This window comes from Brevibacillus sp. MS2.2, assembly GCF_013284345.1.
GTDB classification, from domain to species: domain Bacteria; phylum Bacillota; class Bacilli; order Brevibacillales; family Brevibacillaceae; genus Brevibacillus; species Brevibacillus brevis_C.
Genome location: NZ_JABSUZ010000015.1, coordinates 1 through 57,671, shown reverse-complemented (window position 1 = coordinate 57,671; position 57,671 = coordinate 1). Strand labels below are relative to the sequence as shown.

Genomic DNA, 57,671 nt, shown 5'->3' with positions numbered 1-57,671 from the left:
GAATTCGATTAACTGGCACCATACATTCGGATTCTCCAGATGCGCCGTCTTCAACATACCGGCTAAACCGGCGTACATCTGCTGCTCGCCGGAAGCAGGAATCAGCAACTGGATCAACGACTGACCACCAAGCTTGTCTTTTAAGATCTTCTGAATGTCAACCATGAGCTGCTCCGCATAGCCGACATACCGTTCCTCGATTACCTGCCCTTCTGCTTTCAGCACTTTGCACACCGCCTCAGGGAATGCTCGGGCCAACTGCGCGTTCATGCTTTGGTTTTCTTCCAGCAGATACATATACCGACGGGTGATTATGCGCGCTTCACTTCGGTCTTTATCATTGCGTTCGGCCCATGCCGGATTCCATAGCAGCGGAGCGTCTTCTTCCATAGTCATAGCCACTTCCACTTCCGCTTCTAATTGACGCGAAGAGAGGCCTTGCAGTATCGCGCAGTGTTTTCCATGCTCATCATAGATGTCGATATCAAGCTTTTGAATCGCCCCTGTTGCGGTGCTTCCGGAGCTTCTTCGAATCCATGCCCACATGACCGCTGTACTTGGACCCAAAATCACCAAACGGTCCAGTGCATAAGGAAGTCCCGGCCTTAATGCTGCTTCCGAGCCAGTTCTTCCTTCCGAATCTAAAGGTAATGCGGCCATTCCGATTGATGCTTGCAGCGCCGAATCAATCATGCCCGGATGAAGCACATAATGCTCCAGTGTGGACAAGGCGGAAGCCGCAATTTCCAAACGACCCAGCAGCTCGCCTTTACCGACTTGGATTCGGTCAATAGCACGATGGCCGGGTCCGTAATCCATGTCCAGCCGGCCAAGCATGTCATAACATTGGGCGCCGGTGATGAGTCCGACGTCACATCTAGCCTGAAGTTCTTCGAGCAATTCGATATGTGGCACTTGAACGGATTCGTCTAATGCCGCTGTTCCTTGACAATGAACCGTTCTTCCCTCCGGATGCCCCGATGCTTCCGTATAAATTTCGAAGAAGAAGTCCGCTTCGGAATTACGCTGCAGATGAATGTTCACCGTGACGGAACGATCTTCCACGACGATTGGCTGCACCCATCCGATATGCCGCAGCAAGACGGGTGATGTTGGCGTACCTGATCCTTTTTCGCATGCTGCCGTCACAGCCGCCCGCGCCATCTCCAGATAGGCGACGGCGGGTAGCACCTTTCGCCCTCGGACTGAATGATCTGTCAAGAAAAACTCCGTCCCCGTCAGAACCGTTTGAAACAATAGACCTGAGCTGTCCTTCAACGAAGTGCGCTGAAGGTTCAGAGGCAAAGATTCGCTAGACGCTTTCATCGGTTCGCGTCTTTGTGGGTCCTGCGGCGGATAGTCATTATCCGAAACCCAGTAACGCTCTTTGGCAAACGGATACGTCGGAAGCGGAACACGCGAATAGGAGTCGCCAGCAAACAGTTGGCTGTAATTCAGCGCATAGCCTTGAACATACAATTCGGCTGCCGTGGACAGATGCTCCAGATACAAGCCTGGATTCATGCACGTTTGGCAGCTCTCGATCGCGGCATTGCCAAATCGCTTTAACGATTGCTGCTCGCGAACGTCGTTTTCCGCTAACTCGGATACGTACACCTGCGCCATTTTACCGCGGGATAGCCAGTTGGAGAGCAGTTGTTTTAGCTCTTCTGCGTCTTTGACGATACAAGCCAACCGGTGATTCATGTGACGACGTCCAACCAGCAGTGTATAGCTGATGTTTCCCGCATCAATGTCAGGTACCCGCTGGCAATGCTCCAACAGCCTCTCAGCTTGCTGCTTTAGCTGTTCCCGGCTGCGGGCTGACAGCGTAATGAGATAAAACGGCCTCGATGCATGCATACGCAAAGTATCCGGAGCCTCCTCAATGACCATATGCGCATTAGTGCCGCTGAAGCCGAAGGAGCTGGTGGCTGCAATCCGCCTTGAACCCGGTGGAACCGCCCAATCTTTAATCTCCGTATTGACATAGAACGGGCTGCTGGAAAACTTGATGTGCGCATTGCCCGTCTCATAATGCAGGGAAGGCGGGATTTGCTGGTTTCGCAGCGATAGTAAAATTTTGAAAACGCTCGCGACACCTGCAGCTGCGGTTGTATGACCAATATTTGTTTTTATGGTTCCAATCGCGCAGAACTGCTTTTTATCCGTGTAATGGCTGAAGGCACTGTTCAATGCTTCGAACTCAATCGGATCGCCGAGACGGGTTCCGGTGCCATGCGCCTCCACCATTTGAATCTGCTCCGGATGAATGGCGAAACGATCATAGACGGACTTTTCCAGCCGTTCCTGCGAATTGGCGCTTGGAGCGGTAATGCCGTTTGTCGTCCCGTCCTGGTTAATGCCCGAACCCTTAATAACCCCGTGGATATGGTCGCCGTCGGCAATGGCATCCTTCAGCCGCTTCAGAACGACGACACCGACCCCTTCGCCAGGTACAAAGCCGTCTGCCCGATTATCGAACGTGTGACATTTGCCCGAAGGAGACAGCATGCCGGCCCGGTTGGAATTGATATAAAACGTTGGCGTCGTTTGGACAAACACGCCCCCTGCCAGTGCCATTTCGGTCTCTCCGGTCCATAAGCCTTGGCAGGCAAGATGGATGGATACAAGCGAGCTGGAGCAGGCGGTATCAACCGTAACGGCAGGCCCCTGAAGATTTAAATAATAGGCGATTCTTGCGGGAATAATGGATGGAGCATTCCCCCACATCGCTTGCGGAGGCGAGTTGTCTCCGATATGGTGCACATAGTCGCCAATATTGTAGCCGACATACACGCCGCAGGCACGACCCTCTACGCTCTGGCCCGCATAACCCGAATCCTCCAGCGCCTTCCATGATTCCTCCAGGAACATGCGCTGCTGCGGATCCATATAGGTAGCCTCGAGTCCGGAAATATTAAAGAAGGACGGATCGAACTTATCGATCTCATCCAAGAAGCTGCCGTGATTGCAGTAAGGCTTGCCTTTGGGTGCATACTTCGACAGATCCCACCGGGTAACTTCTTCAACAAGATCATGACCTTGCGCCAAATGCTCCCACAATTCATCCAGCGTGTTCGATTTGGCAAAGCGGCCACTCATTCCGATTATGGCGATGGGCTCTTTAACTGCTGCTTCCGTAGCCCGAACGGATGCAGCGGCCTCGGCCGGCTGCGCGGACGCCTTCGTTTGCAAGGATTCGAAATGGACAGCCTGCTCCTCCCTTTCAAGAGGAATTGAACCTTGCTCGTAAACGACAGCGAGTCGGTCGCTAAATGCGGACACAACAGCCTCTTTATGCGCAGACAGCAAATACCCGGCCAGTTGATTGATCGAGCTGTAGTCAAAAAGAATGGTTGTCTTCATCTCAATCTGCAAACGTTCGTTAAGCGTATTGACGATATGCACGCCGGAAATGGAATCAAGCCCGTAGTCTGCGAAAGAGTCATCCATATCGAGCGATGACGCATCCAGCTTCAGCGTTTCCGCCAACTGGGAGGCAATCAACGATTTGATTTCATCCTGGAGCATCTGCTCATTCAAGGCAAATAAGCTGTCTTCGATTTCCCTTCTGGAATCCGTATGTGCTGCATCATTCCGCTCTTTCGTCAATGTGGAAACGGATTGACTTGCAGACTGCTGAGCGCTTATTCCTTTCCGTTGTTCCCATCTAGGCTGTCTGATGATTCCATCGCTTTGTGCCGCAACGATTTGCTGTCCCAGGTCGTGATGATCCTGGGCCAGGAAGCCGATCGCACTGAAGCCTTCTCTCTCAAGCAGTTGCTGCCAGCTTTCAGGTGAGAGCGCTGGACTGCCCGGAATCCGAATGCCGGGATCGTCATACAGCCACCAGCCTTCCAGCAGCCCGAACGTAAGATGGGTAAATAGGGCACCGCTGCTAATTTCATTTAATAGCAGCCATCCTCCGGGCTTCAATGCTGCTTTCGCGTTGCGAACCGTCGTCCGCATGTTACGCGTAGCATGAAGGACGTTCGCGGCTATGACAAGATCATACTGACCAGCATCAACGCCTTGCTGCGCAAGAGCTTGCTCTACGTTGAACGTGCGGTACGTCAGGAACGGATAGCTAGGGCCGTATTCCTTCTGCGCATGGAGCAGAAACATTTTGGATAGATCGGTATAGCAGTATTCCGCAATATGGGTCTTATAGAGAGCTAGCTTGGCAAGCACGCCCGCAGACGTACCGCCTGTACCCGCGCCGATTTCCAGAATACGAATTTGCGCCTTCGGATTTTCCTGTACACGCTGTCTGACAACATGCAGGGCTGCCTCGGCCACTACATCGTTGAAATAATCAGCTACCGGATTGCTCTTGTAAATCCCCTCGACAAGTTCCATTGACGAGTTCGGAAAGAGCACGTCTGTCGCTGCAGATTTCCCTGTAAGGACAGCAGGCAAGGACTTCAGCGTTGTTTCCACCAATACGATTTGCGCTCTTGTTTTCTCGTCCTCCCGCCATTTAGCGGTATGCTGCCCCCACTGCTCCCATACCGCCCCGTGATCGGTGTTTGCCGTGACCGTAACCGACAGAAGCTGGCCTCTACGGGACAGTAGCCCTTGCTCTACGAGAATAGCAACGCTCTGACTTAGCCATTCGGCATACATTTCTTCGGCGATTCCTGCAGCAGCCATTGCCTGTTTCAGATCGAACGTTCCGGAAGCGAATACCCCCGTTTGCCGAAGCTGCACGAACAACAGCCTGCCAAGAAGTCCGTTCATCTCATCCGTCTTCTCCGCGTTCTCACGCTTCATCTGTCCGATATCGGGTCGCTCAGAGGCGGCAGGCAGACTTCGGCCTGCTTCAGCTGACCGCTGTCCTGCAGCTAGAGCCTTCATTTCTTCTTTGGGATTCATGCTTTCGACGGGGATCTGCTTCGTCGTTTTCATAACAGCCAGCTGCAATTGCGGCTGGGCAAGCACTCTCTCAATCGCCTGCATCGCTTCCTTCGGCTCGATTAGCCCAATTCCAAGCTCCTGCAGCAGCCGGTATTTTTCCGTATCCTCGACCTTGTCGCTTGACCAGAATCCCCAGTTCAGCACTTTCACGCTGCAAGACCACTGCTGTGCCAACAAGTGCGCGAGAGCATCCTTAAAGACACAACCGGCGGCATAGTGAGCCTGCTGCGGATTCTTAATAAGGCTGATGAGCGATGAGAAGAACAGTACGAAATCTAGCCGTTCCTCGCGAAATACCTGCGCCATCCTGACGCTCACGTCAACTTTAGCGGAGAGCGCAGCTTGAAAAGCAACCTCATCCATTTCAGCCAAGCTGTACTCGTTTAATACCATTGCCGAATGGACGACGCCGTTTACAGAGCCAAAGCGCTGCTTAATCTCGGCATAAGCCTGCGAGAGCGAATGGATGTCCGATGCGTCTGCACTCCAATAACGAATCTCGGGACCACGATCTGAAAGACTGTGAATTTTGGTTCGAATAGCGTCATTCATCGGGCTGCGACCAATCCACACGATTTGCGCTTGATAGGTACGAATCATATACTCCGACCATACCATGCCGATCCCGCCAGCTCCGCCGATGACGACATATACGCCTCCATTCCGGTACACTGGCGCTTTCGGAGCGGGAAGAATAGTTGGAATCAACTGCATACGGTGCCACTCACGCCCTCTGTATACGGCAGCCCCGCCCCTCCGGTCTGCAGGGATCCGGAACATCTCGGACACCGGCCATTTCGAATCCGACTCCAAGTCGATGAGACGAATCATCCAGTTTGGATATTCTTTAGCAAGCGAACCGATCAGTCCGTGAACGCCTGCCTGTGCCGGTTTTATGCTGTCTTTCTTGGATACCGCTTGGGCCTGGGTCGTGATGACCGTGAGGCCGACCGACCTTGAACCGTAGCCAGATTGCAGCAACGATTGAATAAACCGGAAGCAGCTAAGCGTAGTCTGATTGTGAGCAGTAATCAGCGCATCGTCTACACCGCCGTCTATAGCAGCAGGATCACGAACTACCCATATAAAATGTCCGATATCCTCAAAGCCGGAAATCTTCCGCTTGATATCAGCCACGGACACGTCTTCGTCATTACCAAAATGTACGGAACCCGGATATAGGGCTTGAATTTGCGCGAAACGTTCGTTGCAGAGACCAAATACAGCGATCCGTTCCGTTACGGCAGGGAAATAGTCGCCTTCCGGCTCAACGGCGAACGTATCCCACACCGGAGTAAACTGCCTCAGCATATCCTGCGAACCGGTACCTGTGTCAGCTTCCACGATACGTTGGTTAGCGTCATTCTCCGCGTTCCGGTTCGAAGCCTGAATTACGGCTGAGCTTTCTCCCTGAGGCGAGGTCGGGCTTGCCGCTTTGGCTGTGCTTCCTACTTGCTGTACCGCTGATGGCAGGCTGTCCTGCGGTTTCGGCGCAACCGGCAGCCAGTATCTGTTTTTCGCAAAGGGATAGGCCGGAAGATGCATTTTTCTCGGTTTATCGGTACGGTAAAGCCGTCCCCATTCGATATCGCTGCCCTGAGCCCAAGACTGTGCGATTTCAGCCATCTTTCCTTCTGTAAACCAACGGTCGTCAGCCTTCGCCACATCCGCCGACACGCTGGACTTTTTCTTCAGCTGACCTTTCCAGCAGTTCGGAACGGAAGGTTTACCATCCGCATATGCTTTCAATTTCTCGACCAGTTCCCGGATGCTGCTGACTAGAAAGACAACCCGCTCTTCCATTGCTTCGCGTCCGGTCTGAAGCGTATACGCAATGGACGACAAGCTCATCTCCTGAGACGCCCCGCCTTCCGCATGACGATTCCGATTCAGAATCAGATGCAGCGATTCGGCGGCATCAGAGATCGATCGAATCTCATACCAATCGATGCTGTCGGTCTCGATTTCATATTCCCGCAGCAGCTCATCCCGGACAGCAGACAGGTGTGCCGTTTCCATGCCGTATTCCGACCAGTCTTGATCGAAATCGATGTCTTGTTCATCCACCTTCAGAACAGTTGAAACCATTCGCAGAATATTGGCTTCCAGCCCGCTCTGTGATTCCATTTCCTTAACGCTAGCCACGCATCCAGCCTCATCCGCAAGGAACCGCGCTAACCGATCCGCATACGCTTTCAAGCGATCTTCATTTTTGGCCGATAACGGCACAATGACGGCAGACGGCTCGCCGCTCGCGGAAGAAGGCTGCGGCACCCATTCCTCCAAAATGATATGCGCATTTGAGCCATAGGCGCCAAAGGAGCTGATCCCTGCCCTCCTCGGGTATACCGTTTCCTTTCCTGCTTCGGTCACCCGAGGCTGCTCCCATTGCTCTAACTGCCTCTGGATGTAGAATGGCGATTGCTCAAAATCGATATAAGGATTCGTTTCGGCGGAATGCAACGACGGCACTAACGTTTTATGATGCATCTGCAGCGCAACCTTAATCAACCCGCAAACCCCGGCAGCGGACTCGCCGTGACCGACGTTGGATTTGACTGAACCGATAGCGCAATATTGACGGTCATCCGTGTAGCGGGAATATGCTTTCACCAGTCCTTGGATTTCGATGGGATCGCCGAGCGACGTGCCTGTGCCGTGTGCTTCCAAATAACTGATCGTTCTCGGATGAATATTAACCTTATTCAGGCAGTCTTCAATCAATTCAGCTTGTGCAACCGGACTGGGCACCGTAATGCCGCTAACCGCACCCACATGGTTGATTGAACTGCCTTTGATAACGGCATATATCTGATCGCCATCCTTGACGGCGGCACTTAGCGGTTTTAGTACGACCGCGCCAATCCCTTCTCCGGATGTAAACCCGTCGCCGTCTTTACCGAACGTACGGCAATAACCGTCGCTCGAATGCATGTTGGCCATGCCGAACGTTTTATATTTGCCAGGATGAAGCGTCAAGTTGACACCGCCCGCAATTGCAGCTTCACATTCTCCACGCCGGATGCTCTCTACCGCCATGTGGACAGCTGTCAGAGATGCGGAGCACAGCGTATCGACTGCCAGACTGGGGCCATGGAAATTAAGCGAGTAGGAAACCCGGTTCGCCACGTACGAGTGACTCAAAGAAAGCGGGAATAGCAAGCCTTGCGCCATAAGCTCCGCCCCGAGTAGTGCATAATCCTTATGCATAACACCAGCGAACACGCCGACAAGGTTCCGTTTGTTCGGTCCTCTTGGCGTTACGAGGCTGGACGGACGGTATCCAGCATCTTCAATGGCCTCCCAGCATGTTTCAAGAAAAATCCGCTCCTGCGGGTCTATGATTTCCGCTTCGCGAGGCGATATGCGAAAGAACGGCGCATCAAAGCAATCGGGGTCGTCAATGAAGCCGCCCCATCTGGAAACCCCTTTGCCCGAAGGAGACTTTAAGTTTTCAAACTGTTTCCAATCCCATCGTGAAGGGGGAATTTCGCTGATGCAGTCTTTACCGTCCTTCAAATTTTGCCAAAACTCGCGTAGATCGCTTGCCCCTGGAAAACGGCCTGACATTCCGATGATGGCAATATCCTCTTCTTGCGATGTTGATGCTTCTGAGCGGTTGCTGGAATCCGCAGGTTTCTTCCTGTTGTCCGGATGTTCATCAAGGTGCGATCGGGGGGCATTGATTCCATCGCCCGGTACTGGTGCGAAGCTTTCATCCGCAAATGCCGAAGCGTACTGTTCGGCCAAGTAAACGGATAAAACTGCAATCGTCGTATATTCAAAAAGCAGCGTAGGCGGAAGCGCTGCGCCTACCTTCGCTTCAATTCTCTTAACCATCTCCAGCAAGCCTGAGGAATCCATTCCCATCTCATAATAGCCCGCGTTCGGATCGAGATCCGCTTCAGCCATATCCAAGCGCTCAGCCAAGATGCCAGCCAGAAAAGCGGCCGCCTGAACGGTTGGAGTGCGCTCCCCGCTGAGAGCATGCCCCTGTTTGACTGGAGCCGGCGCCGGTTCTGTGACGGACGGGTCATCCCCATCTCCCGAGACGGCAGATGAACTGATCCCGGATGCCGCCCTCACCAGCTTCATCGTGTAGTTTTTCATTTCTGCTACTTTGCAGCCCTTACTGTCGAATAGCTCTAGCGTCATGCTGAGCAATTCGTTCTTTCGTTGAACACTGGGAGTGAGAACCTGTGTATAGCAGCGCTCTTGAATGAGCTGCTCCGCACGAAAGGACTCAAAATATAAGGGCAGAAACAATTGTTGCTCTTCCCCGACAAGCGCTCGAAGCAATAGCGAGGCACCTACACAACTAGCATCTAACAAGGTGGGATGAAACAGCACGTCTTCGGCGCTGTCGCGCGAATTGCGATCCAATGCAAGCTCAATGAGCACGCCTGTTGAGGTTTGGAAGGTATACCCTTCCGCTTTCATCATGCCGGTATGGATGAGGCCCAGCGCACGAAACTGCGCATAGGCCTCCTCCAGATCGACGGAAGCTTCCGCCTGATTTATGGCTTGCCCGAGATTGATCGTCTTATCAAATGGAACGGGTTGAATCTTCCGCATTTGGGCATCGGCATATCGTTTCGCCTCCGGGCTGACGGCTCCATCCCGCGATTCGCGGCCTTCTACAACAATGCTCCAGCATCCCGCTTCCTTCTCTTCCACAACAATATCGATCAGCACCTCGTAATCGTGACCCACCGCCAAGGGATGATAGATCGATACATGGCAAAGCTCCAGCTCTCTCCAATCGTACCCGTTATCCCGAAATGCTTGGTAGATCAAGTCGACATAAGCCGGACCAGGCAGCAGTTCCTGACCAAAGACTTTATGGTTGCTCAGGATCGGATGATCGCCGCTTAATAAAAATTGTTCTTTCATGAAATAGTCCCCCTTGAATGCACTACCCCTAAGCCCCATGGGGTTATTTGGGTTTAGTTCCGCCCCAGAATGATTTCGGGCTGCTGACCTTCCGCTCTTCCGCTTTCATTTTCCATATATTCGTTCGGCTCTTGACCGTCTGTGAATCAGACGATGATTCGCTAACCGATTTTCCGCTTTCCTGCCATTCTTCCGGCCAAGGCAGCGGCTTCCGTATGGCGTCTCCTGAGCGCACTTCCTGCCAAGATTCTACAACCGCATGAACATTGGTGCCTCCGTCGCCAAAACAGTTTATCGCCGCTGTTCGAACCGATTCACTCCAGCTCTTCGTTTCACGGTGAAAGAAAAACGGGGACGCTTCCAAATCAAAATGCCGCATCGGCAGCTCTCCCGATAAAAACGGTACAAACTGGCCATGATCGAGCATCAGCACAACCTTAATGAAGCTCGCAATCCCTTCGGCGCTTAGCGGGTGACCGATATTGGGCTTGATGGAGCCCAAAGCGATAGCGGCATTTCCACCGTTGCCATAAACCTGCTGGATCGTCTTGAGCTCCAACAGATCGGTTACTTCCGAGCCTGAGCCGTTCGTTTCGATATAAGAGACGTCAGACGGCTTTCTGCCGCTCTTCTTTAAGGCTGCGAGCATAACGTCCTTCTGCGCCTGCATATTTGGAGCCGCCGGCCCCGCGGTTTTCCCATCGTTATTTACCGCGATTCCCTTGATAACCGCATAGATGCGGTCTCCGTCCGCCAGCGCCTGTTTCACTGTTTTTAACAGGACAACGCCGGCGCCTTCACTGAGTACAACGCCATCAGCCCGGCCGTCAAAGACGTGAAATGTCGAGCTTTTGCTCAGAATGCCGCGCTGACCGAATAGCTTGTGCGAGAAGTCGCTGTTCAGCAGACTGACCCCTCCCACCAACGCGGACACCGTATCCCCGCTCCGCAGGCTTTGAATGGCCATGCTCATCCCGGTCAAGGCAGAGGAACAGGCCGTATCGATCACCATGCTGGGACCCCTTAGGTCAAGAAAACGGGATATATTCGCAGCCAAGTAATTTTGGCCGACCGCGACAATCGGATTTCTCGTTTGAAGGAGCAGTTCCTCGCCCGGCCAATACTGGGTTCTGGCACCGATATAAACGCCAACGGCCTTTCCTTTTACGTCCGCACGGTTATATCCTGCGTGATGAAGCGCTTTTACACTTTCCTCCAAGATGAGCAGTGCCTGCGGGTCCATCGCTCTGGCATCCTCGTCCGGAATATGAAAAAACGACGGATCGGCATGGCGAAGCTCATCCAGCAGCCCTGCATAATAAGGATGGGCGCTCCCCCATCGTTCCTTCGGGACCGGCCGTATCGCACTTCGGCCTTCCGTGAGCAGTGACCAATAATGGGTCAAATCCTTCGCTCCCGGAAATCGGCAGGACATCCCGACGACCGCAATATCCTCCTCGCCGATTCGTTCCTGATGAATGGGCTGACGGGAGAGCTCCGCTACAGGCATGGAAGGAGCATCTCTAAAATCATGAATGGGCATTGACTGTTCATGCTCCTGGCACTCCTGGCTCCCCGACAGCAACGCCCGGGTCAGCGGCTCGCCGTAGGAGGCCGTCAGCCAATCTGCGAGCGACTGAATGGTCGTATGCTCGTAAAGCACCGATGGATCGATATCCTTGCCTACGGTGCGGCTTATTGTCCGAATTAATTGCGCCAATATGATCGAGTCTGCACCATAATCCTGAATCGGTATGGTAAGCTCCAGCTTGGATCGTTCAAGTTTCAATTCTGCTGCAAATAAATCCAACAGCCATGAACGTACGGCTCCCGGCAGCGATGCTTGTGACTCCAAGCGCACTTCCGATGGGCCGGAAGCGAGAGCTCGCGTGGTGAAGCTGCTTTCAAGTCGCCGCATAAGCAGACGCTCCGGCTGCCACTTGTCAGGTTGAACGACAGCAGGCAGAACGACCGCTCCCGGCGGATTTGCAATCATATGATCGAGTAATCTCAGCCCTTCCCGGTCGGTCAGGCTGTGCATACCGGTGGCAAGGAAGGCGCCACTTTGTACCTCGCCCATGCCCGATTCTTTCCAGCTCGGCCACTGAATGCTGATAATGGGCTTTTGATTCGCATGAGCCTGCGCGAAATAATCCATAAATGAATTGGCCATCGCATAATCGCTTTGTCCCGCAGCTAGCGATGGAACAGCCGCCGATACGGACGAGAATAGAGCAAAAAAGGCAAGCGGCTCATCCTTGAAACATTCCCATACGGACATTAAGCCTTCCACTTTCGGCTCCAATACCTGCCGTATAACAGAGGTTGGCTTGTGAACAAAAGCTGGATACTCCCGATCACCGACGCCGGCGCAGTGGATCACGCCTCCTGCCGGTCCCCATTCCTCTCGAATATCAAGAAGCGCCTGCTTTAGTGCACCGGTATCCGTTAGCGGGATGTTGAGCGTCCGCACGTCAGCCCCTATCTTCTCCAATTCCTTGACCAAACGGATCTTATTCGCCATTGGTGAAGTCCGGACCGCCTCGTTTTCCCATGTTTCCCGGGGAGGCAGCGCTTCTCTCCCGAGCAAGACAAGCCTTTTCACGCCCATGGTTTCAACGTAATGGCGTGCACACAATGCGCCTAGTCCTCGCGTTCCGCCGGTAATCCACAGCACATGCCCCTCCGGCCACGAAAGCGGCTTGGCATTCTGTGTCGTCTCTTGCTCCCGCAGGCATGCGCGGTAACGCACGGATTTGCGGTAACAAATTTCCGGCCACTCGCTGTTACAATGCAGTTCTGCAATCAATTGTTCCGCCCAGGCTTTACAATGATCCGAAGCATCTATATCGACATGCCTGGAATGAATATTGGCGTATTCGCTTTGCAGCATACGGTATAGTCCGGCTCTGCAAGCTCCGGATAATCGCACGGCATCGCTGCGGAATCGCTCAAGACCTTTCGTTACGCCGATCAATTTGATTCCTTTGTTTCGTCTTACGTCTATTAGCCGCTGGAGCCAAGGCAATCCTTCCAGGCTCCGATCCGCTTCGCTGCTGCAGCCTAAAAGGTCAATGCAAGCATCGAAATCCATCTCCTCGACCTCTCCCGCTGTCATCTCATCGAGTTGGCGAGGATGAAGGACGACAGCGCCGGGCAGCCGGGATTTAAGTTCCATCGCAAGCTCGCGGGTTCCATCCACAGTAACGATAGCGACTTTACCTGGCGGTTCTCCGTCGGCCGATGCCTGCTCTTCTATCCATTCTTTGCAGAGCAAACGTGTCGTATCGGGCTGAAGGGAGTCTGCGACAGCACCGCTTGAGGCCTCTGCGGGAACCCAATAGGTGTCCCGAGAGAACGGATATACCGGCAAATGGATACGACTTTGCATCTCGTCCCCGAATAATAAATCCCCGTCCAGGCTATAGCCTTGGCAGTATAACTCGGCCAGCGCGATCAATGCTCCCCGGTATTCACTCGAAGCCTTGTCCATAGACTGGATTTTATGAAGCCATTCGGCCCTTTCCTGCTCCTTCACCATGTCGGCTTTAAACATCCGTTCTACTTGTCCGAACAAAATATGCGGGCCAGACCGCTTCTCAGCCGCAGCCAACCAGGCTTCTACCGCTTCCTCCTTGCTGGAGGCAACGATTACGCAGCGATAAGCAAACGGCTGTCTGCCTTCGAGAAGCGTAAGGCCAATTTGTGATAATTCCACCGATTCAGGCTGACTCGCCATGTAATGGCGCATATCGTCTATTCTCTGCAAAAGCGCATCCTCGCTCTTTGCTGAGAGGGGAAGCATATAATACGCTGTTTGACCGGAATCGCTGCTGTGCTGCTTCTCGTTGTAGCTCTGAAGGACGAAATGGGCATTCGTACCGCTCATGCCGAACGCACTTACGGCACCGGTTAACGGCGCCCCTGAGCTGGAACGCCATGGCCTCGGCTCGCGGTTCACATAGAACGGACTCCCTTCAAATCGAATAAAGTCGTTTTCCTTATCCATATGAAGACTTGCAGGTATCGTCTCATGACGGAACGCCTGGACGAGATTAACGAGGCTGACCAGGCCTGAAGCTGCGAAGCTATGACCAAAATTAGTTTTGGGAGAGGTTAACGCGCATGTACTTTCGTGTAACTCCGCCCCTTTAAACGCTTCCTGAAGCGCGTGGATTTCGACAGGATCCCCCAGCTTTGTACCCGTTCCATGCGTAACGATATACTCAACCTGCTTCGGATTCACGCCGGCCTGCTCGTACACCGAACGGATGAGGCGGGACTGTGCTGCCGCATTCGGCGCCGTAATTCCGTTTGTTTTGCCATCATAATTGATGCCGCTGCCACGGATGACAGCATAAATCGGATCGCCATCTTTCTTTGCCAAAGACAATCTTTTCATCACGACGGCAACGACCGCCTCGCCCGGTACCATACCGTTTGCCCGGTTGTCAAAGGCATAGCATTTGCCGTCCGGCGAGAGCATGCCTGCTTCCCTCATCCCGTTCAAATACAACGGCGTCAGCATAAGGTTAACACCGGCGGCGATAGCCGTATCGCATTCACGGTTGCGAAGGCTGACACATGCTTGATGGGCGGCGACCAGCCCGGAGGAACAAGCGGTATTGATTGACATAACAGGTCCACTCAGGTTAAGGAAGTACGAAAGGCGGGATGCCAGTATCGCATTGTTCGTGGATGTCACGCTGCCTGCCCCTTTAGCGATAAACTGGTAGTCGCCATCCTCGGCTCCGACAAATACGCCGATATTTCCTTCCCGCAACTGCTTGCTCCCGTATCCTGCATCCTCCAGCGCTCGCATCGACTCCTGTAATAACAGCCGCTGCCTTGGGTCCATCAGCTCCGCCTCACGCGGAGAGATTTCGAAGAAGGCAGGATCGAATTCGCTGACGCCCGGCACCCATCCGCACGTCCAGTTCTCACCGTTCATGAGAATGCTTCGTTCTTCTGGCATCGGCTGAACCACATCGCGGCCTTCCCGCAGAATACGCCACATGTCTTCAACCGAACGGGCGTCAGGAAACCGTCCGCTCATGCCGATAATCGCGATGGGCTCCGGAAATGGATGGCTTTGTGTTTCAACCGCAGCGGCGGGTTCTTCAATCGGTTTAGATGGCTCCGTATGAACGGATTCCGGAGCAGCCGCTTCCTGATGAAATTCCAGCACATCATCAGGACGAAGCTCATATCTGTCCTTGTAAAACCCGGTCAGGTCGTCACGATGCTCCCGCAAGTAAAAATGGATAAGCTTCTCTACCGTCGGATAGGAGAAGAAGACGGCTGGCGTAAGATCAATGCAGTAATGCTTGGTCAGCGATGAAGCCAGCTCGGCAAAGCTGATGGAATTGAAGCCGAAATCGGAAAAATACTGTTCCTTGTCGATCCGGTCAATCGGGATCGCTACGATTCGACTGATGTGCTCCTTCAGGTCCTCCTCCAGTAGCTGCTCTACATTCAGCTCGGCACGTTCTGCCCGCTTCGCGATTGATGTCAACGGCGCCGCCTTCACCGGCTTTACCGCTTCCTGTTCAACTGTCGGCTCCAGACCTAGAGAGCGGCGGACGCTCTCGCGATTCCCAACCATCACAAGATGATTGGGCTCATCCTGTGCTAACAGAAGCTCAAGCAGCGCGATCCCCTGCTCGGCTTCCAAGGCACGCTGACCGCTTGCTTGAAGATACATTTTCGTCATAGCCGGATCCCCGACACTCATGCCGCCATCCTTCCACAGCGGCCACTGAATGGAAACAATCGACCCGCCATGTCGTCGATCTCCCATGCGAACGCGGGAAGCCCGATTTGCGTAGGTGGTCATGAACCGGTTACCGACAGCGTAATCGCACGATCCGAAATCGCCCAGTACAGCGGATATCGAAGAGAAGTAAGCAACAAAATCAAGCTCGCGTTCTTCTTGAAGCAGCTCATCGAGCAGGAGCGTGCCGGTAATCTTCGGTTGTATGACTTCGTAGAATTGCTCCGTTTTCTTATCCAGAATGCTACGGCCGCTTTCCGTACCGGCTGCATGGATAACGCCGTTTATGCTTCCCGATAAAGCAGCCCGAGCTTCAGCAAGTCCTTGCTTCATGGCGGCATAGTCACACACGTCCGCTTGGATCGCGAATACGGTGGCACCTGCGGCTTCAAGCTTTTTCATCATCGATCTTTTGCGAGCATCAATGGATGACCGACCCGTCAGGATAAGCTTGGCCTGATACGCTTTGGCCAAATGCTCCGCAACGACCATGCCGATTCCGCCGAAGCCGCCTGTAATGAGATAAATGCCGCCCCGGCGGAATTTGGTCGCTTTCGGCTGAAGCCGGGTTTCGCGCACGGAACAAACATGCCGCTCTCCCCCTGCATATAAAGAGCTTCGCACCTTGTCCTGTCCAAGCTCCATCCACAACGACTCCCAAAGATTGCGACCCGAACTGCGTTCCGCCTGAAAACCGTCCGTAAAGAGATGAACAGACAGCCGCACATCCTTCATAAGCGGGCCGATCGAACGCTCAAAGCCGATCCAAGACTCCGCATGGCAGTGTTCGATTTCCGTGGAGCACGTCGCCGCGACCAGCAGCCTGATCGACGTAAGGCCTGAGGTATGCATCCCTTGGATGAGCGCGGTTAGTTCGTCCGTCATTTGCGCTGAAGGCGCTGTCTCCAAAGGCCATAAAAACAGAATGGCTTCTACCGCCTCTGTCCGGTTGACGTCCGCCAGCACCCGTTCGAAGCCGGATGAATCCCACTTATCTATGGAATGCGGCCATGTATTCAACGCTTCGCCCTCGTAACGTGACACAAAAACCAGCTTCGTCTTCGGACTTAAGCGGTTAACAGCTTCCGTCAGCTCTAGTTGACGGTGTGAATCCGAAAGGAAGCAAACGACCGTCCGCGGCTGTTCGTGCAGCACTTCCTTCCATTCAGCCGGCTGCCACGTTTCCTGAAACGTCATCACTTCAAAAGGGACCTTAACCGCAGCCGGTTCAGAAGCAGCGAGCCAATAGCGTTCCTTGGCAAACGGATAAGTCGGCAGGCTCACTCTGCGCGGAGGTTTGCCGCCGTAGAGCTTCTGCCAATCGATTTCGAGCCCTTTCGTCCAAAGATCAAGCAGCTTGCCGTACTTTCCCTTGGCAAACCAGGCATCAATCGCCGTCTGCATATCATCGTCCGCAGCCAGTGCCTGAAACGAATTTCTTCCCCGCTTAACCTGTCCGCGATAAATGCTGGGGCCGACACCATACATCCTGTACTGTTCCAGCTTTTCCTTTAGCTCCGCAATTGACGCTGCGGTGAAGGCTAAGCGTTCCTCCATCGCCGGCCGGCCAATCTGAAGCGTAAACGCAATATTTGCAAGCTCCTCATCCCGCCATGTTCTTGCCTCGATGGCTTCGGCAAACTGGCGGACGTTCGCTTCCAGACGCTCCTCGTTCATCGCGGATAAAACGATGATTGAAGCGTGCTGTGCCAAGTCCGGACGGTCTTCGGCCTTCCCTGTGAACTCTTGGACGACAAGATGGGCATTCGCTCCTCCGGCACCGAAGGAGGATATGCCAGCGATACGTGGATACGTGATCGTTTCCCCGTTCAAGACGACGACGGGCCGTTTCCATTCCGCCAGCCGCTGCTGCACCGCAAAAGGCGTCCGCTCGAAGGCGATATTCGGATTCACTTCGTCCGCGTGCAAAGTCGGCGCAAGCTGTCCATGCTTCATTTGCATCAGCACCTTGGTCAGTCCCGCTATGCCGGCCGCGCTCTCACAGTGGCCAATATTCGATTTAACAGATCCGATCGCACAATAGCCATGTTCTCCGACCAGCGGCGAGAATGCTCGCGTCAGCCCCTCGACTTCAATCGGGTCACCAAGCGCCGTTCCAGTACCATGAGCTTCGATATAGCTGACAGCACCCGGATGTACGCCAGACCGCTTTAAGGCGTCTTGGATCAGCTGCGCTTGAGCGGAAGCGCTGGGTACTGTATAGCCGTTCGTCCGGCCGCCGGCATTCAGCATGCTTCCTTTTATGATGCCGTAAATATGATCGCCGTCCGCAATCGCCGCATGCAACGGCTTGAGGACAACCGCGCCTACACCCTCTCCATCGACGAATCCGTCAGCTTGTGCACCGAAGGATTTGCATTGATCGCCGGAGGAGAGCATGTTCATCGAAGTTAACCTCTCGTAGTGGACTGGATGTACGATCAAATTAACGCCGCCCGCAATCGCGCATTCGCTGGTACCGGAATAGATACTCTCAAGCGCAAGGTGGATCGCAGTGAGCGAGGAGGAGCATGCCGTATCGACAGCCAGGCTCGGCCCCTGGAAATTCATAAGATAAGATAGCCGATTGGCAATGGACCAAAAATTCGCCCCAGTCGAATAATTGCCGTTCATCACCCCGACAAAAACACCAACCTTCCCGGAACGGCTTAGACGTTCCGGGGTATAACCGGCATCCTCTATACTCGCATAAGCGGTTTCCAAAAAAATCCGCTCTTGCGGATCCATTCGTTCGGCTTCCTTGGGCGCAATCTGAAAGAATAGCGGGTCGAATTTGTCGATATCGTCCAGAAATCCGCCCCATTTGCTATAGACAGCGCCCTCCTTGCCCCTCTCTTCGTCGTAGTAGAGTCTCCAATCCCACCGGTCAGATGGAATTTCGGTAATGCAATTGGTTCCGTGTTTAAGGTTTTCCCAGAACTGTTCTACATTCCGTGCCCCCGGATAACGTCCGGACAAGCCGATGATCGCCACATCCTGTTTGCCTGCCGCTTCGCTCTCCGACATTTCGATGACCGCTTGCTGTTCGTTAATCGACTCAAGGGCTGCCGGTTTCGTATGACGATCTGGCGCCAGATTGCTAGCGGGTACTTCTTGCGTATCGAAAATGGAGCTGCCTACTGCTTGTCTCTCCATTCCCGTGAAGCGAAGCATCTCTTCCGGATGGGCTTGCAGCAAATAGTCGGCTAGCGCATTAATCGTTGAGTGCTCGAAAAATAGCGTACTGTTTATTTGGGCGAAATGAGGCCGGAGTGCTTCCGTAAGCTGCACGACCAGAATCGAATCGATTCCGTATGTCTCTAGCGGCACGTATGTTTCCATGCGCTGGTATGGAATTTTCAGCGTTTCGCAGATGAGTGCCTTCAGTCGTTCTCTGCCCTTCTCGCAGAGCACCTCCTGGCTTTGTTCATCCTTTTTGGCGGGCAGTGTTGTACGAGCAATCGGCTCCCGCTGGGGTTGTTCTTTTGCAGCGTTATCCGATGCATCCTCTTGACTTCGTATCCGGATTACACCGTCGCTTTCGGCTGCTATAATCTGCTGTCCAAGACCGTGTGAATGCTCAGCAGGGAAAAATACATCGAGGAAGCCCTCCTCCTCCAACAGCGAACGCCACGAATTGGGTGCCAAACCCGGTGATCCCGGCATCCGAAGCTCTTGATCCTCATACAGCCACCAGCCTTCAAGCAGACCGAACGTCAGGTGGATGAACAGATTGCTACTGCTCATTTCATTGAGGAGCAGCAGACCGCTATGCTTCAGGACCGTCTTGACGCTTCGGATCGTTGTCTTCATATTTCGGGTTGCATGCAGCACATTGGTTGCAATCACAAGATCGAATGCGCCTTCCTCGAAGCCCTGCACCGAAGCCGGCTTCTGGGCATCATATAGACGATAGGTCAAAAACGGGTAATGCGGTCCGTACTCGTGCTGGGCATGAAGCAAAAACGCTTGAGAAATATCCGTATAGCAGTATTCTGCAATATGCTCCTGCACCGGTTTAAGTCCGGCCAGCACCCGTGCGCTTGTTCCGCCCGTTCCTGCGCCGATTTCCAAAATGCGCAAGCGGACGGCAGGATCTTCTTGAACCCGTTCCCTAATAAACGCAAGCGTAAGATCCGATACGATCTTGTTGAAGTAATCCGCGATATGATTGTTTTTGTAGATACCCTCGACAAGCGTCATCGATCCGTTCGGGAATATAATATCCGTAGCGGCCGTATTTCCGCACAGCACCTGCGGAAGTGCTCGGAGTGCTGCGTCGACAAGGATCATTTGCGCTCCGGAATCCGGGTGATGCCTCCATTGCTCCAAATGCAGATCCCATTGGGCCCAGACGGCTGCATGGTCTTCTTTCCGATTCGGATCGACGATGTATTCGCCGACAACCTCCGATATAAAGCCATAGCGAAGTAAATAATCGATGCTAGTCTCCAACCATCTGTCGTAAAGCCGAGATTGGCCCAGCAATCCGGCCAGCTCCTCCTTGGCTTGCCGCTCTCGGTTAAAGAAGCCGGCAGCTTGCAGTTGCACCCAAAGAAGCTTGACCAGAAGTTCTTCTTCCAAGCGCTTCACATCTCGTATGCTCTCCTCTATACCGTTCACCTGACCGCTCCTTTCGTCCATTGCGATACACCCGGCTTTCATCTTATATCTGCGATCCTATCCGCCAGCTCCCTGAAGCTCCGGTGCCGGATGACCAGCTCCGGCGTTACATCTATTCCGAGCCGTTGATTGAGCATTTCCGTGAGTAAACTCATCTTAACCGGATCAAGGCCGTATTCCGCTAATTCCGCGTCGGGTTCTATGTCCTGTTCGTCGACCTTCAAGAACATTGCTGCCGCTTCCCTCACGAGAGACAGCACCTCTGCCCGCTGCTTCGCATCTGGGATACTTCCCGTCTTTTCCTCTAAAGGTCGATCTGCAGACGAGAGGGCTTGAAAGGGAGCCGGAACAAAGTCGCTTCTGATCCTGCTGATGACTGATCCGAAGCGTTCAGGTAGAACCGTTATATGCTGATCTTCGACGGTCTCCTCTATATGCAGCGGCTTGGTCGTTTTGACGAAGCACAGTTGATTCACCTTCCCGGCAAGCAGTCTTTCCACGACGTCCATGGCTTCGTCCGGCTCGATGGACCCCATTCCGATCCGGGCCATTTTCTCGCGGAGAGTCTCGGTTGAAACCGTCCCCACACTTCCCCAATACCCCCAATTGATCGTCTTGACGGCACAAGACCATTCGGAGGCGAGCTTCACTGCGAAAGCGTCGCTAAATGTACACCCGGCTGTGTAATTGCTCTGACCAGGCGATTTCAGAAACGAATTAAAGGATGAAAAGAACAAAACAAAATCCAACTGCTCACGATCAAATACTTGAGCTGTTCTTACAACTGTGTCGTTTTTGGCTACATACCCCGCTTCAAACCGCTGCTCGTCCATTTTTGCCAAGCTTTGATCGAGCAGGACGATCGCGGAGTGAACAATGCCATGAATACGCGTATACCGCGACTTTATCTTCTCGTAGGCCTGCTGGAGCGATGTCAAATTTGCCGCATCGGCCTGGATATAGGATGGCGCAGGTCCAAGATCCCCTAACCGTGCGATCTTAGCCCGAATGGCTTCATCCATCTCTCTGCGACCAATCCACACGATTTGTGCTTGATAGGTACGGATCATATACTCGGTCCATACCTCGCCAATGCCTCCAGCTCCCCCGATGATGACATAAACGCCGCCGTGCCGGTAAGCGGTATGCTTAATCGGCAAGCTTTTGACAGGAACCAGCATCTGCTTGTACCACCCGCCGTTTCGGTAGCCCCATGCGTTTCCCTTGGCATCCCTTGGTAGCGAGGGCAGAACGTCCAACGGCAGTTCGTCCTTCAGGCCTATGTCTAACAGTCGCACGCTCCAGCTCGGATATTCCTTCGCCATGGACCCGACCAAACCATGGACACCGGCATGTGCAAAACCAGATGGTTCGCCTGCACGAATCGGCTGAGCCTCCACGGTGATGATGGACCAGTGCAAGGGCCTCGATCCGAAGCCGATTTCGAGCAGTGACTTTATTAGCCTAAAAAGCTGGAATACCCCATCCTTTTGTTCGCTGATAATCCCTTCGTCCCGCACAGTTTGAATCGGATGAACCGGCGAAATCCATATAATATGCTTCAGATCGTTATAGTTGCTCAGCTTCTGAGCCATATCCTCAATCGAAGCTCCGGCTTCAAACGACAGCGGCTGAGCCGCAGGATACCTGTGGTTGATTTGATTTATTTGCTCTGGCGTTCCGCCGATCACGATGTCGGCATCCGGAACATGCTGGGCTGGCGCTTCGTTGAATGCGGCAAGTTCCCAGGTAGGAAGCAGCAGCAATCCATCAGGTAATCGGTGAGAACCATCAGTCTCGGCTTGATGAGGGTTAAAGCTCCAGTCCCTTGATTTCCCTGCACGCTTGGTTGCCATTCCCCGCATGGCCACACAAACATGGCCTTCCTCGTCACACAAATCGATATCGAAGACGCGCAGCGAATCTCCTGAAGCTTCTGCTTTCTTTATGCGGGTGACCGCCCACATCACTGAAGTACAAGGACGGTAGACCGTAAGCTCCTGAATCGCAAATGGCACATAGGGCCCGTTTTTCTCAGCGTCGATTTGGCGTCCATGACTGTGCCAGGCGAAGCCAATCGTGGACTGAGCGGCAGCGTCGAGCAATACCGGATTGCATCCAATCCGCTGCGTCTCGTCACTCATGGTCCCCGGCAAATGAATCTTAGCGATCGCACAATCTTGGCCGATTTCAATCGTCTCTACTGCTCTATAACCTGGACCATATGCAATTCCAATATTTTCGAAAGCGCCGTAGCACGTTTCCTGATCCAGCTTTGCGACCGAGCATTGGGCGCGAATGGCCTGCACGTCCAGCTGAGGAGGGGCAGAAGACGCATGAATAACAGCTGTCCCTTTGCTATAAATCTGGCCTTCATCCGCATCTGCATCCGCCTTCGAAGATCCTGCCAGAATACAAAATGAAACCTGGTTGTCACCCTCCTGCGTTAAGGAAACATGAATGTGTCCGGCCGTCGCTTTCGCAATAAAAGGCCGCAACCATACCACATTTTCCAGCGTAATGGCCCGTCCCTTTTGCACGTAATCGGTCGCAAGCTCGACTGCAGCGCGAGCCATCTCAAGGTAGACCATTCCTGGCATGATAGGCTGTCCGGAGACAACATGGTCTCGCAGCAGCGTCTCCTCATTTGTAAAAGAGGCGCTGAACCGGGTCTTCCCTAACACCGACGTATTTCTGTGCACAAGCGGATGAAGACGCTCAGTCAAAATCTTCGTATGGAGCGTGTCCCGGTCCGAAGCCTTTTCTTCAAGCCAGTACCGCTCCTTCGCAAACGGATAGGTTGGCATGTGGATGCGCTTCCCCCCGTTTACCAAAGGCAGCGCTTGTAAGCCCTGCACCCACTTCTTTGCGGCATCGGCAAGCTTTACCGCTTGAGAGGCACCGGTCTCATGCTCGGATGGCAATTCTTCGCTTGATGCGATCGCATTCCTTATCTGCCGTCTGTTTACTTTCCCAGAGAATACACAAGAAGAAGGCCTCCGCAGCAAATGGTCCTCCATTGCCTGGAGCAGCTCCTCCCTCGTGTTTGCCGTGAACGCCGCACGAACATCCATCTCTTCCCTCCCCGCTTGCAGTGTCAACGCCACATCTGACAAACAGATGTCTGTTTCCCGCAGAAGGAAGGCTTTAAGGGATGCGACAGCGTCGTCCAGTCGATCTTCGGTCTTGGCCGATACCGGGAATATTAGCGGTTGATCCATAGGTGGGGCCGAATGTCCGGGCGATTCCGAATTGTATTCCTCAATGACCATATAGGCGTTCGTTCCGCTAAACCCGAAGGAGCTGACGGAGGCCCGTCGAATGCCGGATTCGATCTCCCACTTCTTCAAGGATGTGTTTACAAAGAAGGGACTTCCATCAAGTCGGATATGCTCATTCAAAGAATCGAAATGAATGGTTGGCGGCAGCATACGATGCTTCAGCGACTGTACGACCTTGATGACGCCCGATACGCCGGATGCCGCGAGCAAATGACCGATATTGCTCTTAATGGAACCGAGTGCGCAGTAGCCCCTTTTGTCCGTATATGCGCCGAACGATGCCGTTAGAGCTTCGACCTCGATCGGATCGCCGAGCTTTGTTCCTGTACCATGTGCTTCGACAAGCGAAATAGTCTCCGGGTTAATGTCGAATTTATCAAAGACGGATTTCTCCAGCTCTTCCTGTGAAGCGGCGCTGGGCGCTGTGATTCCGTTTGTCTTCCCGTCCTGATTAATACCCCAGCCGCGTATGACGGCATGAATCGGGTCTTTGTCGCGGACCGCGTCGGACAGCCGCTTAAGCAGCAGCACGCCCGTTCCTTCCCCCGGAACGAATCCATTCGCCCTGTTATCGAACGTATAGCAACGCCCATCCTTGGACAGCATTCCGGATTTGCTCGTCATAATGTGCATGGCCGGACCGCTCATAACATTAACTCCGCCGGCTAACGCCATGTCGCAATTGTCCAGGAGCAAGCTGCTGCAGGCTTCTGAAATCGCGACAAGCGAGGAGGAGCAAGCGGTGTCGATCGCCATGCAGGGACCCTTCAAATTCAGCAGGTAGGAGATGCGTGCGCTTAAAATGGAAACCGAGGTCCCCATCAGATTTTGCGCATGGAGCTCTTCTCCTCTCTCCATACGTCCGTAATCGCCGGTACCGCATCCAGCAAAGACCCCGCAGCGGCTGCCGGACAAGTCGGACGGACGCAGTCCGGCATTCTCGATGCATGCCCAGCTGTTCGCCAGGAATAGCCGCTGCTGCGGATCCATGTATTCCGCTTCCACGGGCGATATTTGGAAAAATAACGGATCAAATTTGTCCGCATCCTCCAAGACGCCCATCCATTTCGAATACGTTTTGCCCGGCTTCTTCGGATCGGGATCGTAGTATCGCTCGAGAGACCAGCGTTCTGCAGGAATCTCGGATACGCAGTCTTCACCTTTGCAAATGTTGTCCCATAATTCGTCAATATTAGCGGCCTTGGGGAATTGGCCTGACATCCCGATGATGGCAATGCCATCCAAATCGGGCGATTTCCGGCTTTTCTCCTTGGGCATATCTTCCCGGCTACTAATGGACGCTTGCGCACTGTGCAATCCAAAGGATTCCTGCCTCTGACTTTTCTGCCTTCGCATCCGCTCGATCAGCTCGTCAGTCCGGTCCGTCATTTCCTCCGCCATACGGCTTATGACGACTTTGCCGATATGCTGTCCGCTGCTGACATATTCAAGCGCCTCTTGAACCCGCTGAAAGGGGTAGATCCTGGATACAATGGGTACGATTTTCTCCGTTTGAAGCAGGTCAACCATCACATGGAGCAATTCCTTGTTAAATCCCTTTTGGGCACTTAACCGCCGTAAATCAATGCTATGAATCGTTTGGTTATGTACAAGCCCGGAAAGATCTAGATTTCCACTCGTCTTCAGCGCATGCACGGCCAGCTCCAGGTAGCGGCCTGAAGGGGCCAAACAATTCAAGCCCTTCTGAATCGCGTCCCCGGCCAGCATATTAAGCACAACATCAACCCCGCGACCATTGGTTAAGGAGGCGATTTCCCGATCAAAGGGCGAGGCGGTGTAATTGATCGCCGCAGCAACGCCAAGTCTATCAAGCAAGTCGAGCTTTTCGGCTTTGCTGCTCGTGCCGTAAATCTTGCAGCCTTTCAAATTCGCCAGCTGCAGGGCGATAAGGCCGCAGCCGCCTGTCGCCGTCTGAATGAGCACCTGCTCACCGTGTGCAAGCTTCCCTGTCTCGAAAGCGTGATAAACTGTGGAGAAAACGACAGGTAGGCTGCACCCTTCTTCAAACGTTATGTTGGCAGGCTTCCGGACGGCATTAGCAGCGGCAACGTTCACTTCGCTGGCATGGCCGCCCAGTTGCTTGCCTGTAAGAGCGATGACCTCATCGCCGATCTGAAACTCCTCTACGCCTTTGCCGATGCGTGTGACGATTCCGGCTACTTCAAACCCCGGCACGAATGGATAGTCGGGCATAGTCGGATATAGTCCGTTTACGCACATGAGATCCGGAAAATTAACCGCCGACGCCATGACTTGTATCGTCATTTCACCAAAGTCGGGCTCCGATACAGACCATGGCCGCAAAGAAACCTCGCTGATGTGATGAACGTTCGACACGACCAGGCCGGCAGAATCCGATTTCGCTGACTGCCGGCTGTCGACTTTTAATCCCGCCTTCTCCGGTTCCGGACTGCGGGAATCAGCATGGTCTGCTGGAGACGGGATTTTCCTCCCAGCGCCATCCTTCAGCGCCATAATTCGACGCTTGGCATCTTCAGAACTAACCTCCCCCGCTTGCAAAGCGCGAAGTATCTCTTGAATATTCACCCTCACACCCCCTGCCTGTTCGCTATTTGCCAAATAAGGACAGAATCTTGTCCCGAACTTCTGTCTGATGGAAGGTTAGCTCATGCATCGCGACTTCTTTCGCAATATAATTCGGGAGCTCGGCTCGCATTGTCTCAACCAGATGGTCCTTCAATGCAACCAACGAAAGGCGCGGCTTTTCCGCGAGCTGCCGCGCCAGCTCCAGAGCATGGCTCATCACTTGGTCCCGGGGAAGGACCGCGAAAGGCACGCCTCTCTTCTCCAGATCCGCCCCTCGGTAATTGCTACCGCTTAGTAGCATTTCATTGCCCAGACTCAATCCTAGCTTTCGGGGCAATATGTACGTTGCGCCCATTCCCGGTGTGAAGCCGTATTTCATGAAATTGGCCGTATACACACTCTCACGGCTCATGACGACAAAATCGGCAAACAATCCGATTACAAACCCGCCCCCGATCCCATGGCCTTGCATAGCGGATATGACGGGAACCGGGCATTCCAGCGCAAGGCTGTAAATGTTGCTGTCCGTAAATTTCAATTGCCCTTCGAAAATGGCAAGCAAAGCTTCTTGCGTCCCGCCAGAAGCAAAATAAGTATCATACCCGGTCAAAATAACGGCTTTATACCGCTCTGTTTCCTTTACAGTTAGGAAAGCATGCGCCAAACCCTTTACCAGGTCATCGGAGAACGTGTTTTTGTATACGCGGTCCTGCATGGTAATCGTTGCGATACCCGGCTCGATTTCACGCAGCTCTACAACCGGTTGCATTACACATCAACCTTCCCATGGAAATTGGCCTTTATTGACAAAATTATAGATAACTGCGAGCGTATCCGGGTCGGCAAACATGGTTTGATTCGCAGTTATTGCCAGCTCCCTGCCTTCCCGGATTAAGGGCTGCAGCTCAATCATATAGCGTTTGTACTTCGCAATCCCTGCCTTCGGCAGACGCTTCAATCGAAGCAGATGTCGGCGCAGCAGCGACTCGCTTTCTGGCTCCCAGGCATCGATCAACCCCCAGCGGAGTGCAGTTTCCGCATCGAAGGCCTGCGTCATCAGCGTCATATAATGCGCGCGCTGCATGCCCGTTTTTTGAATAAGAAACGGCATCACACAAGCGGGATACAGGCCGAACAGCAGCTCGGACAGGCTGAATTGGGCCGTCCCGTCCGCCAGAACGATATCGCTTGCGGCGATAAAGCCAAGCCCCCCGGCATTTGCCTTACCCTTGACGTGAGAAAGAACGATGTACGGTCCGGTCCGCATTCTCATCCATAACGCATACAGAGGTTCAGGATTGCTTCGTATGGATCGGCCTTCTGCCATATGGGCGTGGATCTCCTGGAAATCTGCGCCCGTGCAGAATACATGAGGCAGACCTTCCAGCACGACAACCGTCACTTCTTCCTCGCATTGGTCCAGCACGCAGCCCAGTTCCTCTACAAGCTGGTCATTGATCGTATTGTCCGCTTCGGGCCGGTGCAGTCTGATAAAGCATACGGTTCCCTGATATCGAACATGCAGCGTCTTAAACTCCATTACAGCCACCTGTAAATCCGATGGAAGTCCCGGATCTCTTCCAGGTAGAGCCGCTGCTCGCCCCGCACAGATGCGGGAATCCCTTGCAAGTCGAGCTTCGCGTTACGAGTTCCAAACCGGATACCGTGACCGCTTTTCAGCATCGCTTCATATTCGTCAAAGCCGAGCAGACGGCGCACCTGCAGACGTTCGCTTAGCTTGAATTTACGCAGTGCCGCCTGGCTTTGACTTGTGGCGACACCGCTGTAAAATTCCGAGCAGCAGCCGGAGCCATACGAATAACAACCGATCCGCTTGGGCGTATCAAATGTCCCATGCTCGATTAGGCCTGCCAGTGACAGGAAAACGGTGCCTCCCATGATATTGCCGACACGCTGGCAATATCGAATGCCCGGAAGCACACGCTGATTAAAGTCCGCTTCGATCTCCGGCGCTTTGGCCTTCGCGATTCTTCGCATCATCGTGCGATGTGCGCCCTTCACCATACCGCCGAAGGGAGTATGAAAAGCTAAATATTGAAACGTATCCTTATAGTCCGCTTCTGGCACCCGCGCTTTGTAGGCCATAAAGGTTTGTTCGCAGCAATCCAGATACGTGGACAGCGACAAATCGGAATTGCCTGCTTCGCTGTCTGGCATAGGGCGGCACGTATCCATCACTTCATAACCGTAATAACCGCTCGCGCCCGTATCGATTTGGAAGACATACGGCGTATCGCTGACCAGAAGGGCAACAGCTCCGGCTCCCGCACTAAGCTCTGCATAGGACCAGTCTTCGGTCAACGAGCTCCCGCCCTCAGCCACGAAAAAACGGGATATGTCCGTGGCGATCACCAGCGCCTTGGCCCCCGGGGATGTGCCGGAGAGAATAAATTGGACCGCGGCATGCAGGCCTGCTGTTCCCGAATAGCAGGCCTGCTTGATTTCGTACATCCGGCAGCGGCGGTTTAAACCGAGATAATGGTGGATATACGTGCTCATCGATTTGCCGAAATCGATACCGGATTCCGTGCAGGTAATCACCAGTTCGATCCGGTTCCGCTCTTCTTCAGACAGCGAATCCACGATCGGCTTCGCGGCATTGACACCGAACGTAATAGGGTCCTCGTAAGGCAAGGCAACGGTTTTCTCGAGCATCATCAGATTCTCGAACCTGGCAGTATCCAATTGACGCCTTGCTGCAAGTTCCGGGACATCCAGAAAAGCAGTGCCGCCAAAAACATTCATCGCTTCTATTCCAACTTGAATCAAGCCCATTCTCCTTTTCTGTTTGTTTTAAATCTTTTGCAGAGTGACTGCTGTATTCATGCCGCCAAAGCCCATGCTGAGGCATAAAGCATGAGAAATGGAGTACGGGACGAATTGTTCCTTCACCCAATTGAACGTCTCGTCAACCGGAAGCTCCAGATTACGCGTCGGATGAAGGCGGGAGTTGCGCATCTGAAGCAATACCGCAATAATTTCCACGGCTCCTGCTGCACTGAGACCATGGCCTGTTATAGATTTGGTCGCATTGATGTAGGCATGCGACAATCCGCTGTCTTTAAGCGCGCGCAGCTCCGTATCATCACCGACCGGGGAGCCCGTTCCATGCGGATTGACATAGTCGATGTCGGCGGCTGTAATGCCGGCCCGGCGAAGAGCTTCGCGGATCACACGCATTTCTCCCTCGTAGGACGGATTCGGATTTCGGTTGCCGTCCATCGCGATCGCTGTAGCGGTAATGGCCGCATAAGGAAGAACCCCTCTCTTACCGGCACAAGATGCACGCTCAATGACGACGGCAGCGCAGTTTTCCCCGTAGATGAAGCCGTCCCGGCCGCCGTCGAATGGTCGGCAGGCCAGATCCGGTCTGTCGGCATATTGATCGGAGCCCATTGCGCCCAGGCTGCGAAAGGCCGCAAGCTCCATATAGGAAAGGTCGGCCAATGCCCCGACTGCGATGCAAGCATCGACTTCCCCGGAGCTAACAGCTTGAACGGCTTGAGCGATAACAGCCTGACCGCTTGCGGATGCGCCTCCCAATGTAAACGCAAATCCGCGAATCCCAAACTGCTCCGTGCAAAGTCCGCATAAATCACTGTCCATGTACGTCATCGCATAAGTGGGCCTCAGAAACGAAGGACGTTCCGAATACGAGGCATAGACTTGGAGAGCCTCCCGCTGCTGTAAGTTGGAACCGCCGATAATGAGGCCGATACGCTCTGGCTCAACCTGATCCAGAACTGCATCCTCCCAAGCCTCATGCATCGTTGCCATCGCAGCCTGCCCGGAGAAGGAAGCCGTTCGCAGCAGCCGTTTAGAAAGACGTTCCGGCATAACCAGCGATTCGATCTCCGCCCCCAGGAAAGAAGAGCTTCCTTTTTGGCGACCCGGACGATTCAACACAGAAAAGGCGTGCCGGCCGTCAAGGAGGGCTGCCGCGAAGGCCGCCTGTCCTTGACCAATGGCCGATGTGATGCCAATGCCTGAGATGACGATATCGTCCGGCCTACAGCTTGCCCAAGAACCCATCGGCCAGTTCCCCTATGCTTGACATTCCAACAAACTGCGATCTTTGATTCTGCAAAAGCGACAAATCCTCCATCACCATCGAAATTAGATCCGCGCGGTCGATAGAGTTCAATCCGAGATCCGAAAGCCGGTCCTCAGGCCTCAGTTCCCGTCCCTCTAATTCGGGGACGATCTCATACAAATTTTTTATGATAACGGCTGTTATTTCTTGTCTGTTCAATTCCGTTCCTCCTCAAGGATAAGACGACTGACGTAATCGTTAGCCTCATGAATGTCCAGCCTACCGCTTTCCACTTGCTGTAAAATGTCATCCAGCAGAAGCGGAGAACGTACGGCCTCCTGTTCCGGAGTAGCTCCTTGACCCCGGCTCAGTTCGGAACTCAGATACGCCGCGAACTGTCTGATCGTCGAATAGTCATATATTTTCGTCGCCGTGATGCTCGTGCCGTATTGCTTATTAACCGCCTTGATCCATTCGACGCCGACAATCGAATCAACCCCGATGTCCACGAATTTGATTTCAGGATCAATCTCGTCAGGCTGCATAAACATGGCCTCCGCCATGCTCTGGACCAATTGCTCTTCCAGTGCCTCCAAGGAAACGCCGCTGTTTGGAGGGGGCGTTCTTTCTTCGGCAGGGTCCACATGTTCGGCTGCCGTAAGTGCCGCCGTTTGTTTCGGCAACTGGCTTACGTGATCGTAATCGTGTTCTGCTTCTGCTTCCGCTTCGTTCCCAACCAAAGCGGGCTTCTCAGCGATTACGCCGTGCAAATAGGCGGCAAATTCGCTTAAAGTCGAGTAATCGTATATTTTGGTCGCCGTAATGGATACGTCATACTTCTTATTTACTGCTTTGATCCATTCCACGCCGATAATCGAGTCTACGCCGATTTCGACAAACTTTCTCTCCGGGTCCAATTCGGCACGTTCCATAAACATCGTATCGGCCAAGCTCTCGGCCAACTGCTCTGTCAACACGTCGAGCGATATGCGCTGCTTCGATACACCGTCGATCTTCTTCAATTTAATCGGCGGGAGCCGTAGCGAGTGTCCGCTTCCGTGATCGATTTGATCGGGAATGTTCGATAGCGGCCTTAACGTAATTGTTTCCACCGCTTCCCGGTCCATCGTTCCAGCCTCGTGAATATGAACTTTTGGAGCTGGAGCAGGTTCGCTTCCATTTGTTCCTGCGGATTGATGTCCATTGCCGCTAATGTTATACCAGCATTTTTCTTCAGCGAACGGATAGGAGGGCAGGCTAATGCGTCTCGGTGTCGTTTTACCGTAGACAAGCCGCCAATCAAAATCAATGCCACTTACCCATACAGACAGAAGCGGCTCAAACTTCCCAGAAGCAAACCATCCCAGCCAGGTCGACTCATCCGGCGCTCCGGCCTGCAGCTCGGACAGTGCCGCGCCTGACTTCGCCCTGCCGAGGTGCAGTTTCTCCATTCGGCCGTTCTCGACAATCGCCTGCAACCCGCGTTTCAGCTCCAGAACCGAAGAAACGGCCATAGCCGCTCGTTCTTCCATCGCCTCACGGCCCACCTGAAGGGTATAAGCCGCATCAGACAAGTTATCATCCGTAATCTGCCGCATCGCTATTGCATCCAGATAGCGAGAAGCCAATCGTTTCAATCCCTCTTTGTTCGGCGCGGACAAAACAATCGGAACGGTCCTCCCGGCCTGATCGATAGAATGTGCCGCTGCGGGCGATTTATATTCTTCCACGATTAAGTGAGCATTGGATCCTCCCGCGCCGAACGAAGAAATACCTGCTATGCGCGGCATTTCCTGCTTTTCTCCGCCTGCTTCGACGACGGGCCGCTTCCATTCTTCCAGCTTCTGCTGCACCCTAAACGGTGTATCCGGGAAGACGATATTCGGGTTCAGCTTCTCGGAATGAAGCGATGGCGCCAGTTCCCCGTATTTCAACTGCATCAGAACCTTCGTTAAGCCCGCAATTCCCGCTGCGCTCTCGCAGTGACCGATGTTGGATTTTACGGAACCGATCGCACAAACGGATGTCGGAAGAGTACTCGTTTTCCATGCATCACTTAAACCTTTTATTTCGATGGGATCGCCAAGCGCCGTACCGGTCCCATGCGCTTCGATATAGCTGATCGCGCCCGGATCAATGCCCGACTTCCGGATCGCCCGCTCGATCACACTTGCCTGCGCTTTCGGATTCGGAACCGAGTATCCGTTCGTCTTACCGCCATGGTTGACGGCTGATCCTTTTATGACGCCGTAAATGCGGTCTTTGTCGGCAATGGCCCGTGACAACGGTTTTAACAGAACGGCGCCGACGCCTTCGCCCGGCACGTAACCGTCGCCTCCCTCGCCGAAGCTCTCGCACCGGCCTTTGCTCGACGCGAATTTTCCTTGCGCAAGCGCCAAGTACTTATTCGGATGAATGGAAAGGTTTACACCCCCTGCTATAGCTGCATCGCATTCTCCCTCCCGCAGACTTTGGCAGGCCAAATGTATCGCTGTTAGTGAAGATGAGCACATCGTATCAATAGCCAGGCTCGGTCCATGTAAATTGTAAAAATACGATACGCGGTTCGCAATTGACGAAGCGCTGCCAGACAGCGCCACCGGCCGGCCCCGAACCGTTTCTTCCGCGCCATAAAGCTGATATTCCTCGTACATGACACCGACGTAAACGCCTACATTACCGCCAAGACCGGACGAATCGAGCTGCTGCAAGCCATGTCTCGTGTATCCGGCATCCTGCAGCAGCTCGTACGTGCACTGTAGAAACAATCGCTCCTGAGGATCCATAAACGCCGCTTCTTTGCGCGAAATGTGAAAGAACAACGGATCGAAACGATCTACACCTTCCAGGAAGCCTCCCCATTTGGAATAGGTTTTCCCCTGTTTATCAGGCTCTGCATCAAAGATCGCCTCATGATTCCAACGGTCTGCCGGGATTTCGGTGATGCTGTCGACACCGTTCCGGATATTGTGCCAAAACGCCTCCACGTCTCTTGCTCCCGGATAGCGTCCGGCCACCCCGATAATCGCGATATCCTCCGGCCGCCATTCGGTTGTAGCTCCTGCCGTTTCAACATCGTTAGTGCCTGCTGACGGTTCTGCTTTCTCTACATCATGGCTGTCATGACGCGAAAGTCCGGCGCGTTCAGGGATAGACGCTGCCGATCCGAACGAAGAACCGTCCTCCAAGCCCAAGACAGCAGGCAGACGGCCTAAGTGAGCACGCATCAAATAGCCGGCCAGCTCCCTGATCGTCATATATTCAAAGAACAGCGATTTGGACAACGTTCCGAATGATTGTTCCAGACTCGCTGTCAGTTGCATGATAGTCACTGAATCGACACCATATTTCTCGAACGGCGTATCCTCATGCATCCGCTGGACGGGCAGCTTAATTACCGCCGATACAAGCGATTTTAAGTACGCTATGGTCTTCTTCTCCAGCTCATCCTGCGGAAAGGCTGGAATGCCGTCAGCCTTTACAGGCTGCTGCACGACAGCTGCCGTCCGAGCTTGAGCCTGCGGCGGAGACTGGTTCCCGGCCGTCAAGGCAGCCCGCATCCGGGAAGGATCTCCCGCTATCGTCAGGACATGATCCGCTGCAGATGCTGTGGCGGCATATAAAGCGTGCAACCCGCCGGCGGTTTCGAGCACAGACATCCCGGTCAGCCTGTTCATCATGGAGAGCGTTTCCTCATCGATCTGCATGCCGCCCTTCTCCCAGAGCGGCCAGGCGATCGAGCAGGCTTTGCCCTTGCGAAGTCCTGAAGCCGTAAGATCGTTCCGATGCGCTGCGAACGCGTCCATAAACCCATTGGCGGCTGCATAGTCGGCTTGACCGAAATTGCCCAGCGTTCCGGCAAGAGAAGAATAAAGCAGCATAAAGTCGAGCTCCATATGCCTCGTTGAACGGTCCAGATGAATAAGACCGGCCACTTTAGCGGCGAATACCCGATCGATGTCCATTTCCGTTTTTTTCAAGATGAGGCTGTCCGCTCGAGTGCCTGCGCAATGAATGATGCCGGACAAACCGCCATAACGGGCTTCTATCCGTTCGATTAGTTCTTGGATGGCGGAAGCGTCGCTAATGTCCAAGCTGTAGTACTCTGCATGGGCTCCCACCGCTTTTAACTCGTCAAGATGCTTCTGTATCCGTTCATCATGAGCGGAGCGCCCCGTTAGGATCAGGTTCGCACCCCTAGTTCGTGCAGCGGCATCTCGCGCAGCGATCATCCCAAGCTTGCCGCAGCCGCCTGTGATCAGATACGTTCCGTTATCTTTCCAAGGTACTGGAACCCCGTTTTTGAGCCCCATCTCCACAAGCTTTTGAACATAACGATTGCCAGCTTCATAACGAATGACGGCGTCCTCCGGTTCAGACCCATTCTCGTCGATAATCCCGGCAATGGCAGGGCCTTCTGAGTCCGTACCCAGTAAAATCGTCTGCCCGACGACACCTGGATGTTCAAGAGCAGCGGTCTTCAGCATTCCGCTTAATCCAACCATGACACGCTGATTGTCGTTATACGGGAGCACCAATTGAATCAGCGTCCTGCCTTCCGTACCATGAAGTGCGGATTGAAGTTGTTTCAACATCCGTTTGGCATAAAACGTATAACGTGACGCCAACGTCATACTTTCCAGGCCGTCGCCCAATAGATGAACCTCTGCCCCGCCTCCTTGTTGCATGAGTTGATCTGCAAGCGAGTTGTCCGATCCGCCCAACAAGACGATACGTCTGGTATAAGTCACCGTGTTCTTCCCCGTATGGCAAGGCTTCAATTCCCATATCGGCTGGAACAAAAGCGTTTCCTTAAGGGGCTCAACAGGTTGATCACGAACCTCTTCACGGTCAATTCGTCTGGACGTCAATCCTCTCATCCGTACACAAACGATTCCGCTGCTGTCGATAAGCTCGATATCCAGCTTGCGGACCGGGCTCTCCGGTAGAAGACCGCTGCTGAACCGGATCCATGCCCACATCTCTCCTGAACATGGGCCAAGGATGTCCAATTCCTCCAGCGCAAAAGGAACGATTGGGCTCACGGACTGCGGCTGCCCCTCCATTGTTTCCAGAACCTGACGGGGAAACAAGCCGATCGTTGCCTGGAAGACGGAATCAATCAAACTCGGATGAAGCACATAATCATGCGACGTGCTGGCTGCTTCCGCCGGAACAAACACGTTCGCCAATGCCTGAGCGTTGCCGGTATAGATACTTCTGATCCCTCTGTTGCCGGGTCCATACAAAAGTCCGGCTGATTCGAAAGCCCGATAGCATTGCTCGCCTGACAGCTTCGGCCCGCTGCATTGTGCTCTTATCACATCGATATCCATAATCGGGCTCTCTTCGGGCTCCTGAAGCGATACCGTTGCCGTACAATACAAGGTCTCAATCTCGTCTTCGCCCTGATCGGAAAAGACCTCGCATGCCAATTCTTCGTCTTCCTTACGGAGCCGAATATGCACCTCGGAGGATGCGTTGTTCATGACAAGCGGCTTTCTCCATACGATCTGATGAAGACGAGTGCCTTTCGAACTTAACAGCTTGCCGGCTGCAGCCTCAGCGGCTGCGCGAATCATTTCGAGGTAAGCGGCGCCCGGCATGACCTTATTCCCATCAACAACATGATCGCTCAGGAAATGCTCCTTACCGGTAAACAGCGAACTGAAACGCAACTGCGACACATCCGATGTATTCCGGTGCAGTAGCGGATGAAGAGGCTTACCGCCATGTCCTTCCCGAGCAGATATGCTGTCGGTCTCCGGTATCCAGTACCTCTCCTCCGCAAACGGATACGTTGGCAGGCTCATCCGGTGGGGAACCGTATCTTCGTAAAGCAGACGCCAATCGATGTTCAGCCCTTTCACCCACAGACCGAGGATCTTCCCGAACTTCCCTTTTCTCATCCATGCCTTGAACGTCTCCGATAAATCCTCGTCTGTCCGCCACATTTGCATCAGTTCATTGGTCTGGATGTGACCGCGGAAAACGTTGTTACTTTCTTCGCGATCCGCTAAATAAGCAAGCAGCTTATTCTCCAGCTCTTCGATCGAACCGACGAGCATCGCCAGCCGTTCCTCCATCGCTTCCCGGCCCACTTGGAGCGTGTAGGCCAGATTCTCCAGGTTTATGTGATCACAGCCTTGATCGCGTATGAAGGACAAGAGACGCTGCGCAACATCGTGTAGACGATCTTCGTCGCGCGCTGAAAGTACAATGATAGCCGGATCGTGCCTATGGTAAGTCTGCTTTTCACCTGTCACATGTTCTTCTGAAATATATTCTTCGATGACCAGATGCCCGTTGGAACCTCCCGCGCCAAAGGAAGAAAGTCCGGCGATTCTCGGAAGTTTCCTTGTGGTCCCGTCTATGGTCAGAACAGGTCGGTTCCAGTCCTCCAGCGTACGCTGTACCACAAAAGGTGATTGCTCAAAATCGATGTTCGGATTGAGCTCCTCCGCATGCAGAGACGGCGCCAGTTGACCATATTTCATCTGAAGCAATACCTTCGTCAAACCGGCAATGCCTGCTGCACTTTCGCAATGGCCGATATTCGATTTGGCCGAGCCGATCGCACAAAAGCGAACATCGGCCGTATAGGCGCGGAAGGATTGGCTCAAGCCCGCGATTTCAATCGGATCGCCAAGCGAGGTGCCCGTGCCGTGCGCTTCGATATAGCTAATGGTTCGCGGATCAATACCAGCATCCTTGATTGCCTCGCCAATGACGTCGGCCTGCGCAACCGGACTGGGTACCGAATAGCCGTTTGTTTTGCCGCCGTGGTTGATGGCCGTTCCCTTGATAATGCCATAAATGTGATCGCCGTCCGCAATTGCATCTTCGAGCGGTTTCAGCAAAGCTGCACCTACCCCTTCGCCGGGTACGTAACCGTCACCATCTTTCCCGAAGCTTTCGCAGCGGCCTTTGCTGGAAGCGAATTTGCCTTGGGAAAGGAAAATGTATTTATTCGGGTGGACGGATACGTTGACGCCTCCTGCCACGGCAACACGGCTTTCCCCTTGCCGCAAGCTTTGGCAAGCCAGATGAATGGCTGTCAGCGACGAGGAACACATCGTGTCCACCGCCATGCTTGGTCCCTTGAAATCGCAGAAGTAAGAGACCCGGTTTGCGACAGACGAGGGATTACCTGATAGTGCGATTGGCTTCCCTCGGGCAGTCAACTCCGCGCCATATAGCTGATATTCCTCGTTCATGACGCCAACGAATACGCCAACCCGCTTCGTCTTCCCTTGCCCCTCGGCAACGAGCGTTTCCCGTGTATATCCCGCGTCTTCGATCGCTTCATAGACGCATTGCAGAAACAATCTTTCCTGCGGGTCCATGATCTCGGCTTCACGCGGCGATATATGAAAGAACAACGGATCGAAGCGGTCGACGCTCTCCACAAATCCGCCCCACTTCGTATACACTTTGCCCGGCTTATTCTTATCCGGGTCATAGTAGACACTGTGATCCCAGCGGTCGGGCGGAATTTCGCTGATGCAGTCCTGACCGTCACGAAGCTTCTCCCAAAATTGTTCAATATTTTTAGCCCCCGGATAACGGCCGGCTATGCCGATGATCGCAATATCGTGTACACGACTTCCGTCCCGTGCTTCTGTCAGCCGCTTGGGCTTGGACATCGGGCGTGCAGCTTTGCGGCCTGCTTCCTTTGGCTTCGGTAATACGGTGATAGGACTCATGGAATCTTCCGCCGACATTTTAGCGCCAACTAACTCGGCCAAACGGAACCGATGATGTTCGATGAAAAAAGCCGCCAGCCGACCGATGTTCGGGTATTCGAAAAACAATGTTTTCGACAGGGAGCCGAAGGCCGCTTCCAGCCGGCTGGTGATTTGCATCACCATGACGGAATCGAGGCCGTACGTTTCCATCGGAGCCTCCGGGTCCATCCGGCTGGCGGGCGTGCCGGCTACAGAGGATATCAAATTCGTCAAGTACGCGACCGCTTTCTCCTGAAGCGCATCGCTTTGATCCCAAGCAGACGGCTCTTTCTTGCCGCTTTCGAAAGCCTGCGCCTTCCCTTCATTCTGTGCCATCCGCATAAAGGCGCGTAACGTTTCTTTCTCACCGTCGATAACGGTGATTTGCGATTTTCCGGCAGCCAAAGCCATGTAAAACGCTTGAATGCCCGTGCTGCTTGCCATTGCCCGCATGCCGCTCTTCTGCTTCAACAGCTTCGCCGTCTCGGCATGAACCTGCATGCCGCCTTCTTGCCACAGCGGCCAACAAATCGACACTGTACGGCCATGCCGTTGTCCGGCTCCCGCTAACTCGTTACGGTAGGCAGCAAAACGATTCAGAAAAGCGTTCGCGGCCGCATAATCAGCCTGAGCGGGATTACCTATTACACCTGCTAAAGCCGAGAAAAGCAGGAAGAAATCTAACGGAATATGGCGAGTCGCTTCATCCAGATGGACCGTTCCGGATACTTTTGGCCGAAGGACTTGCTGAAGTTCATCCGCGGACTTCTTTTTCAAATACGCATCTTGAATAACACCGGCGCCGTGCACGATCCCGTTCAATGTACCGTATTTGCGGCAAATCTCTTGGACCAGCGTTTCTATCGCCTCCAGGCTACCGACATCCGTTTGCCTGTATTCCACCGTCAGCCCTCGATTGGTTAATTGCTCTATCCGTTCACGCTTGTTTTGGTCCAGCGCTGATCGTCCCGCAAGGATCAAGACAGCGCCGCGGGTCCTTCGCGCAATTTCTTCCGCAAACAGCACGCCAAGCCCGCCTGTTCCCCCGGTTATGAGGTAAACGCCGCCATCCTTCCAAGGAACAACTGCAGACGGCTCGGGAACCGTACACATCTCGCGCCAGCGCAGAATGCTATGCTGCTCCCTATTCAATCGGATGTGCTGCAATTCTGGTTGCTTTGCGTACGCCGCCAGTAATTGGGCCAGGTCGTGCTCACTCGACTGAGCTTCAAGCTCGATTAGCTGGCCGGCTATTCTCGGCTCTTCCATGGCCGCTGTTTTGAGCATTCCTGACAACCCCGCAGCCAATTGCTGTTGATCGGCATGGCCAATAAGCAGCTGTATAATAGTGGAGCGCTTATCCTGCAACACTTCCTGTACGATACCCAGCAGCTGTTCTGCATAAGCATGGTAACGCAGGTCGATCTTATCCTGATGTTCGGTCTGCAGGGCGATGCATCGGACGTCACCCTCCTGTCCTTCGATTTCCTTCAGAGCGAAGGTACAGTCTTCAGCAGCGACGACAATTCGGCGCTCATATCGGTGCACAGCTTCATTTGAATCTATAGATTTCTCCGCCGTTTCCCATATCGGCTCGAACAATAACACCCCCTCGTCGGAGTGTGCGCTTGCTTGTACCGGGCGGGCAGCATACCCTTTGATCCGTACGCATAAACGGCCCTGAGCGTCAACCAAATCGATATCAATTTTCTTAATGCCGCCATGCCTACCCGAGTCGTGGCTGAATCGCAAATACGCCCACATCTCGGCATCCATGGCATGTACGATATCGACCGTTTCAATAGCGAAAGGCAAAAGCGGACTTAAACGAAGACTGCCATCCAATGGGCTTACGTTATTTTCTCCGACTACAAGACCGGCCATCGATTGGAGTGCGGCATCCAGCAGACCGGGATGCATCGTAAAAGGCTCCACGCTTCCTCGATCAGCAAGCATCGACAGCTTCGCCAGCGCAGCCTGTTCTCCAATATGAAGCTGCTCGATGCCCTTGTGGGTGATGCCGTATTGAAAGCCGATTTGTGCAAACGCCTCGTAGCATGCTTCCGACGAAACCGTATGGCGGCATGCCGCTTGCGCCTCCCGCACATTCAGCCGCTCCTCCGTCGCAGCGGCCGTCCACCTTCCCGAACCTTGAAAATGAACAACCGCTTCTTCTCTGTCTTTATCCCCCGACAAGCTGTATACCTCGAACGTAATTTCCTCATTCTCTCCGGAAGCGAGCGCGATGTGAAGAACAACCGGTTCATCCCGCGCAATGAGGGGTTGTACCCATCCAACATGCTTCAACTGCAAGATTCGTCCGTCGTCAGCAGCCGATTCAGTAGCAAGCCGTACGGCTGCATGAGCCATTTCCAAGTAAGCGGAGCCGGGAAAAATCTGCTGGCCGTTTAGCACATGGTCCGCGAAGAAGGGCTCATCGCCCGTGAATACGGAGCTGTACCGCTGCTCCGTAAGCGTCGACGTATTGCGGTGCACCAGCGGATGAAGAACTTCCGATTGCTGCCGTCCATCCTCCTTCACCGACTCACTTACTCCACTAAGCGGCACCCAAAATCTCTCCCGTGCAAAGGGATACACCGGCAATGAAATCCGTCTGTATTGACTGGCTGTAAACAGCTTGTCATATGCCAGCTCATAGCCTTGCTGATACAAGCGGGCAATCCTTTCTAACATCTCCGGCTTATCAAACTCCGAATTACGCCATTCCATGATGCACGCCAGACCCTCGTTCTTCTTGATCGCATCCTCCTGCCGTTCCCATTCATGCACGACCGACGCGAAGAGGCCCGGCGCGCTCCCCTCAAGAAGCCAGCGGTTCAGCACAGCGACAAGGGCAGTCACATCCTCAATGATACAGACCAGCCGATGCGGCAAATGCTTACGTCCGATCAGTAACGTATAGCTCATATCCCCGATATCCGCTTCGGGATGCTTGCCGCAGTAGGCGATAAGCTGCTCCACCTGCTGACGTAACTGCGCGTCGGACTGTGCCGACAGCACCAGCAGATGACTGCGCGTTGGCCTTGGCTGACGATCGATCGTCGGCGCTTCCTGAAGGACCATGTGCACATTCGTCCCGCTGAAGCCAAATGAACTGATCGCCGCGAACCGGCTTTCACCCGGCTCAGCAGGCCATTCCTTGAGGCGAGTGTTGACGTAGAAGGGGCTTCCTTCCATTCGGATATTCGCATTACCCTTCTGATAATGAAGGGATGGCGGAAGCTTTTTATATTTCATTGACAACATCAGCTTGATCAACCCCGCGATGCCCGCTGCAGCGATCGTATGGCCGATCGTTGTCTTGATAGAGCCAATCGCACAGTATTCTGTTTTGGCTGTGTAATGTCTAAATGCGCGCGTCAACGCCTCATGCTCGATGGGGTCGCCAAGCTTCGTACCAGTTCCGTGTGCTTCTACCAGTTGAATGCGCCCAGGATCGATGCCGAATTGTTCATACACTTCGCGTTCGAGCTCTTCCTGTGCAGTACCGCTCGGTGCCGTAATCCCGTTAGTCGTGCCGTCCTGGTTCATGCCCGATCCGGCAATGACACCGTAGATATGGTCGCCAGCGGTAATCGCATCGCTTAACCGTTTGAGAACAACCGCACCGACGCCCTCGCCCGGCACAAAACCGTCCGCCCGTTCATCAAACGTATAACAGCGCCCGGAAGCAGACAGCATGCCTGCCCGTTGTGCACTGTCGTGGAAAGCCGGGGTAGACTGAATGAACACACCACCGGCCAAGCTCATATCTGTCTCCCGCGCCCACAGTCCCTGACATGCAAGATGAACAGATACGAGTGAGCTGGAGCAGGCGGTATCGACTGCTATCGCCGGGCCTTTCAGGTTCAAATAATACGAAATTCGAGCAGCTACGATAGAACCGGCATTTCCCCACATCGCCTGCGCCGGGGGATTGTCGCCGATCAGATGCATATAATCGCCGATATTGTACCCGACATAAACGCCGCACCGACGGCCTTCTATTGCCGATCCGGCATAGCCGGCGTCCTCCAGCGCTTTCCAGGACTCCTCCAGAAACAACCGCTGCTGAGGGTCCATGTAAACCGCTTCCGTTCCCGAAATATGAAAAAAGTACGGGTCGAACTGGTCATAATCGTCAAGTAAGCTGCCATAGCGAACGATATTGGAGTCCGACTGTTTCCATCGCGTGATTTCCCCGACCAAATCCGTTCCACTGGCCAAATGCTCCCATAATTCTTCAATGTTACGGGATTTGGCAAACCTTCCGCTCATGCCGATGATGGCAATCGGCTCCTTATGAGCCGGGCCTCGTGCTCGTCCATCCGCTTTCTGGAACGCAGGGGGCGATTTGACTTCGTTCGTTCCACAGTCTGCCTCCCGTAAGCTTTCGTCCGCAGAGTTCGGCCTAGCATTCGCCGGCGGCGCTATGCGGTCCGCAGCTCCGAAGACCCTTGAAACGGCTTCGCCATGCTCAGCCAGCAAATAGCCTGTAAACTGATTAATCGAGCTGTATGTAAACAGATCGGTCGTCGGCAGTTCCAGTCCAAGCTCCTCATTAACCAATTGGATTAAGTGAACGCCCGTAATGGAATCCAGCCCGTAATCGGCAAAAGCGTGATTCGGAGCGATCTGATCACGGTCAACCTTAAGCGCTGTCGAGATGTGCTTTCTAAGCATGAGCTTGACAGCTTGCACATATCTGTCATTGTCTTGAGGAGTCCAATCCGCTTTCGGTTCCACTTTTCCGATATCATCTGCCGTTGTGGAGATAATCATCGCCGCAGCGGTATCCATATTCGAAGTGGTTCGTTTTGCTGACGTTGTGTCAGATTGTCGGACAATACCATCGCTCTGGCAAGCGATAATCTGCTGTCCCAAGCTCCGGGCTTCCTGCGCCGGGAAATAAACCGACTGGAACCCCTCCTGCTCCAAAACTTTCGTCCAGGTCTCCGAAGTTAAGGCGGGCGAACCCGGAATGCGCAGCCAGTCATCCTCATAGAGCCACCAGCCATCCAGAAGACCGAATGTCAGGTGAGCGAAGAGTGTGTTGTGGCTCATCTCATTTAGCAGCAATAAACCATTTTTTTTCAGTGCAGATTTAACGGTGCGTAGCGTAAGCCGAATATTTTTTGTCGCATGCAGCACGTTTGACGCGATGACCATATCGAATGTACCGGGCGAAATCCCCTGTTCCGCCAAGGGCTCTTCAACGTTCACGATCCGGCAGCTTAAATAGGGAACTGCCGGTCCGTATTGTTCCTGTGCATGGATAAGAAATGCTTTCGATAAGTCGCTGTAAACGTACTCCGCGATCTGTTCCCGATAAGGCTCCAACTTGCGGAAGACCATCTCGCTCGTACCGCCCGTTCCCGCTCCCAGCTCAAGAATGCGAATCCGTTGCCCTTGACCCAGACTTTTTACATATGCGGCCGCTGTATTGGCCAACACCTCGTTAAAATAATCCGATACCGGATTATGTTTATAGATGCCTTCGACAAGCTCCATCGAACCGTTTGGAAACAGAACGTCAGTGGCGGCGATCCGGCCGGTCAATATCGCCGGAAGCGCCCGAAGCGCTGTTTCCAACAGGTTGACTTGGGCATGTAAATTAGGATTGCGCAGCCATTCCTTCTTGGCGGCCGCCCACTCTTCCCACACCTCGTTCAGATGAACAGGAGGAGCTGCTTTCGCAAGGCCCTGTCCTTGTGGCAGCCTGATATACCCCTGTTCGCTCAGCTGTGTCAGGCTCTCTTTAAGCCAGCTTCCGTGGCGCGAATGCACCTTGGCCTTCAGAGCGTCCAGGTCAAACGGATGCTGTGTAAACCGTCCGAGTTCCCACAGCTGCCCCCACAGCAATTTATAGGTTAACGTGTTTAATTGATCCAAGACGAACAGGCCCCTTTCTTATGGCGTGATTTCCGATCGTCCGACAAAACGGGACACAGCTTGTGCTATCTGGTTCAACGTCGTCCAATCTGTGAAAGCCTGCATTTCCGCTTCCACCTTGAAGCGTCTGTTAAGCTTGCTTAAAAGCTCGGCCAGCTGGACCGTATCCAATCCGTATTCCGCAAACTCAGCGTTCGGGTCGATTTCCTCGGGATGGACATTCAGCAAACGGGACGCTTCCCCGATCAAATCATGCAAAATCGGTTCGGCTTGACCGGTCGGCCGAACCTGTTGGCCTCGTTCTATGTTCATACCGGTAATGAGATCAGGAAGTGCTGGCAGTTCCACCATTGACCTGTAATCGCCTTTGAAGCCCGGCGTGTCGAATATGACGTCTATTAGCCTCTCCGAAGCAAAGCCTGCTTCCAGGACACTCTTCGAGGCTTTAATAAATGCCATCTGCTCAATCGGACTTGCAAGCAGCGTCTCCAACGCCTCCATCGCATCGGAAGGCGTTATCGAACCGATGCCGTCAAGCTCCATCCTTGCCCGGTATTCGTCTGAAGCGACAATGCCCGCACTTCCCCAGTAGCCCCAATTCATTATCTTCACCGCACACGGCCAGTCACGGGCCAAACGGATCGCGAAGGCATCCTTAAACGTGCAGCCTGCTGCATAATTGCTTTGACCCGCCCTTCTGGCGAAGGACATCATGCCTGAGAAAAACAAAACAAAATCAAGCGGCTCTTTGCGGAATATTTGCGCGAGCCGTACACTAACGTCAATCTTGGCTCCAAGCCCTGCCCGGAAGTCGTCCTCCTGCATATTGGCGAGGCTTTGGTCGCGCAGGACGATTGCAGCATGAACGACACCATGAATGGCGCCGAAACGTGCTTTGATGACCTGATAAGCATGATCCAACGCTTGGGTATCCGCTGCGTCCGCCTCTATATAGAATGGCTTTGGTCCCGTAGTGGACACGGACACCCGTTCGATTGACGCGCTGATCGACTCATCCTGCCTACGGCGTCCAAGCCAGACTATCTGGGCCTGATAGCGGCGGATCATGTACGCCGTCCAGACTTCACCTATACCTCCGGCCCCGCCAATAACGACATAGACGCCGCCTTTCCGGTAACCGTTATGCTGCATGCCGGGGGCGAGCTTCACAGGAGCCAGCCTTTGACACAGCCATTCCTGTCCCCTTAAGCACCACGTGTTTCCTTCCGTATCGGGAGGAAGCGTCAACAGCGTTTCAATTGAAGTCTCCCAGCCGGGCTCCAAATCCAGTAAACGAATCTGCCAATTGGGATATTCTTTTGCAAGCGCACCTATCAGTCCATGCACACTCGCATGAACGGGATTTATCCTGTCTCCCGTGTATGCCCGCTGGGTTTGGAAGGTGAGGACATCGACACTCAACTTTTTCCCGCCATATCCGGCGTGTAGTAGCGCCTTGATCAAGCGGAATAGCAAAAGGACTCCAGCCTTTTGCTTGGCAAGGAGTGAATCGTCATGAAGCAAAAATTCGGAAGGCGGCGCAAGCCAAAATAAATGATCGATGATTCCGAATCGTGCCAGCACCATAGCGATCTGCTCGATATCATCCTCTTCGCCCACGTTGACTGTAATGGCGTTCGGATAATGAACCAAGAGAGCATCCCGGCTTTCAGCCGTTCCTCCGATGATCACAACGCTTCGGCTGTTCGCTCCGGGGTACGCAGGCCCGGACACGACAGGCACAGCCTCCCAAACAGGTGTAAGCAAAACATGTTCAAACGCTTCCGGATGGTTCTGTGGTTCGCGGATAAGGCGCTGCTTCTCAGTTGCCGAGTCTGGACTAGCTTCAGCTTCCTTCCGCTTGCCGCTGCCCGGCAGCCAGTACGTTTTGCGTTCAAAAGGATAACCCGGCAAACTCACTCGCCTAGTTGGCTTGTTCTCATGCATCCGGCTCCAGTCTACCTTCAGACCCTTCACCCATAATGCCCCAAGCCTGTCAACATTCCGGAGCTCGATCCACCGGTTTACAAGGCTTACAAGATCGTCATCCGCTCCGATCGAGGCCAACTGATCCTTATCCGATTTCGCATGGCCGCGGTATATCGATCCGTCATCCGACGTCTTATTCAAAAAATTTCGTAAGCGAAGGGACAACTCTTCCATCGAAGCAGCGGTAAAAGCAAGCCTTTCATCCATCGCCTCGCGGCCGATCTGAAGCGTATAAGCGATTTCCGTCAATTCTGCATCCGCCAATGATCCGCTGTCCAAAGCCGAAAGCAGTCTCTCCGCCTGAATATGCAGCCGCTCCTTGTTGGCGGCCGACAGCAGAATAAGCACCTCTTCACTAGCGGATGTTTCTTTTCGGGCTTCACTCACAGGCGGAATATACTCCTCGAGCACAATATGGGCATTGGCGCCGCCTGCACCAAAGGAAGAAATGCCCGCAATTCTCGGATACTCTTCCTCTTTGCCGTTCAGGCGAACGACGGGTCTATCCCAATCCGCCAGCTCCTGCTGGACCATAAAAGGTGTGTTTTTCATCGGAATATTCGGGTTTAGCGTACGCGCATGCAAGCTCGGTACGAGCTTCCGATGCTTCATTTGCAGCACGATTTTCGTTACGCCGGCCACACCAGCCGCCGCCTCTAGATGACCGATATTCGATTTGACCGAACCGATCGCGCAATATTGATTATCCTGCGTATCTTGGCGGAACGCTTGCGTCAGCCCGGTAATTTCGATCGGATCGCCCAGTTTGGTTCCCGTACCGTGCGCTTCGATATAGCTTACGGTTCTGCTGTGAATGCCGGCTTTGTCGAGCGCTTGCCGGATCAGCTGTCCCTGGGCATTCGGATTGGGAACGGTGTAGCCATTTGTCTTGCCGCCATGATTCACGCTGGTGGCTCTGATCACGGCATGAATCCGGTCACCGTCGGCAATGGCTTGCGACAACCGTTTCAGCAGCAAAACACCTACCCCTTCTCCTGGAACGAAGCCGCTACCGTCGCTGCCGAAGCTTCTGCATTTGCCGTCAGTGGACAGCATCCCATGAGCGCTAAGCTCGATATAATTAGACGGATGAAGATATAAGTTGACGCCTCCGGCGATAGCCAATTCGCATTCCCCGCGCAAAATATGCTCGCAAGCTTCATGAATAGCGGTTAACGAAGAGGAACACATCGTATCGATCGGCATGCTCGGACCATTGAAGTTAAACAAATACGAAACTCGATTGGCAACGGAGCTAAAAGACGTAAAGGGAAGCATGCGCTCTCCCTGTTTTTTGAACTCAGGCCCGTATAGATTAAACCCTGTTTTCGTTATTCCGGCGAAAACGCCGACTCTGCCGCCGTACTGCGAAGCCAGATGCTCTCTCGTGCAGCCCGCATCCTCAAGCGCATGCCAGCAGCTTTCGAGAAAGAGCCGTTCCTGAGGGTCCATGCAGGACGCCTCCAGCGGCGATATTTTAAAGAAGAGCGGATCAAAGCTTGTCGCATGCTCTAGAAATCCGCCCCACTTGCTATAGCTTTTCCCCTCGGCGACCGCAATCTCCGGATTGGGCTCATAGAAGCCTTCGACCGGCCAACGCCCCCCGGGAATTTCGGTTATGCAGTCCATGCCTGCGGCAAGATTCCGCCAGAACGCGTCCAAATCTTCGGCCTGCGGATATCTGCCGCTCATCCCGATAATCGCGATCGGTTCCTTCTCTGCCGGCTGACCGCTCCTGCCTGCAAAGCCGGCCGATCTGCTGACCGTTTGATCACTACTTTCACCGCTCGGGAACAAACGGGGCGTCACACCGGAGGACGAAGCTGTCGCCGCGTTAATTTTCTCCTGTGTATCTTTCTCGGCCAGTCCAATCCAATTGAGACATTGATGCGGATACGTTGCGCTCAAATAATCGGCTACGCCTCTTAGTGTTCTGAATTCGTAAAACAACGTTTTGGAAAGCTCACCGAAGTCATTCGCGAGATTGCGGTTCAACTCGGTAATCATAATCGAATCGATGCCATACGTCTCCAACGGTTCATCCGGATCAATGCTGTCCGGATTGAGCCTCGTATAGCCCGTGAACAATTGAATCAACCGTTTCAGCGTCCGCTTGTCCAAGTTTGGATCCAGCCTGACGCCTTCGACAAGATCGGCCGAAGAGCGGCTTCGGTCATTTTCTACAAAACGGGTTAGCTTAGCACCATCACCGTAGAGTACCATGGCCCGGCTCCCACCGCTTGCAAGCGCAGCGTAGAATGCACGGATGCCGATCGTTCCCGCCATCGCCGCCATCCCGGTCTCACGTTCCAATGCTTCCTCGGCTCCGGGTTCGAGCTGCATCCCGTTCGATCTCCAGAGCGGCCAGTTAATTGCGATCATTCCTGACCTGTTGCGGTCCGACTGTTGTCTCCATACGGTATAAGCATCCATAAAACCATTCGCCGCCGCATAGTCTGCTTGGCCGGCATTGCCATATACACCCGCTACGGATGAGAAGACGGCAAACACGTCCAGCTTGATATCCTTGCTAGACCGGTCCAAATGGACGAGTCCCTTCACCTTCGGACCGAGCACCTCGATAACCTGATCACGCGTTTTGCGGTACAAATATTCATCGCGGATGATGCCTGCCGCATGTAGAATCCCATTCAAGTCGCCATATTGATGCCGAATTGCATCGATCAATGCAGCAACTTGATGTTCTTCGCTTAGATCAACCTGCCTATATTCGACCTTGGCGCCAAGAGCCGCCATCCGTTCGATTCGGCCGGATGCTTCGTCATTCAGCGTTTCCGATCTTCCGATTAGTATAAGAACAGGCCGGCTCACTTGCCTTGCGATTTCCTCAGCAAATAACAGGCCGAGTGCGCCCGCTCCGCCTGTTATTAAATAGATGCCGCGGTCTTTCCACGGCATTCGCACCTGCTCCTGCAGGACTGTCTCCTTCTTCCACGCGGCACGATAGCTGCGACCGTGCCGGGATCGGACAGCACTTGTGCTGCCGCCCCCCCAAGCACCTGCTTCGAGCGCACCGGCAATATCTCCCTTACCATTTTCCGACCATTCGAGACATTCTACCGTGAGCTTCGGATTTTCTGCACGTGCGGTTAACAGTAAGCTGTATAATCCGACAAGCCATGGCGACTCCTCTTTATTTGCGATGAAGAGCTGCACAAGCGTTTCCTGGCCGGTTTGATTATGCAGAAGGCGCTGGAGGTGGTCGACGATTTGGAGTGTGTATGCCTCATACCGCTGCTCGATCGGCTGTTCTGAGAATTCAAGAACAAGCCATTCGGCATTGCCTGTCATGCATTTTAATTTATCAGCGCGGACCTCGATCGACTCGCCAAATATGATCAATCGGTCCTGATTGAGCCCAGGAGGGGCCGATGGAGACTTTGCAGTTTCCTCTTCGAACGGCCGAAAAAGCAGTACACCGTATTCATCATTTGCTGCGGATGGGGCGCTCTGCTTATACTTGTTCAACATTCGAAGGGCCTCCGGCTTGGACAGACGGCCCTCTTGGACTCCTCTCAACACATCTTGCAAAAAATCTCTCATATTGACCTCCCGGTTAGAAGCCTGCTAGGACAAAGATGATAGGATTCGTTCCGCTTTCTGGACGGCGGTCTCCAACGTTATGGTTTCGTCGAGAAACTGATCTAGAAGATCACTGAGGCCGTTTTCATCCGTCTTCGCCTCTACCCGTTGCTCCGCTTTCTTTACCCAATGGCTTTCTTTGGCAAAGGGGTATGTCGGCAATGGAATCCGCTGCTGCTCCCCTTCCAGGAACAGCTTGCGTAAGTCCAGCGGATAACCGTGAACAAACAGCTCGGCACAAGCCAGCAGATGCTCTCGTGCCAGGCCGTCGGCATTGTCTCGGTATGCCTGGATGCTTTGATTTACTTCCTCGATTCGCCGTTCATCATCCCGCATCCCGGCAGGCTGCAGCTCTGCTTGAACAACGTCCTGCGCATGGCCGTTATCCAACCATTCGCCAAGCCGTTCGAGTAGCTCATGCCGGGAACCGGCGACGCATGCAAACCGGTGCTTCAAGTGCTTACGTCCTGCCAGCAGCGTAAAGCTGACCGAGGCGCAGTCCAACTGCGGGGAGTGTCGGCAGTGCGCAGCCAGCCTTTCAACCTGTTGGCGCAACTGTACGGCAGTCCGTCCCGACAGCACGAACAAGTATGCGGATCTCGCCTTCCGTCTGCGAACCGGCTGAGGAGCTTCCTCAAGAACAAGATGCGCATTCGTTCCACTGAATCCGAATGAGCTAATGGCCGCCATTCGTTTCGTTCCCTCGCCAAGTGTCCAATCCCTAAGCTCCGTATTGACGTAAAAGGGACTATTTTCGAAAGCAATGCTTGTATTGCCCTTTTCAAAATGGAGTGAAGGTGGCAGCTTTTTGTGACGCAATGACAGAATAACTTTCAAAAAGCCCGCAATGCCTGCGGCAGCAGCCGGATGTCCGAGATTCGATTTAATCGAACCGACCGCGCAATAGCGGTTATCGTCCGTGTAATGGCGGAACGCCCGGGTCAGTGCCTGAAACTCGATCGGATCTCCCAGCTTCGTTCCCGTTCCATGCGCCTCCACCAGCTGAATATGGCGCGGATTGATGCCGAAGCTATCATACACATGCCGCAGCAGACGTTCCTGTGAATTCGCACTTGGTGCCGTAATGCCGTTTGTCGTGCCGTCTTGATTGATGCCGCTGCCGCGGATCACGCCATAAATATGATCGCCGTCGGCAAGCGCATCCTTCAAACGTTTGAGAACAACCACACCGGCGCCTTCTCCAGGCACGAAGCCATCGGCTCTTTCGTCAAAAGCATGGCATCGGCCGCTGGGAGAAAGCATACCAGCACGATTGGAGACGGTATAAAATTCAGGCGTTGATTGGATGAATACGCCGCCCGCAAGCGCCATGTCCGTTTCCCTTGTCCACAGGCTTTGACACGCAAGATGAATCGCAACCAGCGAACTGGAGCAGGCTGTATCCACCGTTACCGCAGGCCCCTGCAGGTTCAGGTAATAAGCGATCCGTGCAGGTATGACGGATCCTGCATTGCCCCAGAACGCCTGAGCCGGCGCTTCGTCTCCAAACAATCTCGCGTAATCGCTGCCGCAGCTTCCGACATAGACGCCGCATCGCCGCGTATGCTCTCCCGATCCCGCGTATCCAGCATCCTCCAGCGCTTTCCACGATTCCTCGAGAAAGATACGCTGCTGAGGGTCCATGTAATCGGCTTCCACGCCGGTAATGTTAAAGAAAAGCGGATCGAAGCAATCAATTGAGCTTAGAAAGCTTCCATGTCGGCAGCTTTTGACCCCTTCCGGATCCCGACGGCTCCCACGAAGTTCCCAGCGCGTCACTTCTTCTACCAGATCGGTTCCTGCCTCAAGATGTGACCATAGCTCCTCCACTGAATCCGAACGAGCAAAACGGCCGCTTATCCCGACAATGGCCACAGGTTCTAAAGACGTCGGAACCTGCGACATGCTTGCATTCTCCATAGCAGAAGAACTTGCTTCAGGTTCGGACATGTAATCGCCACCGGGTATACGAACTACAATCTTGCCGATATTTTTCCGGTTCTCCAACTGACGATAGGCTTCCTTAAAATCAGAGAGCGCGTAAACGCGGCCGATTGTTGGCCGAATGACCCCTTGTGCAATCAGAGCTGTCAACTCGTCCCAATAAGCCTGGATCGTAGCCGGTTGTTCGGCTGACAACGCTCTTAAGTCAACGGAATAGAACGCCCTGTTCTCGTTCAACAGAGACAAGTCGATGCTCCGTGCGGACTTCAGCGCGGTTAAGGCGAGCTCAATATACCGGCCTCCCGGAGCCAAACACCGGAATCCTTTCGACATCGCGTCCCCGGACAGTGTGTTCACAACGATCTGTAACCCTTGTCCGTCCGTAAGCCTCTTGATCTCCTGCTCGAAATCGTCTTCCCTGTAATTGATGAGCTTCGAAACACCGATACCTGCAAGATAGTCCAATTTTTCCTTGGAGCCTGCGGTAGCGTATATTTCCGCGCCGTAATGGCGGGCTAGCTGTACGGCCATCAAGCCGATTCCTCCCGCCGCCGTTTGAACAAGCACCTTGTCGCCCGGTTTGACTGCCGCTTTGCGAAAGGCGTCCATCATCGTAAGGCCGACTGCTGGCAGCGAACAAGCTTCTTCGAAAGACAGAAAGTCAGGCTTTGGAAGAAGCGACTGCTCCGAGCATACGATGTAGGTCGATTGCGCGCCTATATTTTCCCCTCCGGTCACAACCACTTGATCACCACGCCGGACGGAGGTCACTGCTTTACCGGTATCGATGACAACACCACTTGCCTCAAAGCCGGGCGTAAAAGGAAAAGGCGGCATCACTGGATACAGACCTTTGGCGCAAAGCAAATCGCCAAAGTTCAATGAAAAGGCACGCACCTCAACCAGCACATCATGCTCCGTCAGCGGCGGCACTGCCGATTGTTTCAATTGAAGCTCGTCGATACTGCCGGGGCGTTCAACGACTATATGATGGCGTACCCGCGGCGTCTGACTCTTTTCCGCCAGCTCGAAGGTAGCTGTATCTTCTGCGGCTCGATACCCGTCCTCCGATGCCCCCGGCGCCGAGGCCCGTTCTTCAGCCATGACCTGCGGCGGGGATTGGGCTGCGTTTTGATCCGACTGCCGGTACTTGCTCAGCAGTTCCTGCCGATGCTCGCGAAGCAGCCAATCGGATAGCCGCTCGACGCTGTTATAGTCAAATATGATCGTCGTCTGGAGCTGCGTCTCGCAGCGCTCATTAATGATATTAATGAGGTTGACCGCAATGATGGAATCGACGCCGTAATCCGAGAAGCTCCGATCGTCCTGGATTCGGCCTGCATCGATTTGCAATGCATCCGCCACCGCTGTTCGAATAACGGTTTGGATAAACGAACCAAGCGCCCGGTCCGAAACGTCACCGGCACCGCTTGTGCCGCTTGTGGACGGGCTGATCGGGAGCGGCTCCTGCCCCTGGAAATCCGACGGGACGCTCGCGCAACGGTTTAGGTACTGCCGGTACACGCCGTCGCTCTCCGCAGCAATAACAGCGGCACCGAGAAAATGACCTTTCCGTGCCGGATAAAAGATGCTCCGGAAACCTTGCTCCGCCAAAAGCCGCTGCCACATTTCCGTAGTTAGAACCGGACTGCCGGGAATGCGTACTTCGGCATCCTCATGCAGCCACCAGCCTTCCAATAACCCGAAAGTCACGTGCATGAACAGGCGGTTTGCATGGATCTCGTTGATCAGCAATAACCCGCCCGGGCGCAGGGCTGCCTTTGCATGACGCAACGTACGGCTTATCCGTGCAGTGGCATGGAGCACATTCGTTGCTATGACAAGATCGAAGCTTCCTTCTTCAATCCCTTGCTCGGCAAGTGGACGTTCAATATCAACCATTTTGCAGGACAAGTAAGGAGCCTGCGTCCCATACGCCTGCTTTCCGTGAATCAGAAACGCCTTTGATAAATCCGTGTAAAGATAGTCGGCCATGTTGGATTGATACGGTTCCAGCCGCTTGAGTACAACCGCACTCGTCCCTCCTGTACCCGCTCCGATCTCCAGGATCCGAATCTTGGCCGATTTGTCCAGCGCCAAGCGTTCCTGTACATAAGCCGCCGCTGTATCCGCAAGCGCTTCATTGAAAAAATCAGCCATCAGATTGTTTTTGTAAACAGACTCCACCAATCCAAAGGAACCGTTCGGGAAAATAACATCCGTTGCCGGTAATTCCCCGACCAAAATGCGCTGGAGGGCGTGCAGCGTTTTTTCTGCCAACTCGGCTTGTGTATTCATATTGCCGTTGCTCTTCCATTCGCTTCTCATCCGGTACCATTGCCGCCACTCTCCATCCAAATCCAGAGGGCGTGTATCCAATATGCGCACCGTGCCGTCCTCGCGCCGAACATAACCGGCCCGTTCGAAGGCGGCTATGGTTTCTTGATGCCACCTGTAGTAGGCCGGCAGCATCCCGGACGCACCGTCTTCCACACTGCTAAGCCAGCCGCCTTCTCTGTAGATCGCCCACATCAATCTGCAAATGGCAGCGTCCAGCAACGCCATGGGGTGCCCCATATCGGATTGTATACGGCCAAGCCGCGAATCATCTGCTTCCTGTATGCGGTTTCGAATCCCTGGAAGCAGTGAGCTGCGATCAGCCTGCATGACTAGACGTTCATCATGCAGCATTCCTGCAAGCGGCACCGGCTTTGTCATCTTCAGCATCACCAGTTGGTCCAATGGTCCTACAAGCAGCAATTCCAACGCGGCCATTGCTTCGTCCGGTTCAATGGAAGCTACGCCAAGCGAGGCCATTTTCTTCCGGTACTCCTCCGAGGCAACGACGCCTACGCTTCCCCAATAACCCCAATTCATCACCTTGACCGGGAAGGGCAGCTCCTTGCCTAGCCTGTGCGCATAAGCATCCTTGAAGGTGCAACCGGAAGCATAATTACTTTGACCGGCCGGTTTGGTATACGAATTAATAGAAGAAAAGAACAGCATAAAATCAAGCTGCTCAGCCGCGAATACTTGCGCCATCCGCGCACTGATATCCACTTTCGCCGATAGCGCCGCACGGAAGCGTGCTTCATCCATATTTGCCAAGCTTTGATCCAGCAGGACGATCGCGGAATGGATGACGCCATGGATTGTGCCATAGCGTGACTTCACTTCGTCGATAGACCGCTGTAAAGACTGTTTGTCTTTGGCATTGGCCGAAATATACCACGGCTCTATCCCATAAGCCGCACCCAGTCGGTCAATCTTAAGCTGAATGGTTTCATCCAGCGATTTCCGGCCAATCCAAACAATTCGTCCTCTATATTGGCGGATCATATATTCGGTCCACGCCTCGCCGATCCCGCCTGCACCGCCGATGACGACATAAACGCCGTCTTGACGATAAAGGCTTTGTTTCGGTACGGCTGCGGCCACCGGAAGTATTTGTTGACGATACCACCGGTTATCCCGACAAGCCCATACGTGGCCTTCCGAGTCGGCAGGAAGACGGAACAATTGATCAAACGAAAGGCTGCCTCCTGCTTCCAAATCGGCAACCCGTATCGCCCATAGCGGATATTCCTTGGCGATCGCGCCGGCCAATCCGTGTACGCTGGCAGCGGAAGAACGCACGGCGTCATCGCGTTGGACCGAAACGGCTTGCTGGGTGATGAAGCTCAAGGCGATACGCTTGCTCCCATAACCCAGCGCCAATAAGGCCTTTACGAGCCGGAACAGATGAAGGACGCCCTTTTCCTGTTCTTCGATGGGAGCATCCGAAGCGGCAGCTCCGACCGGTTCCCGTGCCGCAATCCACAACAGGTGCTCGAATTCGCCGCACACCCTTAACTTGTGGGCCATCTCCTCGATCGTATCCGAAGCATTCAGAATGATTCTCGGTGCTGCCGGCCACTCATGCTGATTTTCACGAATGGCCACGCTTTCGTCTTCCGCAATGATTACGGTTCGGTTCGGCGGCTGGACACCGCTTGTTTCTACTTCCGCCTCGCTCCAGACGTAAGTCAGCAAATCCGTCAAGGTCTGGTCAGATTTCTCGGAGGCATGATCCGTGTTCGACGACTTCGCATTATCCGTCGCGCTCCGATCCGTCAAACGGGACGAAAATCCCTTTATTGCCACGCATACGTTCCCTTGTTCATCACAAAGATCGATATCAAGCTTATGAATGTGGCCGTCTGCAGCCTCGCCGCGTGTTGGCCGCAGCCAAGCCCACATAACCGTTGCGCAGCGGTCAAACAGCTCAAGCTCATCGATTGCAAACGGAAGCTTCATCTTGTTCTCTTCCGTCCCGTCCATAAAGAAAACCGCCGCTTGCAGGGCGGAATCCATCATGCTTGGGTGCATCGTGTAGTGATCCTTCGTGCTCTGGACGCTCGTGGGCAGCAAGAGCTTGGCGAGGACGCCCTCAGGCCCTGTGTAAACCTCGTCCAATCCTCTTTGCCCGGAACCGTATTGAACACCCATTCGTTCAAATGCCTCGTAGCAGCTCTGAACGGACCGCTTCTGCGTCAGCGTAGTTTTCAACGCTTCAAGCAACATCACAGGTCGTTCCCGCATCTCGAAAAATGCTCCTACCCCTTGACTATGGAGAACGCTCTCTTTCTCGATTTGACTCGTAACCCGGTAGCTGATGTCTCCGTTTTGTTCCTGCTTCACCCCGATCCGAACGTCCAGAGGCTTGGCAGCCACAGTCATGGGCTGTGCCCAAACGACTCGTTTCAGACGGAGCCCGAGTCTGCTCTCCCGCTCGCCGCCCGCCATCATCCGAATCGCGGCTTGTGCCATCTCCAAATAAGCGACACCGGGCAGAACCGGTTCGCCGTTCACGACGTGATCTCTGATGAAGAATTCCTCGCCTGTAAATGTCGAGCTGTATTTCATGCCCTGGAGATCCGATGTATTTCTTTGTACCAATGGGTGGAGTACGGCTTGCATTGTCGTATCACTTTCTGTCTGCGCATCCGCATGCGGTTTGACTTCCGGCACCCAATACCGTTCATCGGCAAAAGGATAGGTAGGCAGCGGAATTTTGAAATTGCTTCCCTTCGCGAACAGCTCGTGATAATCAAGCTCATAACCTTGTACGTAAAGCTCGGCTATCGATGACAAGCGCTCCATATAGTCAGCGGTGTCGTTCGCATGCTGCAGCTCGCGAATACACTGGTTTCCATACCGTTTCAAAGCAAGCTGCTGCCGCACGCCATTGGCGTTAAGCTCGGACTGGAATATCCGCGGCGTGGCCTCACTGCCGATCCACGAAGACAGCAAGGACGCTAATTCACGGGTATCACGGACGACTAGCGCCAGCCTGTGATGGAAGTGTTTCCGCCCTGTAAGCAGCGTAAAGCTTATACTGCCGCAATCGGCGTCAGCGTTTGCTAAACCGTAATCCAGGAGCTGTTCCGCTTGCCGGCGCAGTTGCTCCTGCGTACAAGCCGACAAGACGATCAGGAAGCCCTGCCGTTTGATGATGGACTTACGATCGATTGCAGGGGCTTCTTCGACAACAAGATGCGCGTTCGTCCCGCTGAACCCAAACGAGCTGACTGCTGCGCGGCGCCTGCTTCCTGCTTCGGCCTCCCAGCTCCTCAGCTCGGTATTGACATAAAACGGACTTTCTTTAAAATCAATGCCGGGGTTGCCGGTAATAAAATGCAAGGACGGCGGCAGTTGCTTATATTTGAGCGCCAGCAGTACCTTGAGCAAACCGGCGATACCCGCAGCGGCTGCAGCATGGCCCATATTGGTCTTGACGGAGCCGATGGCGCAGTACTCCCGCCGCTCCGTATAATGGCGAAACGCATTCGTCAGAGCTTGATATTCGATCGGATCGCCCAATCGCGTGCCGGTCCCGTGTGCTTCGACTAGCTGTATACTTTCTGGATCAATGCCGAATGAATCGTAAACATCCCGTTCGAGACGCTCCTGGGATAACGCGCTTGGAGCCGTTAAACCGTTCGTTGTACCGTCCTGGTTTATACCTGAGCCTATGATGACGCCATAGATGTAATCACCGTCGGCCTGGGCGTCACGGAGCCGCTTCAGAACAACAGTCCCCACACCTTCACCGGGTACAAAGCCATCTGCCCGTTCATCAAAAGTGTGGCACCGTCCCGACGCGGACAGCATGCCCGCTTGATTGGCGCTTTCATAAAAGCTTGGTGTCGACTGAATGAAAACACCGCCGGCCAGCGCCAATTCTGTTTCCCCGGCCCTTAAGCTCTGGCAGGCCATGTGGATAGCGACAAGCGAGCTGGAGCACGCGGTGTCGATGGTTACCGCCGGTCCGTGCAGGTTAAGATAATAGGCGATTCGTGCGGGAATGACCGAACCGGCATTGCCCCAAAACGCAGGTGCCGGCGCCTGCTTGCCCATCAGTC

Annotated in this window: 10 protein-coding genes and 3 pseudogenes (1 of these 13 running past the window's edge); all 13 read right to left on the bottom strand. The window is 53.8% G+C overall.

What is annotated here, in order from left to right:
• Positions 1-9,813: the 5' portion of an SDR family NAD(P)-dependent oxidoreductase gene (locus HP568_RS15505; protein ID WP_173629531.1), read on the bottom strand. 4,494 nt of this gene lie to the left of the window's left edge; 9,813 of the gene's 14,307 nt are visible here — the first part of the coding sequence; its start codon is at positions 9,811-9,813; its stop codon lies off the left edge, out of view.
• A gap of 43 nt (positions 9,814-9,856) precedes the next feature.
• Positions 9,857-11,635, bottom strand: a pseudogene (locus tag HP568_RS30360) (beta-ketoacyl synthase N-terminal-like domain-containing protein); the annotation flags it as partial.
• 276 nt (positions 11,636-11,911) lie between these two features.
• Positions 11,912-16,105, bottom strand: a pseudogene (locus HP568_RS30355) (type I polyketide synthase); the annotation flags it as partial.
• 717 nt (positions 16,106-16,822) lie between these two features.
• Positions 16,823-19,789 (bottom strand): annotated as a pseudogene (locus HP568_RS30350) (beta-ketoacyl synthase N-terminal-like domain-containing protein); the annotation flags it as partial.
• Positions 19,790-20,247: 458 nt separating this feature from the next.
• Positions 20,248-26,058 carry an SDR family NAD(P)-dependent oxidoreductase gene (locus HP568_RS15495; RefSeq protein ID WP_173629529.1) on the bottom strand — a complete coding sequence of 1,937 codons (5,811 nt, stop codon included), beginning with the start codon at positions 26,056-26,058 and terminating at the stop codon, positions 20,248-20,250.
• 22 nt (positions 26,059-26,080) lie between these two features.
• Positions 26,081-26,827 carry a polyketide synthase gene (locus tag HP568_RS15490; RefSeq protein WP_173629528.1) on the bottom strand — a complete coding sequence of 249 codons (747 nt, stop codon included), beginning with the start codon at positions 26,825-26,827 and terminating at the stop codon, positions 26,081-26,083.
• Positions 26,828-26,833: 6 nt separating this feature from the next.
• Complete coding sequence (locus HP568_RS15485; RefSeq protein WP_048034928.1) at positions 26,834-27,598, bottom strand: enoyl-CoA hydratase/isomerase; 765 nt, start codon at positions 27,596-27,598, stop codon at positions 26,834-26,836.
• Entirely contained in the window at positions 27,598-28,848 is a 1,251-nt protein-coding gene (locus tag HP568_RS15480) for a hydroxymethylglutaryl-CoA synthase family protein (RefSeq protein ID WP_173629527.1), read from the bottom strand. The genes HP568_RS15485 and HP568_RS15480 overlap by 1 nt, the downstream gene beginning before the upstream one ends.
• A 24-nt stretch (positions 28,849-28,872) precedes the next feature.
• The gene (locus HP568_RS15475; protein WP_048034929.1) at positions 28,873-30,111 is read right to left on the bottom strand and encodes a beta-ketoacyl synthase N-terminal-like domain-containing protein; all 1,239 of its coding nucleotides are present in this window, start codon (positions 30,109-30,111) and stop codon (positions 28,873-28,875) included.
• The gene (locus tag HP568_RS15470; RefSeq protein WP_048034930.1) at positions 30,089-30,331 is read right to left on the bottom strand and encodes an acyl carrier protein; all 243 of its coding nucleotides are present in this window, start codon (positions 30,329-30,331) and stop codon (positions 30,089-30,091) included. The genes HP568_RS15475 and HP568_RS15470 overlap by 23 nt, the downstream gene beginning before the upstream one ends.
• On the bottom strand, positions 30,328-43,731 hold the full coding sequence (locus tag HP568_RS15465; RefSeq protein WP_173629526.1) for an SDR family NAD(P)-dependent oxidoreductase: 13,404 nt from the start codon (positions 43,729-43,731) through the stop codon (positions 30,328-30,330). Before HP568_RS15465 ends, HP568_RS15470 begins: the two co-directional genes overlap by 4 nt.
• A gap of 18 nt (positions 43,732-43,749) precedes the next feature.
• A complete protein-coding gene (locus tag HP568_RS15460) occupies positions 43,750-49,284 on the bottom strand; it encodes an SDR family NAD(P)-dependent oxidoreductase (RefSeq protein ID WP_173629525.1) in 5,535 nt (1,844 codons plus the stop codon).
• A 24-nt stretch (positions 49,285-49,308) separates the two neighbouring features.
• Positions 49,309-57,671: SDR family NAD(P)-dependent oxidoreductase (locus HP568_RS29805; RefSeq protein WP_254551254.1), on the bottom strand; the 8,363-nt coding region annotated here is incomplete at its 5' end.

What these genes read in the sequence shown, in the direction of transcription:
- HP568_RS15490 (WP_173629528.1), bottom strand. Translation starts at nt 26,827, where the DNA reads ATGCAACCGGTTGTAGAGCTGCGTGAAATCGAGCCGGGTATCGCAACG.
- HP568_RS15485 (WP_048034928.1), bottom strand. Translation starts at nt 27,598, where the DNA reads ATGGAGTTTAAGACGCTGCATGTTCGATATCAGGGAACCGTATGCTTT.
- HP568_RS15475 (WP_048034929.1), bottom strand. Translation starts at nt 30,111, where the DNA reads ATGGGTTCTTGGGCAAGCTGTAGGCCGGACGATATCGTCATCTCAGGC.
- HP568_RS15460 (WP_173629525.1), bottom strand. Translation starts at nt 49,284, where the DNA reads ATGAGAGATTTTTTGCAAGATGTGTTGAGAGGAGTCCAAGAGGGCCGT.